The sequence below is a fragment of the Streptosporangium sp. NPDC049376 genome (assembly GCF_044466505.1).
Taxonomy (GTDB): domain Bacteria; phylum Actinomycetota; class Actinomycetes; order Streptosporangiales; family Streptosporangiaceae; genus Streptosporangium.
On sequence record NZ_JBITMT010000002.1, the window covers coordinates 679,537 to 736,804 of the forward strand.

General features: G+C 70.3%; 49 protein-coding genes (2 of these 49 running past the window's edge). 22 read left to right on the forward strand and 27 right to left on the reverse strand.

Annotation, left to right across the window (positions count from 1 at the left end; genetic code table 11):
- On the reverse strand, nt 1–1,410 hold the 5' portion of the coding sequence (locus ACIBVQ_RS08515) for an MDR family MFS transporter (protein WP_386193686.1). The gene continues 51 nt to the left of window position 1, outside the view; 1,410 of the gene's 1,461 nt are visible here — the first part of the coding sequence; the start codon lies at nt 1,408–1,410; its stop codon lies off the left edge, out of view.
- A 55-nt stretch (nt 1,411–1,465) separates the two neighbouring features.
- On the opposite strand from ACIBVQ_RS08515, the gene ACIBVQ_RS08520 reads away from it, so the two are divergent.
- Nucleotides 1,466–1,993, forward strand: coding sequence for a PadR family transcriptional regulator (locus ACIBVQ_RS08520; protein ID WP_386193689.1), 528 nt, complete (start codon nt 1,466–1,468; stop codon nt 1,991–1,993).
- 2 nt (nt 1,994–1,995) lie between these two features.
- Here the strand turns inward: ACIBVQ_RS08520 and ACIBVQ_RS08525 are convergent, their stop codons facing one another.
- Entirely contained in the window at nt 1,996–4,191 is a 2,196-nt protein-coding gene (locus ACIBVQ_RS08525; protein ID WP_386193692.1) for a protein kinase, read from the reverse strand.
- A gap of 198 nt (nt 4,192–4,389) precedes the next feature.
- On the opposite strand from ACIBVQ_RS08525, the gene ACIBVQ_RS08530 reads away from it, so the two are divergent.
- The gene (locus ACIBVQ_RS08530; RefSeq protein WP_399176457.1) at nt 4,390–5,919 is read left to right on the forward strand and encodes a hypothetical protein; all 1,530 of its coding nucleotides are present in this window, start codon (nt 4,390–4,392) and stop codon (nt 5,917–5,919) included.
- A 109-nt stretch (nt 5,920–6,028) separates the two neighbouring features.
- Here ACIBVQ_RS08530 and ACIBVQ_RS08535 read toward each other — a convergent pair whose 3' ends face one another.
- The 3 genes from ACIBVQ_RS08535 to ACIBVQ_RS08545 form a co-directional block, all read right to left on the reverse strand.
- Entirely contained in the window at nt 6,029–7,243 is a 1,215-nt protein-coding gene (locus ACIBVQ_RS08535; RefSeq protein ID WP_352010065.1) for an NADP-dependent isocitrate dehydrogenase, read from the reverse strand.
- Nucleotides 7,244–7,345: 102 nt separating this feature from the next.
- The gene (locus tag ACIBVQ_RS08540; RefSeq protein WP_352010066.1) at nt 7,346–7,633 is read right to left on the reverse strand and encodes a DUF3017 domain-containing protein; all 288 of its coding nucleotides are present in this window, start codon (nt 7,631–7,633) and stop codon (nt 7,346–7,348) included.
- A gap of 43 nt (nt 7,634–7,676) precedes the next feature.
- Nucleotides 7,677–8,798, reverse strand: coding sequence for a citrate/2-methylcitrate synthase (locus ACIBVQ_RS08545; protein ID WP_352010067.1), 1,122 nt, complete (start codon nt 8,796–8,798; stop codon nt 7,677–7,679).
- Between the two features lie 181 nt (nt 8,799–8,979).
- Between ACIBVQ_RS08545 and ACIBVQ_RS08550 the strand changes: the two genes are divergently transcribed.
- Entirely contained in the window at nt 8,980–9,633 is a 654-nt protein-coding gene (locus ACIBVQ_RS08550) for an FHA domain-containing protein (RefSeq protein ID WP_352010068.1), read from the forward strand.
- A gap of 478 nt (nt 9,634–10,111) precedes the next feature.
- A complete protein-coding gene (locus tag ACIBVQ_RS08555; protein ID WP_352010069.1) occupies nt 10,112–10,576 on the forward strand; it encodes a hypothetical protein in 465 nt (154 codons plus the stop codon).
- 137 nt (nt 10,577–10,713) lie between these two features.
- Here ACIBVQ_RS08555 and ACIBVQ_RS08560 read toward each other — a convergent pair whose 3' ends face one another.
- Genes ACIBVQ_RS08560 through ACIBVQ_RS08580 form a run of 5 tightly spaced genes read right to left on the reverse strand, consistent with a single transcriptional unit; the run spans nt 10,714 to nt 19,017 of the window.
- Nucleotides 10,714–11,712, reverse strand: coding sequence for an aldo/keto reductase (locus tag ACIBVQ_RS08560; protein ID WP_352010070.1), 999 nt, complete (start codon nt 11,710–11,712; stop codon nt 10,714–10,716).
- A complete protein-coding gene (locus ACIBVQ_RS08565) occupies nt 11,712–13,463 on the reverse strand; it encodes a CocE/NonD family hydrolase (protein WP_399176461.1) in 1,752 nt (583 codons plus the stop codon). Before ACIBVQ_RS08565 ends, ACIBVQ_RS08560 begins: the two co-directional genes overlap by 1 nt.
- The gene (locus tag ACIBVQ_RS08570) at nt 13,456–16,032 is read right to left on the reverse strand and encodes a N,N-dimethylformamidase beta subunit family domain-containing protein (RefSeq protein ID WP_352010072.1); all 2,577 of its coding nucleotides are present in this window, start codon (nt 16,030–16,032) and stop codon (nt 13,456–13,458) included. Before ACIBVQ_RS08570 ends, ACIBVQ_RS08565 begins: the two co-directional genes overlap by 8 nt.
- A gap of 40 nt (nt 16,033–16,072) precedes the next feature.
- Nucleotides 16,073–17,002, reverse strand: coding sequence for a helix-turn-helix transcriptional regulator (locus tag ACIBVQ_RS08575; RefSeq protein WP_352010073.1), 930 nt, complete (start codon nt 17,000–17,002; stop codon nt 16,073–16,075).
- 41 nt (nt 17,003–17,043) lie between these two features.
- Nucleotides 17,044–19,017, reverse strand: coding sequence for a dipeptide ABC transporter ATP-binding protein (locus ACIBVQ_RS08580; protein ID WP_399176464.1), 1,974 nt, complete (start codon nt 19,015–19,017; stop codon nt 17,044–17,046).
- A 244-nt stretch (nt 19,018–19,261) separates the two neighbouring features.
- On the opposite strand from ACIBVQ_RS08580, the gene ACIBVQ_RS08585 reads away from it, so the two are divergent.
- The 4 genes from ACIBVQ_RS08585 to ACIBVQ_RS08600 all read left to right on the forward strand — a co-directional run bounded on the left by ACIBVQ_RS08585 (nt 19,262) and on the right by ACIBVQ_RS08600 (nt 24,052).
- Entirely contained in the window at nt 19,262–20,875 is a 1,614-nt protein-coding gene (locus ACIBVQ_RS08585; RefSeq protein WP_352010075.1) for an ABC transporter substrate-binding protein, read from the forward strand.
- A 6-nt stretch (nt 20,876–20,881) separates the two neighbouring features.
- Nucleotides 20,882–21,826: an ABC transporter permease gene (locus tag ACIBVQ_RS08590; protein ID WP_352010076.1), complete on the forward strand. Its 945-nt coding sequence runs from the start codon at nt 20,882–20,884 to the stop codon at nt 21,824–21,826.
- The gene (locus ACIBVQ_RS08595; RefSeq protein WP_352010077.1) at nt 21,823–22,725 is read left to right on the forward strand and encodes an ABC transporter permease; all 903 of its coding nucleotides are present in this window, start codon (nt 21,823–21,825) and stop codon (nt 22,723–22,725) included. The genes ACIBVQ_RS08590 and ACIBVQ_RS08595 overlap by 4 nt, the downstream gene beginning before the upstream one ends.
- A 70-nt stretch (nt 22,726–22,795) precedes the next feature.
- Nucleotides 22,796–24,052 carry a multidrug effflux MFS transporter gene (locus ACIBVQ_RS08600; protein WP_399176467.1) on the forward strand — a complete coding sequence of 419 codons (1,257 nt, stop codon included), beginning with the start codon at nt 22,796–22,798 and terminating at the stop codon, nt 24,050–24,052.
- 134 nt (nt 24,053–24,186) lie between these two features.
- On the opposite strand, the gene ACIBVQ_RS08605 is transcribed toward ACIBVQ_RS08600, so the two are convergent.
- The 5 genes from ACIBVQ_RS08605 to purN form a co-directional block, all read right to left on the reverse strand.
- On the reverse strand, nt 24,187–24,468 hold the full coding sequence (locus tag ACIBVQ_RS08605) for a class I SAM-dependent methyltransferase (RefSeq protein ID WP_399176469.1): 282 nt from the start codon (nt 24,466–24,468) through the stop codon (nt 24,187–24,189).
- A 4-nt stretch (nt 24,469–24,472) separates the two neighbouring features.
- Nucleotides 24,473–25,342, reverse strand: coding sequence for a bifunctional methylenetetrahydrofolate dehydrogenase/methenyltetrahydrofolate cyclohydrolase (locus tag ACIBVQ_RS08610; RefSeq protein WP_362916133.1), 870 nt, complete (start codon nt 25,340–25,342; stop codon nt 24,473–24,475).
- A 22-nt stretch (nt 25,343–25,364) separates the two neighbouring features.
- Complete coding sequence (locus ACIBVQ_RS08615) at nt 25,365–25,550, reverse strand: hypothetical protein (RefSeq protein WP_362916135.1); 186 nt, start codon at nt 25,548–25,550, stop codon at nt 25,365–25,367.
- 146 nt (nt 25,551–25,696) lie between these two features.
- Nucleotides 25,697–27,241: a bifunctional phosphoribosylaminoimidazolecarboxamide formyltransferase/IMP cyclohydrolase gene (gene purH, locus ACIBVQ_RS08620; protein ID WP_352010082.1), complete on the reverse strand. Its 1,545-nt coding sequence runs from the start codon at nt 27,239–27,241 to the stop codon at nt 25,697–25,699.
- A gap of 43 nt (nt 27,242–27,284) precedes the next feature.
- On the reverse strand, nt 27,285–27,905 hold the full coding sequence (gene purN, locus ACIBVQ_RS08625; RefSeq protein ID WP_352010083.1) for a phosphoribosylglycinamide formyltransferase: 621 nt from the start codon (nt 27,903–27,905) through the stop codon (nt 27,285–27,287).
- Nucleotides 27,906–27,983: 78 nt separating this feature from the next.
- Between purN and ACIBVQ_RS08630 the strand changes: the two genes are divergently transcribed.
- Nucleotides 27,984–28,394, forward strand: a complete 411-nt coding sequence (locus tag ACIBVQ_RS08630) for a hypothetical protein (RefSeq protein ID WP_352010084.1) — start codon at nt 27,984–27,986, stop codon at nt 28,392–28,394.
- Between the two features lie 6 nt (nt 28,395–28,400).
- On the opposite strand, the gene ACIBVQ_RS08635 is transcribed toward ACIBVQ_RS08630, so the two are convergent.
- On the reverse strand, nt 28,401–28,874 hold the full coding sequence (locus ACIBVQ_RS08635) for a TIGR00725 family protein (RefSeq protein ID WP_390036582.1): 474 nt from the start codon (nt 28,872–28,874) through the stop codon (nt 28,401–28,403).
- 80 nt (nt 28,875–28,954) lie between these two features.
- On the reverse strand, nt 28,955–29,683 hold the full coding sequence (locus ACIBVQ_RS08640; protein WP_399176473.1) for an SDR family NAD(P)-dependent oxidoreductase: 729 nt from the start codon (nt 29,681–29,683) through the stop codon (nt 28,955–28,957).
- A gap of 144 nt (nt 29,684–29,827) precedes the next feature.
- On the opposite strand from ACIBVQ_RS08640, the gene ACIBVQ_RS08645 reads away from it, so the two are divergent.
- Nucleotides 29,828–30,484 carry a TetR/AcrR family transcriptional regulator gene (locus ACIBVQ_RS08645; protein WP_399176475.1) on the forward strand — a complete coding sequence of 219 codons (657 nt, stop codon included), beginning with the start codon at nt 29,828–29,830 and terminating at the stop codon, nt 30,482–30,484.
- A 168-nt stretch (nt 30,485–30,652) separates the two neighbouring features.
- On the opposite strand, the gene ACIBVQ_RS08650 is transcribed toward ACIBVQ_RS08645, so the two are convergent.
- The 4 genes from ACIBVQ_RS08650 to ACIBVQ_RS08665 form a co-directional block, all read right to left on the reverse strand.
- A complete protein-coding gene (locus ACIBVQ_RS08650) occupies nt 30,653–32,314 on the reverse strand; it encodes a DUF6350 family protein (protein WP_399176476.1) in 1,662 nt (553 codons plus the stop codon).
- A gap of 231 nt (nt 32,315–32,545) precedes the next feature.
- Nucleotides 32,546–33,421, reverse strand: a complete 876-nt coding sequence (gene sucD, locus ACIBVQ_RS08655; RefSeq protein ID WP_352010089.1) for a succinate--CoA ligase subunit alpha — start codon at nt 33,419–33,421, stop codon at nt 32,546–32,548.
- On the reverse strand, nt 33,421–34,602 hold the full coding sequence (gene sucC, locus ACIBVQ_RS08660) for an ADP-forming succinate--CoA ligase subunit beta (RefSeq protein WP_352010090.1): 1,182 nt from the start codon (nt 34,600–34,602) through the stop codon (nt 33,421–33,423). Before sucC ends, sucD begins: the two co-directional genes overlap by 1 nt.
- A gap of 170 nt (nt 34,603–34,772) precedes the next feature.
- The gene (locus ACIBVQ_RS08665) at nt 34,773–35,180 is read right to left on the reverse strand and encodes a cobalamin B12-binding domain-containing protein (RefSeq protein ID WP_184712787.1); all 408 of its coding nucleotides are present in this window, start codon (nt 35,178–35,180) and stop codon (nt 34,773–34,775) included.
- 174 nt (nt 35,181–35,354) lie between these two features.
- Between ACIBVQ_RS08665 and ACIBVQ_RS08670 the strand changes: the two genes are divergently transcribed.
- From ACIBVQ_RS08670 to ACIBVQ_RS08680, 3 genes are all read left to right on the forward strand, one after another.
- Complete coding sequence (locus tag ACIBVQ_RS08670) at nt 35,355–36,305, forward strand: hypothetical protein (protein ID WP_399176479.1); 951 nt, start codon at nt 35,355–35,357, stop codon at nt 36,303–36,305.
- A gap of 450 nt (nt 36,306–36,755) precedes the next feature.
- Nucleotides 36,756–37,688, forward strand: coding sequence for a hypothetical protein (locus tag ACIBVQ_RS08675; RefSeq protein ID WP_399176481.1), 933 nt, complete (start codon nt 36,756–36,758; stop codon nt 37,686–37,688).
- Between the two features lie 133 nt (nt 37,689–37,821).
- Nucleotides 37,822–38,709 carry a hypothetical protein gene (locus ACIBVQ_RS08680; RefSeq protein WP_399176483.1) on the forward strand — a complete coding sequence of 296 codons (888 nt, stop codon included), beginning with the start codon at nt 37,822–37,824 and terminating at the stop codon, nt 38,707–38,709.
- Between the two features lie 7 nt (nt 38,710–38,716).
- Here the strand turns inward: ACIBVQ_RS08680 and pcrA are convergent, their stop codons facing one another.
- Nucleotides 38,717–40,942, reverse strand: coding sequence for a DNA helicase PcrA (pcrA, locus tag ACIBVQ_RS08685; RefSeq protein ID WP_399176682.1), 2,226 nt, complete (start codon nt 40,940–40,942; stop codon nt 38,717–38,719).
- Nucleotides 40,943–41,082: 140 nt separating this feature from the next.
- Here pcrA and ACIBVQ_RS08690 point away from each other — a divergent pair, with 140 nt between their 5' ends.
- Both ACIBVQ_RS08690 and ACIBVQ_RS08695 read left to right on the forward strand, forming a co-directional pair.
- A complete protein-coding gene (locus ACIBVQ_RS08690) occupies nt 41,083–41,802 on the forward strand; it encodes a PIG-L deacetylase family protein (RefSeq protein WP_352010095.1) in 720 nt (239 codons plus the stop codon).
- Nucleotides 41,803–42,051: 249 nt separating this feature from the next.
- Complete coding sequence (locus ACIBVQ_RS08695; RefSeq protein WP_362916147.1) at nt 42,052–43,554, forward strand: M1 family metallopeptidase; 1,503 nt, start codon at nt 42,052–42,054, stop codon at nt 43,552–43,554.
- A 120-nt stretch (nt 43,555–43,674) separates the two neighbouring features.
- On the opposite strand, the gene ACIBVQ_RS08700 is transcribed toward ACIBVQ_RS08695, so the two are convergent.
- From ACIBVQ_RS08700 to ACIBVQ_RS08720, 5 genes are all read right to left on the reverse strand, one after another.
- Nucleotides 43,675–44,484 carry a CPBP family intramembrane glutamic endopeptidase gene (locus ACIBVQ_RS08700; protein ID WP_362916149.1) on the reverse strand — a complete coding sequence of 270 codons (810 nt, stop codon included), beginning with the start codon at nt 44,482–44,484 and terminating at the stop codon, nt 43,675–43,677.
- A 32-nt stretch (nt 44,485–44,516) separates the two neighbouring features.
- Nucleotides 44,517–44,780 (reverse strand): WhiB family transcriptional regulator, encoded by a 264-nt coding sequence (locus tag ACIBVQ_RS08705; RefSeq protein WP_352010098.1) that lies wholly within the window; start codon nt 44,778–44,780, stop codon nt 44,517–44,519.
- A 146-nt stretch (nt 44,781–44,926) separates the two neighbouring features.
- The gene (locus ACIBVQ_RS08710) at nt 44,927–46,405 is read right to left on the reverse strand and encodes a glutamate--cysteine ligase (protein ID WP_399176486.1); all 1,479 of its coding nucleotides are present in this window, start codon (nt 46,403–46,405) and stop codon (nt 44,927–44,929) included.
- Between the two features lie 38 nt (nt 46,406–46,443).
- Nucleotides 46,444–47,082: a response regulator transcription factor gene (locus tag ACIBVQ_RS08715; RefSeq protein WP_352010100.1), complete on the reverse strand. Its 639-nt coding sequence runs from the start codon at nt 47,080–47,082 to the stop codon at nt 46,444–46,446.
- Nucleotides 47,083–47,086: 4 nt separating this feature from the next.
- Nucleotides 47,087–48,301 carry a PspC domain-containing protein gene (locus ACIBVQ_RS08720; protein ID WP_352010101.1) on the reverse strand — a complete coding sequence of 405 codons (1,215 nt, stop codon included), beginning with the start codon at nt 48,299–48,301 and terminating at the stop codon, nt 47,087–47,089.
- Nucleotides 48,302–48,443: 142 nt separating this feature from the next.
- On the opposite strand from ACIBVQ_RS08720, the gene ACIBVQ_RS08725 reads away from it, so the two are divergent.
- From ACIBVQ_RS08725 to ACIBVQ_RS08755, 7 genes are all read left to right on the forward strand, one after another.
- Nucleotides 48,444–50,147 (forward strand): PspC domain-containing protein, encoded by a 1,704-nt coding sequence (locus ACIBVQ_RS08725; RefSeq protein WP_399176488.1) that lies wholly within the window; start codon nt 48,444–48,446, stop codon nt 50,145–50,147.
- Complete coding sequence (locus ACIBVQ_RS08730) at nt 50,137–50,343, forward strand: hypothetical protein (RefSeq protein WP_352010103.1); 207 nt, start codon at nt 50,137–50,139, stop codon at nt 50,341–50,343. Before ACIBVQ_RS08725 ends, ACIBVQ_RS08730 begins: the two co-directional genes overlap by 11 nt.
- Before the next feature lie 831 nt (nt 50,344–51,174).
- Nucleotides 51,175–51,660 carry a (2Fe-2S)-binding protein gene (locus ACIBVQ_RS08735; protein ID WP_352010104.1) on the forward strand — a complete coding sequence of 162 codons (486 nt, stop codon included), beginning with the start codon at nt 51,175–51,177 and terminating at the stop codon, nt 51,658–51,660.
- Nucleotides 51,657–54,287 (forward strand): xanthine dehydrogenase family protein molybdopterin-binding subunit, encoded by a 2,631-nt coding sequence (locus tag ACIBVQ_RS08740; RefSeq protein WP_399176490.1) that lies wholly within the window; start codon nt 51,657–51,659, stop codon nt 54,285–54,287. Before ACIBVQ_RS08735 ends, ACIBVQ_RS08740 begins: the two co-directional genes overlap by 4 nt.
- Nucleotides 54,284–55,198: an FAD binding domain-containing protein gene (locus tag ACIBVQ_RS08745; protein ID WP_399176492.1), complete on the forward strand. Its 915-nt coding sequence runs from the start codon at nt 54,284–54,286 to the stop codon at nt 55,196–55,198. The genes ACIBVQ_RS08740 and ACIBVQ_RS08745 overlap by 4 nt, the downstream gene beginning before the upstream one ends.
- Nucleotides 55,199–55,251: 53 nt before the next feature.
- Nucleotides 55,252–56,049 carry an SRPBCC family protein gene (locus ACIBVQ_RS08750; protein ID WP_399176494.1) on the forward strand — a complete coding sequence of 266 codons (798 nt, stop codon included), beginning with the start codon at nt 55,252–55,254 and terminating at the stop codon, nt 56,047–56,049.
- Nucleotides 56,050–56,253: 204 nt separating this feature from the next.
- On the forward strand, nt 56,254–57,268 hold the start of the coding sequence (locus ACIBVQ_RS08755; protein ID WP_399176496.1) for an AAA family ATPase. It continues 1,826 nt past the right edge of the window; only the first 1,015 of its 2,841 coding nucleotides appear in the window; its start codon is at nt 56,254–56,256; its stop codon lies off the right edge, out of view.

Genomic DNA, 57,268 nt, shown 5'->3' on the forward strand with positions numbered 1-57,268 from the left:
GGGCAGCGCGATCAGGGCGATCAGCGCCACGACGGCCCCGCTGACGGCGAGCCAGGGGACGACGTTCGCGGTCGCCGCCGCGTGCGCCGCGCTCAGTCCGCGCAGGGGCGCCTCCTGTCTGACGACGGAGGCGTAGAGCGTTCCGGCCAGGGCCAGGGCGACCGAGCCGCCGATCTGCCGGAAGAAGGTCAGGTTGGCGCTCGCGGTGCCGATGAACCTGGGCGGCACCGCGAACTGCACCGCGACGGTCAGGCCGGACAGCATCGGCCCCATGCCGAGGCCGAGCAGCGCCATCCATCCGGCGAGCAGGACACCCGAGGTCCCGGCGGTGATCCCGGAGCACAGCAGGGCCCCGGCCGCGATGAGGAACGCCCCGCAGATCAGCCACGGCCGGTAACGCATGCTCCTGGTGATGAGCAGGCCGGTGCCCGCGCTGCCCACGACCATCCCGAGCATGAGCGGGTAGATGCGCAGGCCTGACTCGGTCGCGCTCAGGCCGACGGACTCCTGGAAGTAGCGCGGCAGGAAGACCACCCCGGCGTACAGGCAGAACGCGGTGAAGAAGGAGGCGATGTTGGCCAGGGCGTAGGTGCGGACGCGGAACAGTTCGAGCGGGATGATCGGCGCCTGGGCCCGGCTCTCGACGAGGACGAACAGCGCCAGCAGCGCGACGGAGCCCAGGACGGGCCACAGCACGGGAGCGCTGGTCCAGGTGTGCCCGTCGATCCCCTTCTCGGTCAGGCCGATGAGCAGCACGCTGATCGCCACGCTGAAGACGGCGATGCCGAGGTAGTCGGGACGGGTGCCCCGTCCCTGCCCGGCGGTGTGCGGCAGCCTGGCGACGATGATCGCGATGAGGGCGACGCCGATGGGCAGGTTGACCAGGAAGGCCCAGCGCCAGCTCGCCTGGTCGGTGAACAGTCCGCCGAGGAAGGGCCCGGCGATGTAGCTCAACGCCATCACCCCGCCCAGGGCGCCCTGCACCCGGCCGCTCCTGCCGGGCGGGAACAGGTCGGCGACCAGTGCGAGGGACAGCGGCAGCAGCGCCCCGGCCCCCAGTCCCTGCAGAGCGCGGAAGGCGATGAGCTGGCCCATGTCCTGCGCCGCGCCGCACAGCGCGGAACCGACCAGGAAGAGCGTGACCCCGGTCAGCAGCAGGGGCTTGCGGCCGTAGGTGTCCGACAGCCTGCCGTACAGGGGGACGGTGATCGTCGAGGTCAGCAGGTAGGCGGTCACGACCCAGGTGTACAGGCCTGCGCCGCCGAGTTCCTGGACGATCCGGGGTAGCGCCGTTCCCACGATCGTCTGGTCGAGCATGGCCAGGAACATGCCGCCGAGTACGGCGAGCAGCAACAGCCCGTTCTTCGCGGGCCGGGTCTCCACGGGAGGATTCAATACGTCGGTAGACACATGTTGATGGTGACGTGTCAATCCTGACATGTCAATGCGTAGCTATGATGAGGACATGTCTCTCCGGATCGCGCTCCTGGGCCTGTTGACCGCCGCGGGACCCTCAAGCGGCTACGACCTGACCAAGCTCTTCGAGAGTTCGATCAGCAACGCCTGGCAGGCCCGGCACAGCCAGATCTATCCCGAGCTGAACAAGATGGCCGCCGAGGGACTGGTCACGGTCGAGGAGGCCGGACCGCGCGGCAGGAAGAGCTACGCGATCACCAAGGAGGGCTCGGCGGAGCTGCGCGCGTGGATGCTGGACGAACAGCCCTCACGCATGCACCGCAGTGAGACGGCGCTGCGCGCCTTCCTGCTGCCCACGATCGAACCGCACGAGGCCGTCGCGCTGCTGCGCGGGCAGGCCGAGGTGCTGGCCGCCAAAATGGCCGAGCTTGAGGCCATCCGCGCCAAGGCCTCCGTCTGGCGTAAGCCCGGTTTCGGACGGTACGCCCTTGATCTGGGCATCCGGCAGACCCGTCTGCTGCACGACTGGGCCGAGGAGACCGCGGCCGAGATCGAGAAGTCGGCCGGGCAGGACTGACCTCAGCCGCACCCGGCCATCGTGGGAAGGGTGTCCTCCCTGGTGGAGAAGTCCACCTTGGAGAAGTGACGGTCGAGCAGCCTGCTGATCGTGCCGTCGCGGTAGAGGCTCACGATCGCGCCCTGGACCGCCTTGCAGGTGCGCTGGTCGCCCTTGCGCAGGGCCACCGCGTAGCGCTCGTCGGTGAGCTTGAGCCCGACCACCTTGTAGCGGATGCTCTCGCGGTCGGCGAAGCCCGCCAGCACCAGGTCGTCGCCGGGGATCGCGTCCACGTCCCCGGCCAGCAGCATGTTCATGCACTCGGTGTAGGTGCTCGCGGCGACCAGGTCCAGGCGCTTGACCACGTCCTGCAGGGCGCCGACCGAGGCGCTCGCCCCCGGCTGGCAGAGCTTGCGGCCTTCGAGGTCCGCCACGGAGGAGATCGCCGAACCTCCCTTGACGAGCACGTCCACGTGCGCCACGTAGTACGGCCCGGCGAAGGTGACGGCGTCCGTCTTGTTGATCGAGTAGGTCGAGATGACCAGGTCGAGGTCCCCTGAGGCCAGCAGCTTCGGCCGTTCCTCGCGGGAGGTGCCCCTGAAGGTGATCCCGCTCGCCGGCACGTCGAGCTTCTTGGCGATCGCGGTCGCCAGATCAACCTCGAACCCCTGCCAGGTGCCTTCGTTGTTCAGCGCGACGCCGGGCAGGAAGTCACGCATGCCGATGGTCAGCCGGTGGGTGCTCGCCGCCTTGTCCACGACCGAGGAGAAGGTCTTCGGGCTCGGCGTGACCGGCGTCAGGGTCGACTGCTGGACGCGTCCGGCCAGTCTCGGCAGCCAGCCCGAGAAGTAGGCGACCGCGCCCGCTCCCGCGACCAGCAGGACGGCCACCGCCGCCGCGATCCAGCGTCCCCGCGAACGCCGCCGGGGCTCCGGGGCGGAGGCCTGGTTCGCGACCGTCGCCTGCCAGTTCGGCGGCTGCTCGGCGTACCCCCCGGACGGGCCGTAGGCGGGCTGCGCCGGCCCTGTCTGATGCTGGGCCGGCCGCTCGCCGTACACCGGGAACCGCTCGGCCTGGGACCACTCAGGCTGGGACCGCTCGGCCTGGGGACGTTCGGGCTGGGACCACTCGGGCTGGGACCGTTCGATCTGGGGGCGTTCGACCTGGGACCACTCGGTCTGAGGGCGCTCAGTCTGGGACCGCTCGGGCTGGGGGCGGTCAGCCTGGGGGTGCTCGGCCGACGGGATCCGCGGGCGGGAGATCTGGGAGAGCGAGGACTGCGGGGGGCGCGGGATCTGCACGGTCGGCGGCGACTCGGAGACGGGCATCCTGATGGGGTTGGTGGCGTCCTCGGGGCCCGCGACCTGCGCCCCCTCGTTGAGCACCGCGGGCGAGGCGTTGACGGTCTCCGGGTGGCCGAGCAGGCGCAGCAGGATCTGGTCGGCGGAGGGGCGCTCGCCGGGCGCCTTGGACAGCGCCGCCGCGGCCACGCCGCGCAGCGGCTCGGGCAGGTCGCCAAGGTCGACCTCGTGGTTGAGGATGCGGTTGAGCACCACCGCGATCGAACCGCCCGCGAACGCCGTCTCGCCCGTCGCGGCGAAGGCGATGGTCGCCCCCCATGCGAAGACGTCCGTGTGCGGCCCGACGTCGCCCCCGGAGACCTGCTCCGGGGCCATGTAGGCGGGGGTGCCGATGGCCCTGCTGGTGATCGTGCCGGTCGAGTCGATGACGCGGGCGATGCCGAAGTCGACGACCCTGGGCCCGTCGGCGGCGATGAGCACGTTGTCCGGCTTGAAGTCGCGGTGCACGATCGCGGCCTGGTGGATGGCGGTCAGGGCGGTCGCGGTGCCGACGGCCAGGCGCTGCAGCGCGGTGCCGCGCAGCGGCCCCTCGGCCTCGACGACCTCCCGCAGCGACCTGCCCTCGATGTACTCGCTGGCGATGTAGGGGGTGTCGCCGTCCAGGTCGACGTCGATCACGCCCGCCGTGCAGAAGGAGGCGACCCGGCGGGCGGCTCGCGCCTCCCTGGCGAAGCGGGACCTGGCGATCGTGTCGCCGGAGAACTTCACGTGCAGCAGCTTGATCGCCGCCCGTTCCCCCTCGGGGGTCTCGCCCAGGTAGACGATCCCCTGGCCGCCCTCCCCGATCCGGCCGACAATGCGGAACTGCCCGAGCTGGTGCGGTTCCCCCGCCCCCAGCGGCGCGATCTGCGGCATCATCGTCCTCACGATCCGGTGACTCCCCGACCAGCCAAACTTTACGACCCCGCGCCCCCATCTCCGTCTTGTACGGTCTGTGGCGGGTCATCTGGACACGCCGACCTGCCCGATTACCGACAAACCACCCCAAGATGGCGCGGCACGCGCTTAGATCGCTACCGTTGACCGTTCCTTCAGTCAAAGCGGAGCCAATCCTTGATGCGCCGATACACGGGTTATCGCGACTTCATCCAGCGCGATCAGCGTCTCCTGGTCGGTACGGCCCTGCTCCTGACCGGTAGCCACGACCAGGCCTTGCGGCTCGTCCTGTGGTCCCTGCGCTCCGTCGGGCTGAGCTGGCCCCCGACCCTCTGGGAGAACCCCACCGTTCACGCCCAGATCACGATGTACCGCCGCTATCTGCGGCGGCCCGTCACGACGAGGGCCACGGCCCTGCTGCGGCTCCCGCCGGTCCGGCGGGTGATCGCCGTGGCGTGCCTGCACGACGGCAGGACCCCCGAGGAGGTGGCCACCGCCCTGGGCCTGTCCCGGGAGGCCGTGGAGACGGAGGTCTCCGAGGCGGTGACCACCCTGGCCAAGGGCGACACCAAGCGGCTGACCACCAGGCTGGCCGCCACGGCGGCCGAGGCGTCGGTCCCCGACCTCGCCGTCAGGTCCGTGCGCGCGCTGCGCCGCCGCCGCGTCCGGGGGGTGCTCCTGACCACGGCCGCGGGCCTGATCCCGGTGGGTCTCATCGCCTTCACCCTGCAGCAGGGGCAGGTGTGGAACTCCGCGCTCGGTGAGAGCAACCAGATCGCCTCGGCCGGGGTGGGGTCGGCCGTGGGTCCCGGCCCGCAGGCCTGGCAGACCCCCCGTACGTCGTTCACGATCCGCTACGCCGTACCGGACAAGTGTCCCGACGACGGCGCCTCGACCGACGGCAGGCCCGCCCCCTCCCGGGCGGGGAAGGTCACCTGCGCGGGCTGGACGCTGAAGCTGGCCGGGGGCGACGAGGGCCGTCCCGCGCTTGAGTCGGTCGAGTGCGAGCGTCCCGGCCACTGCGAGTCCACCGTGAAGGTGCCCGACGCGGCCCAGCATCTGGCGCACGGCGACGACTGGAGCTACTGGAGCCTGTCACCCGCGGTCAGCGGGGACGGGCGGCGTATCGCCTATCTCAGCGCCGCGGAGGGCCGTTACGTCGCCCACGACCTGAGCAGCGGCGAGAAGAAGTACCTGTCGCCGGTCCTGGCCCCCTCCGACACCGAGACGGGGACCGGGGTGAGCGTCTCGCGCGACGGCGGCTTCTTCGTCGTCGAACTGAACGGACGGCGGCTGCGGACCGACTTCGCCACCGGCGCCACGACGTCGCTGCCCGCGGGCCAGACGACGGCCGCGGAGAAGGCGGCCGACTGGATGCGGCAGACCTACCGGGTCTGGCGTGACTCGCCGAGCGGGAGGTTCACCGCCGCCGTCAAGCCGGGCGGGGACGACAGCGACCGCCTGCACGTCATCGACGCCAGGACCAGGAAGGTCTTCAAGGACCTGCCGATGCCCTCGCTGGGCGACCCCACCTCCGCCGAGGTCGTCGGCTGGGCGAACGTCCGCGAGGTCGTCGTCAAGCTGACCGACAGGCGGACCGGGGACCTGCTCGGCTTCTTCAGGGTCGACGCGATCACCGGACGGCTGCACCGGATCGCCGGGCTGCCGGACGGGGACTCGATCGTGCTCGGCGACCTGACCGAGCCGTGAGCGCGGCCTCTGGTTTCCCGGCACGGGGGAACGCTTCCTGCGCGTTCGTGGCACGGAGGAAGGAGAGGGGCCGCCGTGACGGCGACCCCTCCGCGTGGGGAACGACCTCTCAGGCCATCTTCCTCTTGAGGTTCTCGTCCAGGGCCCCCAGGAAGTCCTGGGTGGTCAGCCACTTGGCGTCGCCGCCGACCAGGAGGGCGAGGTCCTTGGTCATCTGACCGCCCTCGACGGTCTCGACGCAGACCTGCTCCAGCTTCTCGGCGAAGTCGATCACCGCGGGGGTGTTGTCGAGCTTGCCGCGGTGGGCCAGGCCCCGGGTCCACGCGAAGATCGAGGCGATCGGGTTGGTGGAGGTGGGGTTGCCCTTCTGGTGCTGACGGTAGTGACGGGTCACGGTGCCGTGAGCCGCCTCGGCCTCGACGGTGCGGCCGTCGGGGGTCAGCAGGACGGAGGTCATCAGGCCCAGCGAGCCGAAGCCCTGGGCGACGGTGTCGGACTGGACGTCACCGTCGTAGTTCTTGCAGGCCCAGACGTAGCCGCCCTCCCACTTGAGCGCCGCGGCGACCATGTCGTCGATCAGACGGTGCTCGTAGGTGATGCCCGCGGCCTCGAACTCGGCCTTGAACTCGGTCTCGTAGACCTCGGCGAAGATGTCCTTGAAGCGGCCGTCGTAGGCCTTGAGGATCGTGTTCTTCGTGGAGAGGTAGACCGGGTAGTTGCGGGCCAGGCCGTACCGCATGGACGCCCGCGCGAAGTCGCGGATCGACTCGTCCAGGTTGTACATGGCCAGCGCGACACCGCCGCCGGGGAAGTCGTAGACGTCGAGCTCGATCGGCTCGGAGCCGTCCTTCGGGGTGAAGGTGAGGGTCAGCGTGCCCTCGCCGGGGACCTTCAGGTCGGTGGCGCGGTACTGGTCACCGAAGGCGTGACGGCCGACGACGATCGGCTTGGTCCAGCCGGGCACGAGCCTCGGCACGTTGGACATGATGATCGGCTCGCGGAAGATGACACCGCCGAGGATGTTACGGATCGTCCCGTTCGGGGACTTCCACATCTTCTTGAGACCGAACTCCTCGACCCGGGCCTCGTCCGGAGTGATCGTGGCGCACTTGACGCCGACGCCGTACTGCTTGATCGCGTTGGCGGCGTCGATCGTCACCTGGTCGTCGGTCGCGTCACGGTGCTCGATCCCGAGGTCGTAGTACTTCAGGTCGACGTCCAGGTAGGGAAGGATCAGCTGGTCCTTGATGAACTGCCAGATGATCCGGGTCATCTCGTCGCCGTCAAGCTCGACGACGGGACCCTCTACCTTGATCTTGGGCATGCGTGTGGTTCCCCTTCTGAACTAACACTGGCCAGACAGTCCTTGAGGCTCACTGGCCGTTGAGGCTATCGGACGGGTTTGACCGCCCTGCGACGCCCCCTGTCATCTGCCATATCGCGGCATGAGCCACGGATACTGCAACAACAGCGATCCCACCATCAGCGCGATGCCGAAGATCGCCAAGGTGACGGCGTCGGTCGCCTTGCGGCGTACGGCGAGCCGCCCTCCCCCGCCCAGGCGCAGCAGCGCGCCCAGCGCCATGACGGCGCCGAGGGCGAAGCCTCCCCACTCGGGGTCGGCCAGCACGGCGAAGACCACCGCGAGAACCGCGCCGGCCAGGACCACGGGGTACGGTCCCCACCGTTCCCTGGGGACACCGCCCGCGTTCACCGTTCGCCTCCGCGCCCGTTCTCCTGCGTTTCCCGTGTCCGGCTCATCGCTCGTCGATCGGCTTCCACTTCTGGTCACGCTCGCCGACGTACTCACTGTCCGGGCGAATCAGACGGTTGTCCGCGTGTTGTTCGATGACATGTGCGGTCCATCCTGACATGCGACTGACCGAGAAGACGGGAGTGAACAGGTCGGTCGGGATACCGAGATAGTGGTAAACGGTCGCCGCGTAGAAGTCCACGTTCGGGTAGAGGCCCTTCGTCTCGAAGACGACCTCCTCCATCTCCTTGGACATCCGGTAGTAGGTGTCGTCGCCGGAGGCCTCGGCGAGCTCCCGCGACATCCTGCGCAGGTGCGTCGCGCGCGGGTCCTCCGTCTTGTAGACCCGGTGCCCGAAGCCCATGATCTTCTCGTGGGCGGCGAGCCTGTCACGCACGGACTGGGCGACCGAGGCCGGGTCCAGCGCCTCAAGGGTGCGCATGACCTGCTCGTTCGCGCCTCCGTGCAGGGGGCCCTTCAGGGTGCCGATGGCCGCCACGATGGCCGAGTGCATGTCCGAGAGCGTCGCGGCGCAGACGCGGGCGGCGAAGGTCGAGGCGTTCATGGTGTGGTCGGCGTGCAGGACCAGGCAGGTGTCGAAGATCTCGACGGCGTGCGGGTCGGGGACCCGGCCGGTGATCTGGAGCAGGAAGTTGGCGGCGACGCTCAACTCGGGGTCGGGCTCGGGGATCTCGGCGCCGGTCCTGGCCGCGTGGTAGCGGGCCACCAGGATCGGCTGCTGGGCGGTGAGCCTGGCCGCCTTGCGAAGGTTGGCCTCCGGGCTGTTGGAATCCTTGTCCGGATCGTCGCCCGAGGCCAGCGAGACCAGCGTGCGCAGCGCCTCCATGGGAGCCTGCTTGTCCGCGATCTCCGGGATGTTCGCCTCGGCGAGCGCGCCGAGCGTGCGCCCCCTGACGAGTTCGGCGCCGTAGTCGGCGAGTTGCTCCCTGGTCGGGAGGCTGCCGTGCTGGAGCAGGTGCGCGGTCTCCTCGAAGGTCGTACGGCCCGCGAGATCGTGGATGTCGTAACCGCGGTAGAAGAGACGACCGGCCTGTCCGTCGATGTCGCTGAGCGCCGTGGACGCGGCTACGACATCTGCGAGACCTTTTGTGGGCTTGTCCGCCATGACTGTTTCCTCCGCTTTTCTTCCAGCGAAGTCTACCTGTGAGCAGGACAAACCTTCCCAAGAGGTCAAGGCCAATTTCACGTGGGATTCTCCTCACGGCAAAGGCGATTCCCCTTCCCCTCGTTTGGGTAAGCCGCAGCTGTAGGAATAGTTACGGCGGGCTACCTGGGGAGGAACTGCCGTGGAGGGGCCGTTCATACGCATCGAGGACACAGGCGAGGTTGTCCCGTTGCGCCCCGAGATCACGACGATCGGGCGTGGCCGGGGAGTAGACATCCGGCTCAACGATCCAAGTGTTTCCCGGCTGCACGCGGAATTCGTCCGGCGCGGCCCCTACCTGTATGTCGTTGATCTGGGCCTGTCCCGCAACGGCACACGGGTTAACGGCAGGCCGATCGCGAGAAGGGTGCTCGACGACGGCGACGTCGTCTCCTTCGGCGCCGCGAGGGGCAGGATAGGCGGGGTCCCGCGCGAGGACTTCGCCCCAGAGGTCGAACTGCGCCGCGCAGCGGCGCCCGAGCTGACTCGCCGGGAGGTGGACGTGCTGACATCACTGTGCCGTCCAGCCCTCTCCGACGAGGCGTTCGTCGCTCCCGCGACCGCGCGGGAGATCGCCGACGACCTGGTGGTGACCGAGGCCGCGGTCAAACAGCATCTGCTGCGGCTGTACCAGAAGTTCCGGATACCCGAGGGCACCAACCGCCGAACGCGGCTGGCCAACGAAGTGGTCGCCCTCGGTCTGGTCAGGCCGACTCCGGTGGTGCCGCCGCAACGCGCGGCGGGTCCTCCGGAGCCGCAACCCGCGACCACGACGGCCAACCGCCGGGCCTCCTAGCCCGCGACCGGTGTCCCGCCCCCGGGTCTGGGGCAGGGTGTTCCGTCGGCACGAGCGTACGGTGTGCCTCCCTCCGGCACACCGTGCTCCGTCATGTCCGCAGCCTTCTTCGGGGCGGCGTGACCGCGTCCCGCGTGACCTTCGGACCGGGCCCGCGCGGCCCTTCACGGCCGGGACGGCACGGCCCGCCAGAAACCGGCAAAAAGTGACAGACCACGGCGAGTGTCGGCCGCTCAGTGACGATCTCCTGACCGGCCCCGCGTTCGCCCGCGAACCGGCCCAACGCGCTGACCAGCGGATTCGCGCTCATCTCATGGCCCTTTCCGGCCGCGGAGCCCGGTACTGACGACCGGATCGTCCCCTTGATGACAGGTTCAGTGACATGAGCGCTGTCATAAGTGTCTTTTTCCGCCTATGCCCCAAGAAGCACCATTCAAGTGCGGAAACGACCGCTTGACGTGAAGGAGCGAGGAGAGGCATGGGCAAGTACGATCACCTGTTCGTCCATCACATGCGGGACTGCGCCGACGACCTGGTGAACGAGGGCGCCGCCGCGGGTGGCGAGCGTCCGGCCAACATCGGCGACCCCTTCGGACTGATGCGCTCCATCGATGTGGACCTCAGCACGGTCCACATGGCCTACAGCTGGATCAACCCGACGACGGAGCAGGTGCACTGGGTCAACGACCACGAGCACACCTACGACGAGGTCCTCATCTGGATGGGCAACGACCCCGACAACATCCACGACCTCGGCGCGGAGCTGTACCTCGACATCGAGGGCGAGCGGCACACGGTCAACACGACCGGCTCGGTGTTCATCCCCGCGGGCACCCGGCACTGCCCGCTCGGGTTCAACTACGTGAACCGCCCGTTCACGTTCATCGCGCTGTCGCTGAACCCGTCCTACGCCTCGGACGAGAACGTGCCGCGCCACACCTGATCGGTTGGGGGGCGGCGTGGGCCGGGTGGAGACTCTCCACCCGGCCCACGCCCGTTCATGGGACGTCACCCGGAGCGGGCCCGGGGACGAGAACGGGCCGGGCGGAGAGACTCCGCCCGGCCCGCTTCCGTTCACATCTAGGCCTCCGGGACGGGACCCCTCCCCGCACCGGTCTCCCGCAGCGCCGCCACCAGCTCGGCCAGGTCCTCCCGGGTGAGGCTGAGCGATCCGGCGGGCAGCCAGCCGTCCACCTGCCCCGGGTTACGGGCGCCGACGATCGCCGCCGTCACCCCCGGCACCGTCGTCGTCCAGGCCGCCGCCACCGCGCCGACCGGCACCCCGTGGCGCTCCGCGATCGGCCGCAGAGCCTCCTGGAGCGCCAGGTTGCGCGACAGGGCCGGCTCCCTGTACTCGTCGTTGCGCGAACGCCAGTCGTCGGACGGCAGCGCGGCGGCCCGCTCGGCGGTGAACGTGCCGGTCAGCAGACCGGCCGCCATCGGGCTGTAGACGATCACTCCGGTGTCGTGCTCGGCGCACCACGGGATCACGTCGGCCGCCGAGTCACGGTGGATCAGCGAGAGCGGCGGCTGAAGGGTCTCGACGGGGCCGACCGCCTCGCACCGTTCCAACAGCTCGACGTCGAAGTTGGACACCCCGGCGTGCCGGACCTTGCCCTCCTTCACCAGTTCGAGCACGGTGCCCCAGGACTCCTCGATGGGCGGGCCCTGCGGGTCGGGGGCGTGGATCTGGTACAGGTCGACGTGGTCGACGCCCAGGCGGCGCAGCGAGTCCTCGCACTCACGCCGGATCGACTCCGGGGTGAGGTTCTGGCTCTCCACGCCGTTCTCGTCCCAGACCAGGCCGCACTTGGTGAACAGCAGCGGCCGGTCGGCGGCGGGCAGCGCGGCCACGGCGCGGCCGACGACCGTCTCCGAGTGGCCGAAGCCGTACACCGCCGCCGTGTCCACCCAGTTCACCCCGCCCGCCACGGCGCGGTGGATGGCGGCGATCGAGTCCTCGTCGGACTGGGAGCCCCAGCCCATCAGCCCCGGGCCGCCGGTGACCCAGCTGCCGAAGCCGACCGAGCTGATCTCCAGCCCGGTACGGCCGAGCCGGCGGAATTCGTTGATGGACATCAGTGCTCCGTGTGGTAGGGACGCGTCGCCTCCGGGCTGACGACCGGCAGCACGACACGGGAGAGGTTGAGGCCCGCGTGATGGATGTTCTGCAACGCGCTGATCATCTCGGTGGACCTGCCGGGCAGCTCACCGGTGTTGGGGTTGCGGTCGAAGTGCGGGAAGTTGCTGCTGGAGATCTCCACCCGGATGCGGTGCCCCGGCTGGAACACGTTGCTGGTCGCGCCGAGGTCGAGGTGGTACTCCACGATCTCTCCCGGGACGACCGGGTTCAGCCCGGCCTTCGGGTCGCGGTGGCTGGCGCGCAGGATGCCGTCGGTGATGTTGCGGGCGTAGCCGCAGGGGCCGACGTCGACCAGCTTGGCGGTCCAGTCGGTGTCCAGCGCGGAGGTGCTGGCGTGCAGTACCACCGAGACCGGGCCGGTGACGTCCAGCGGCTCGCCGAGCGGCTCGCTGGTGTAGACGAGCACGTCCTCGCGCTCCTCGATCGGACGCTGGTCGTAGACGCCGCCCTTGGTGTGCACCGGGCTGCAACACAGCGAGCCGCCCAGCGTGGGGACCGGGTTGCGCGGGTTGTAGACGTAGCTGTCCGGCGGCTGCTCCGCACCGGGCCTGTCCCTGGACAGGCGTCCGTCGCCGTGCAGCGTGTTGGCCCGGCCGCCGCTGTGCAGGTACCAGTCCTGGTAGTCGGTGCCCGGCAGCGGCCAGGAGTCGGCGACCCGCCACTGGCCGGCCCCCATGGCGTACAGCAGCACCGGCGGGTCCTCCCCCGCCGAGTCGCCGCCGTCGCGCAGCCACCGGTCGAACCAGCGAAGCTGCAGGCCGTCCACGTCGAGGGCGCCTCCGGTCGAGCGTCCGCCGAAGTTCCACGAACCGACCGGGTTGCCGCTGAACAGGCCCTCGTGCGGCCACGGCCCGACGAGCAGCCGCTGCCGGTCGCGTACCGCCTCGCCGCCCTCGGCACGCATGCCCGCGAAGTTCGCCAGGGTGCCGCCGAGGAAGGTGTCGTACCAGCCGCCCATGTTGAACGCGGCCACGTTGATCTGGGGGTAGGCGCGGGAGACGTCGAGCCGCTCCCAGAACTCGTCGTAGGTGGGGTGCTTGAGCCACTCCCGGTAGTACGGCGCGACACCGTCGAGGTAGGGGTGCTTGTCCAGGGGCAGCGTCAGCACCGTGTCCTGCAGGTCGTCCAGGGCGTCGGTCAGCGCCCCGCGCACCTCGCCGGAGACCGAGGGGTCACGGGCGGCGTTGTGCGCGGCGAGCGAGAGCGTCCAGCCCAGGCTGAAGCTGAGCTGGAACGCGCCACCCCGGTAGACCCAGCCGTGGTGGTAGCTGGAGGCCGTGACGTTCGGGGCGATCGCCTTCAGCGCCGGGTGCCCGGACATGGCGGCCTGCCACTGGGTCACCCCGTCGTAGGAGCCGCCGAACATGCCCACGTTGCCGTCGCACCAGGACTGGGAGGCGACCCAGTCGATCGAGTCGTAGCCGTCCTCGCGTTCGTGGACGAACGGTGTGAACCGGCCCCCCGAGGCGCCCCGGCCCCGGGTGTCCTGCATCACGACGGCGAAGCCGCTCGATGCCGCCCGCAGCGCGAGCGTGCCGTACATGCCCAGGCCCGTGCGGTCATACGGCGTGCGGAAGATCAGGGCGGGGCAGCGCTGCCCGACCGGACGGTAGATGTCGGCGCGCAGGACGGTGCCGTCCCGCATCGGGATGGCGACCATCCGGTCGACCGAGAGCGACTCAATCATTCTTCTTACCCAGCCAGTGGTCGAGAACGTTGCGGGTGATCCTGGAGATCCCGTTGTCGTAGCCGTGGGCCGAAAGCCCACCGCTGTAGGAGATCGAGCCCGTGGCGAACACGGAGCCGCCGCCACGGGTGTGGAAGTAGACGATGTCGGAGCGGACCTCGGGATCCTCCGATCCGCCGTGGCCCGGGTGCGTGCCGCTCAGCTCCTCCACGGCGAACTGGTAGCCGTCGAGCAGTCCCTCTGAGGTGGCCAGCACGACCGCCTCGGGCGGGCTGCCCAGCGAGAGGTCGTAGCGGTCGATCTCGCCGCCGGCCGAGCCTCCGCCGTCCAGCCCGGAGTCGCCGAACACCTCGGGCACGCCGTCCAGCAGGTGCTTCAGGTCCTCGGGCACGGCGTCGGGGCCGATCCGGTAGCGGCCGGAGGGGCCGCTGCCCTGGGCGCTGAAGCCGACGCCGAACACCTTCTGCGGCGGGCGGCTGCGGTTCATCCACAGGCCGCCGCGCTCACCGGTGGTGGCGTGGTGGTGCTCGCCGGTCTGGGCCTGCCAGCTCCTGGTGCCGTTCTCACCGCGGCGCAGCTCCATCACGTGCGGCAGCTCGGGGTGGAAGGAGACCACCCAGTAGTAGCCGTTGCCGCCCAGGTAGGCGAAGTTGCCGCCGCCGTCGACGTACGTCTCGATGGCGTCGATCATCTGCTCGGTGGCGTACTCCGGGTGGCTGCCGCTGATCACCCCGGCGTAGGGGCGCAGCAGGTCCACGCCCTCGGCGTGCAGGTCGTGGTCGGTGATGACGTCGAAGGAGTAGCCGAGCTCGGTGAGCCAGTCCAGGAAGTACAGGTCGGAGGCCAGCATGAACGGCGACAGGTGGACGCGGAAGCCCGGCGCCAGGGTGAGGATCGGGCGGCTCCACGAGATGTAGCTCACGCCGCTGCCGTCGGTGTACCTCGCGTAGGCCGAGTGCCCCAGGTCGTAGCGGTGTTCGAGGAACACCGTGCCGTCGGGGACGACCGGCACGTGGCCGAGACCGCGCTCGTTGGAGTAGGCCAGGTAGGTCGCGGTCGGCAGGAGCAGGGCGAGCCTGCCGGTGGCGGTTCCCGGGCGGGGACGCACCACGAACGGGATGCCCCGCTCGCAGGAGCCGTCGGCCGCCGTGACCTGCAGGGCGTAGACGCCGCTCGGCAGGTCGTCGGGGACGGTGAACTCGTGGCTCGGCTCCCATCCGGCGTCGGCCAGGGAGTCCTCGTGGAAGTGGATCGCGGCGTATCCGCGCGGGTCGGCGGCGTAGTGCTCGATCCGGCCGGTGAAGTGACGCCCGGTCACCCCGCGCACCGGCAGGTTCACCAGCCTGCCGTCCAGGCCGGGACGGCCGACGCACGGCACGACCAGCGACGCCGCGGTCTCCCCCGGCTCGAAGGACCAGCGCAGCGGGGCGTCGTGGTCGTCGGAGACCGCGACCACCAGCGCGGCCCTGGCCAGCGGGTACGGCCACACGCCGGGCCGTTCGATCTTGCCGTTGTAGTGGTCGTCCTCGGGGGTGCGGGCCGCGAACAGCAGGTCACCGTGCTCGGCCGGGGCGAAGCCGCCCTCGACGTCCTGCTCGGTCACCTGGGGCCGGTCGTCGACCACGATCGGGCTCACCCGGCTGTTCACCCCGGTCACCAGCGGCCGGGCGACCAGTGTGGCGCGCCCGGTCTCCGGGTCGTAGGAGGCGGCGACGCCGTACCAGCGGTGCAGGGGGAGGGGGGTCTCGGCGTGGACCGCGCTCTCGCCGGAGCCGTCGCCGAGCCAGAGGGTCAGCCGCCCGGTCTCGTCCAGGCCGAGCGCGTAACCGCGCGGGCCCTCCTCCCAGCGGGACACCACGACCTGCGGCCTGCCTGTCACGCAGGTCGGGTAGATGTAGGCGGCGACGGTGAAGCCGTCCGCGCCCGTGGTAGCGCCGTGCGGGTCGCGGACGGCGATGTGCGAGCCGAGCCGTACCCGCTGTTCCCGGCCGGTGTGGCGGCCCTGCCAGACGTCGGGCACCTGCTCGATCCGGACACCGGGGCTTTCCGGGTTGTCGTCGGTGTGCCGCACCCGGACCAGTTCGGTGGTGTACTCGGCGACCTGTTCGGCGCTGACCATGAACGTGATCCGGTCGCCGGGGGCCGCGCTCACCCGGTCGGCGTAACCGAGCAGGACCGGTCCCTCGTGCCGCAGCTCCGGCCCGTCGATCGCGTCCTGTGAGGGCTCTCCCCAGCCGAAGACGTCGAACAGCTCGCGCCGCAGGCCCGCCTCACGTGCCTCGTTGAGGCTGGTGAACTCCCGCCGGTCGGCGAGCCGGTAGGTCTCGCCGCGCCGCGCCGGAGGGCGGACCAGCCGCCAGACCTCGCGCCTGGTCTGTTCGTAGACGGACAGGCGCTCGGTCGCGGCCCGCTGGCCGAGGAAGTTCGCCAGCAGACTCAGCGGCTCCCGGTGAACCGCCTCAGGATCGTGGATCCACGCGGTCACCAGGTCCTCGGTGATCAACGAACGTAGCTGCTCGACGCGGCGTTCGGCGAACCGCGCCCTAATGCCCACAACTGAGGATTCCATGACTTAACGCTAGGCAGCAGGTCGCGGCACATATAGCTCGTCAGGTCGGCGGCCCTGTCACTGAACGGAGGTAATCCGCGGCGCCGGCGCGCCTGCGGAACTCTCCCGGGCTCGTTCCGGTCTCGCGCTTGAAGAAGCGGCCGAAGTACGACGGGTTGTCGAACAGCAACCGCTGGGAGACCTGGGCGACGGTCAGGTCGGTGTGCCTGAGCAGCCGCTTGGCCTCGACGGTCAGCGCGGCCCGGATGATCTCCGCGGGCCGCTTGCCCGTGGTGCGTTTGACCACGTCCGCCAGGTGCTTGGGGGTCACCCCGATCCGGCTGGCGTAGCCGCTGACACTCTGCTCGTACGGCAGTTCCTCGCTCACCAGCCGCAGGTAGCGGCGGGCCAGCGCGGTGCCGCTGTCCTCCTCGACGGTACGGACGTCCGCGCCCCGGCTGAACCTGCGCATCTCGACCAGCAGGATGTGCAGGTACGCCTGGAGCACCGAGACGTCGGTGCCGCCGGGACGCTGGTACTCCCTGACCAGCGCGGCCAGCAGCGTGGTGACCGGCTCGACCTCCTCGGGGGCCAGGTGCAGGGCGTGCCCGGTGCCCAGCGGGTCGAGCGCCAGGGACCGACGCGGGGAGACCCGGTCCCCGTACTGGGGAACCAGGAACTCCTCGACGAAGGTGACGATGTATCCCTCAAGAGGGGTGTGGCCCTCCCAGAACTGCACCTGACCTGGGGCGACGAAGTACATCGTCATCGGGGTGACCTTGTACGGCACGAAGTCGATCACGTGGGTGCCCGTGCCGCCGGTCACGCACACCAGTTCGTAGAACTCGTGCCGGTGCGGGTAGGGCGCGGACGACCAGGGCGCCAGGTCGGCGAACGACCCGATGGCGAAACCGGGGGCCCCGTCGCCGATGAGGGGGTCGTCGAAGCTGTGGGTCGGGAACGAGACGGGAGAGACCGAGGTGGATGACACAGACGAGATGGACGACACAGACGGCATGGCGGCTCCCAGTGTCACTGACGCGAACTTGCGGTGCCCTCGGCTTCCGGTGAAACCGAGGAGGCTTCCGGTGAAGCCGGGGAAGAGGGGGTGATGCCCGGGTTGGCCGCCAGCAGGGTACGGGTGTAGTCGTGCTGCGGCTCCGTGGCGAGCTTCTCGGGGGTGGCGACCTCGATCAGCCTGCCGTTCTTCATCACCCCGACCCGGTCGGCGACCGAGAGGATCAGGCTCAGGTTGTGGGTGATGAACAGGTAGCTCAGGTTGTGCTCGCGGCGCAGGTCCAGCAGGAGGTTCATCACCTGTCCCTGCACCGAGACGTCGAGCGCGGAGGTGGGCTCGTCGGCCACGATCAGCCGGGGCTCCGGGGCGAGGGCTCGCGCGATGGCGACCCGCTGGCGCTGCCCGCCGGAGATCTGCCCGGGGAGCTTGTCGATGATCGCCTTGGGCAGGCCGACCTCGTCGATCAGTCGCTCCACCCGGCGGCGCAGGTCGGCGCCGCGCAGGTCGGTCAGCTCGCGCAGCGGCTCGGCGATGATCCGGCCCACGGTGTGGCGCGGGTCCAGCGAGCTCTGCGGGTCCTGGAAGACCAGCTGCACGGTACGGCGGAAGGCCCTGACGTCGCCTTCCAGGCCACGTGAGGTGTGCCGCTGGCCGTCCACGGTGATCGTGCCCTCGGTGGGGTGGTCGAGCGCCGAGACGATCTGCCCGAGGGTCGTCTTGCCGCTGCCCGACTCGCCGACCAGACCGAAGAACTCGCCCGGCCGGATGTCCAGGCTGACCCCGTCGACGGCGGGCATGCGCTCGCGGCGGCGCAGCCTCAGCAGGCCGCCGGCGCGGCCGCTGCGGGTGACGAACTCCCGGCGGACGTCGTCGATCACCAGGAGCGGTTCGGTCCGCGCCTCGGCCCCGGCCTCGGTGGCCGTGACGACGGGCGAGGGCAGGGCGACCGGGCCGGCGCCGGGGTTCCAGCAGGCGACCTCGGCCTGCCGCTCCACCACGGCCGTTTCGGAACGCTCCACACGCTTGATCTCCTCCACCGGAACGGTGACGAGGGCCAGCGGCGGTTCCTCGGAACGGCAGCGGTCCCCCGCGTGCGAGCAGCGTGGGGCGAACCGGCAGCCGGGGAGCTTGGCGCCCGCCTCGGGGACGGAGCCGACGATGGACGGCATGCCCCGGGTGTGGCGCACACCCACCTGCGGCACGCACTCGACCAGGGCCCGCGTGTAGCGGTGCCTGGGCGAGCTGAGCACCTCCGCCGCGGGCCCGACCTCGACCAGGCGGCCCGCGTACATCACCGCGATCCGGTCGGCGATCTCCGCCGCCACACCCATGTCGTGGGTGATGAACACGCACGCCATCTGGTGTTCCTGCTGCACCGTACGGAACAGGCGCAGGATCTCGGCCTGGGTGGTCACGTCCAACGCGGTCGTGGGCTCGTCGGCCAGCAGAAGATCAGGGCTGGACATCAGCGCCATGGCGATCATCACCCGCTGCTGCATCCCGCCGGAGAGCTGGTGCGGGTACAGGTTCGCCACCCGCTCGGGGTCGGGGAAACCCACCTCCCCCAGCAGCTCAAGCGCCCTGGCCTGCCCCTGCGCACGAAGGTCACCACGACGTGAGGCGGCGTCGGCCGACCAGTAGGCCTCGCCGAGCTGCACACCGATCCGCTGCGCCGGGTTCAGCGAGTCGAGCGCCTCCTGGAACACCATTCCGATCCGCCGGCCGCGGAACGACCGCATCTGCGTCGCGTTCAGTGAGGTCAGGTCGACGTCGTCGAGCCGGACCGCGCCGGTGGTCCGCACCGGGGCGACGAACTCCAGCAGGCGGATGATGGACAGCACGGTGACGGTCTTGCCGCTGCCGGACTCGCCGACGACGCACAGGGTCTGTCCGGAATCAAGGCTGAGGGTGAGTTCGTGGACCAGGTCGGTGGTCACCTCGTCGGAAAGTACTCCAACGGAGAGGCGGTCTATCTCGAGTAGTGACATGGGTGTCATCCTTTCCGTCGGCCAACCTGACCTCGGGTCGGGGATTCTGCACCTCAAAGCTGCCGCTTAACAAGGCTGTGGGCACAGTGTGCCGATCGGGAACGGCGTCTGTCCACACTCATGGGCACAGGTTGGCTGATTTCGCATGAGTGACATAAAAGCCGACATCGACGCCTATCTTGGACGGGCGGGCCGGGTTACGTTCTCCGCCACCGACCCGCGGAAACAGGCGCGAGGAGCCGCAATGGATCGCACCGGACAACGTCGCAAACCCAAGATCATCGCCCTCGTCACGGCAGGGCTCTTGCTCTCGGCTTGCGGCACTGCCACAAAGTCCCCATCCACCCCGGCCACCCCGGCTGCACAGAGCGACGCGGGACAGCCCGCGCGAGGCGGCAACCTGACCGTCCGCCTCGCCCAGGACCCTGGATCGCTGGACACGGTGCAGAACAGCAACGCAGGAACCAGCTATCTCGGGCACGAGATCTTCGAGTCTCTGGTCGCCATCGACGCCAACTACCAGCCCCAGCCCGTGCTGGCCGAATCTTACAAGAAGAGTGATGACGGCCTGACCTACACCTTCACCCTGCGCAAGGGCGTCCAGTTCTCCGACGGCTCGCCGCTGACCTCGGCGGACGTGGTGGCCTCCATGCGCTACTGGGTGGAGAAGGGCAGCTACGCGGGCTCGCTCAAGCCGGTGCTCAAGGAGATCACCGCGCCCGACGAGGGCACCGTGGTGTTCTCCATGAAGGCGCCGTTCAACCTCGTCGCCCTCATGGCCTCCAGCCACGGCAGCGGCATCCGCAGGGCCGCCGACGTGGCCGCCGCCGGAGCCACCGGAATCCCCCAGGACCACTCGATCGGCACCGGGCCGTACAAGCTGAAGACCTGGACGGCGGGCCAGGAGATCGTGCTGGAGCGCAACGACAAGTACAAGCCGCCGGCCGGTGAGTCCAGCGGGTACGCCGGAGCCAAGGGCGCCTACCTGGACACCATCACCTACAAGGTGATCGCCGACCGCGACGCCGCGTTCAACAGCCTGCAGACCGGGCTGCTCGACGTCTCCGAGCCGTCCTACGACCAGTACGACCAGATCAAGCAGAACCCCAACCTCAAGATCGGCGTCGAGGGCGCCGCGAACGTCCAGTACATCGCGCTCAACCACAACTCCGGCTCGATCTTCTCCAAGCCCGAGGCCAGGGACGCGATGAACATGCTCGTCGACAAGAAGGCGATCATGGACTCGCAGGGCGTGCCCGACCTGGTGCTGCCCAGCAACGGCGCGTTCGCCACCCAGACCAACAAGGCCATGTACTCCGAGGCCGGCAAGGCCAAGTGGGACCAGCACGACCCGGAGAAGGCCAAGCAGATGTTCGCCGCCGCGGGCCTGCGCCCCGGCCAGACCATCCGCATGATCACCACGGACGAGTTCCCGCAGTTCAAGGACGCCCTGGTCATCATCCAGGACTCGCTGAAGAAGATCGGGATCAACGCGACCGTCGAGAGCTACGACTTCGCCACCCTGATCGGCCGCAAGAACAACCAGCCGAACAGCTGGGACGTGCTCGCGCTGATGGACGACGCCAACCCGCCCGTCCCGTCCTACAGCGACAACGTCCAGGGCATGGACAACATGGGTTACCCGAGGGACAAGCTCGCGCCCCTGCTGACCGCGTACAACGCGGCCAAGACGCCGGAGGAGCAGAAGCAGGCGATCGACAAGATCCAGGAGTTCACCTCGCAGAACCTGCCCACGCTGACGCTCTACCACGCCAGGTCCTACGTGGCCTACAACCCGAAGGTGCAGGGCTATGACGGCTGGGGCCTGGAGTTCGCCAACACCTGGCTGGCGAGGTAGCACCTGATGCTGGGGGTCATTCTGCGCCGGTTGCGCGATCTGGTGATCGTGCTGTTCGTGGTCGGCACCGCACTGTTCTTCCTGCTGCGCTCGATCCCGGGTGACCCGGCCGCGGTGCTCCTGGGCACCAAGGCCAGCCCGGAGCAACTCGAACGGCTTCGCCAGGACCTCGGCCTGACCGGACCGCTGTACGAGCAGTATCTGCACTGGCTGGGCAACGTGCTGAGCGGTGACTTCGGTACGTCGATCAAGTACAACCTCCCGGTCCTGCAGATGATCTTCGACAACATCGCACCCACGCTGACCCTGGCCATCCTGAGTACGGTGATCAGCTTCATCCTCACCGTGCTGATCGTCACCTGGGTCACCGTGGCGCCGCACAACCGGGTGGCCCGGCTCGTCAACCGGGCCACCCAGTTCGGGCTGGCCCTGCCGGAGTTCTGGCTCGCGCTGCTGGCGGTCTACCTGTTCGCGCTCACCTTCGGCTGGTTCCCGACCGGCGGCTACACCCCGCTGTTCGAGGACCCGGCGACCGCGATCACCCAGCTGGCGTTGCCGGTCGCGGTGCTCGTCGTCGGGCAGACCGCCTTCCTCACCATCACCATGGAGGAGAGCGTGCTCGGTGAGCTGACCCAGCTCTACCTGCGTACCGCGCGGGCCAAGGGCGTCGGCGAACGGCGGATCATGCTGAAGCACGTGCTGCCCAACTCCATGCTGCCGGTCCTCACCACGGTGGGCCTGAACTTCGCCTCGCTGATCGGCGGCGTGGTGGTGATCGAGAGCATCTTCATCATCCCGGGCCTCGGCACCACACTGCTCGGCGCCGTCTACGCCCGGGACTTCCCGCTCATCCAGGGGGGTGTCATGTTCATCGCGTTCCTGTTCGTGCTGATGAACCTGCTGGTCGATCTCGCCTACGCGCTGATCGACCCGAAGGTGCGGGTGTCGTGACCGCCGACCTCGCCACCGCGCCGACCGTGACGGCCCCCACCCGGGTCCGCTCGTTCGTCCGGCGAAACCCCACGCTGATCGTGACGGGCGGGCTGCTGATCCTGATCACCCTGGTGGTCATGGTGCTCCCGCCGTTCCTGCCCGACCCGAACGCCGCCGACCCGGTGAACCGGTTGCTGCCGCCGTCGGGTGAGCACCTGATGGGCACCGACAAGTACGGCCGCGACCTGTTCGCCAGGTGGGCCTCCGCCGGTCGGGTCTCCATCGGGATGACCATGCTGATCACGCTGTGCTCGGTCGGGCTCGGCACGTTCATCGGCCTGGTCGCGGGCTACTTCGCGCGGGCGGGCACGGTGATCATGCGGGTCGTGGACGCCTGGATGGCGTTCCCGTCGATCATCCTGGCGATCGTGTTCGCGGTCGTGGTCGGTCCCGGCATGATGAGCGAACTGCTCGCCGTGACGATCATCTTCACCCCGTACACGGCCCGGATCATCCGCAGCCGTGTGCTCGGCCTGACCACCCGCACCTACGTGAAGGCGGCCAGGGTGTCCGGCATGGGGCCGTGGAAGACCCTGGGCGTGCACATCCTGCCGAACACCCTGCCGCTGGCCGTCGTGCAGTGCGTACTGCTGTCGGCGGGCGCCATGCTCATCGACGGCTCGCTCAGCTTCCTCGGTCTCGGCATCTCACCACCCACCGCCACCTGGGGAAACATGGTCGCCGACGGGCGTACCTACCTGCAGACCCACCCGACCATGGTGATCTTCCCCGGCCTGACCATCGCCCTGTTCGTGTTCCTGCTGAACCTCACCGGTTCGGCGCTGCGCGCCTTCGTCGATCCTCGGGCGAGGATGCTGCTCGACCAGCAGCGACGACAGCGGCGGTCGCGCCGGTGAGCGCAGGCACACATTCGGGGGAAAGCCACCCGGTGACCGCGTCCAGGCGAGGCCACCCGGTGGGTCACACGTGAGCGCGGACGGCCCACCGGCCGTCCCGCCTCCGATCGCCCGGACCCGCAGGCTGCTCTTCACCCTCGGAGCGCTGTCGACGTTCGGCCCGCTGTCGATCGACCTCTACCTGCCCGCGTTGCCCGCGCTGGCCCGCCAGCTCGGGGCCTCCGACGGCGCCGCCCAGTGGAGCATCTCGGCCTGCATGATCGGCCTGGCCGTCGGCCAGCTGTTCATCGGCCCGCTCAGCGACCGGATCGGCCGCAGGCGCCCGCTGTTCGCCGGGGTGGTGACGTACACGGCGGCGTCGTTGCTGTGCGCGGCGGCGCCGTCGATCGAGACGCTCATCGTGCTGCGCCTGGTGCAGGGACTGGCCGGATCGGCCGGGATGGTCGTGGTCGAGGCCATGGTCCGCGACCTGTACGAGGGCCGGCAGATGGCCCGCATCATGTCGCTGCTGATGCTGATCGGCGGATTCGCACCGATCGTCGCCCCGGTCATCGGCGGGCAGCTGCTGTACGTCGTCGACTGGCGCGGCCTGTTCGTCTTCCTGGCCGCGATCTCCGCGGTGCTGCTGCTCGTGGCGTTCACCCTGCCCGAGACGCTCCGCTCCGAGCACCGGCACTCGGGGGGCATGGCCCGGGTACGGGAGGGCTTCTCCGCGGTGGCGGGCGACCGGCTGTTCGTCGGCTGCACCCTGGGGTCGAGCATCGGCAGCATCGCGCTGTTCATCTACATCTCGTTCAGCGCGTTCGTGATCGAGGACGGCTACGGCGTGAGTCCGCAGGTGTTCTCCCTGATCTTCGGGATCAACTCGGTCGGCCTGATCCTGGGCGGCTGGTTCAACGCCCTGCTCCTGCGCCGCTTCACACCGGAGCGGCTGCTCGTGCCCGAGGCGCTGGTCGCCGTCGTGACCGGTGTCGGTACGGCCGTCGCCGCGGCGCTGCACGCGCCGCTCTGGGTGTTCCTGACCTCGCTGTTCTTCACGATCATGTCGGGCGGACTGGCCTCGCCGAACGCGACGGCGCTCGCGCTGGTCCGTCATCCGGCCAACGCGGGCACGGCCGCCGCGCTGCTCGGCAGCACGGGCTTCCTGTTCGGCGCCCTGTTCGCCCCGCTGGCATCGCTCGGCGGCGCCGGCGCCATCGCGATGACCGGCGGGATCGCCCTGGCCCGCATCGGCTCCTGGCTGGCGTACGCGCTGGTGGCCAGGCCGCGTGCGAACCACACCCCCGAGGCCGCGCCACAGCCGTGCGGTTCCGAACCGAACCCGTGACCGCTGTTCGCCGGATCCCGGCACCTCGACGACGAAGAAGTGGAGGCCTCCGGGGAACAGCTCACGGGCGGCCGGGCCGGGCTGCGGCTCACCGATGACGGAGAGCCGGAACCCGGCGTTCGTGAAGGCGTCGGTCACCGCGTGCAACGGTTTGCGCCGGCACCCCATCGGGACGGTCCGCCCGCCGAACGTCCGGTCGAAGGAGTAGCCGGTGGTCGCGAGGTGGTCGGGCCGGGGGCCCTGGATCGTGTAGGCCACGAAGGGGTGGTCGACGCGATCAGCCGGCCGCCGGACCTGAGCACCCGCCGCAGCTCGGCCGGCGCCGGCCCCCGGTCCCCCAGGTGGTGCGGCACCGGCGACGCGATCACGTCGTCGAACGGCAGGCGCTCGCGCGGGTCGGCGACGTGCGGGGCCACGTCGTCACAGTGGGCCCTGGGCGCCCTGGACCTGACGTTCCGCGGCCTCGACGACGTTGCTGAGCAGCAGCGCCCTGGTCATCGGGCCGACACCGCCGGGGTTGGGGGTCAGGAAGCCCGCGACCTCGCCGACCTCGGGGGCGACGTCACCGGCGATCTTCCCGTCGACCCGGGAGACCCCGACGTCGAGTACGGCGGCGCCGGGCTTGACCATGTCGGCGGTGATCAGGTGGGGCACACCCGCGGCGGCGACGACGATGTCGGCGCGCCTGACGTGGGCGGCCAGGTCCTGGGTGCCGGTGTGGCACAGGGTGACGGTCGCGTTCTCCGACCTGCGGGTCAGCAGCAGACCCAGGGAACGGCCCACGGTGATGCCGCGCCCGACCACGGCGACCTCGGCGCCCTTGAGCGGCACGCCGTACTCCCGCAGCAGCAGGACGATGCCGTGCGGGGTGCAGGGCAGCGGCGCGTCGACCATGTGCACGAGACGGCCCAGGTTGATCGGGTGCAGGCCGTCGGCGTCCTTCGCCGGGTCCATCCGCTCGATCAGGGCCAGGGCGTCCAGGTGCCGGGGAAGCGGGAGCTGGACGATGTAGCCGGTGCACTCGGGCGAGGCGTTGAGCTCGTCGATGACGGCCTCGACCTCGGCCTGCGTCGCGGTGGCGGGCAGGTCCCTGCGGATGGAGGAGATGCCGACCTCGGCGCAGTCACGGTGCTTTCCCGCCACGTAGATCTGGCTGCCGGGGTCGTCGCCGACCAGGACGGTGCCCAGGCCCGGGGTGACGCCACGCTCCCTCAGCACGGCCACCCTGGCCGCGAGGTCTGCCTTGATCTTGGCCGCGGTGGCCTTGCCGTCCAGAATCTGCGCGCTCATGGCGCCAATCCTTCCATGAAGTTCAGCCGCGGCTCGCTTGCCTGCGCTCGATGATGCGGCGGGTGAAGGGGATGTACTCCACAGCCTTGGCTCCCAGGTAGGCGGCCCCGAGGGCCACGATGACGAGGAGCACGGGGCTCTGCCAGAACCCATTCATGATCACGAAGGCGTTCAGGAAGGAGCCGAGCAGGGGCATGGGAGTCTCCACGGGCGCGATGGACGAGATGCTTCACCTTAACCGGGCTTTAAACCCTTTTTAGCCGAAAAATCCTGTCCGTCCCGCCACGTTCCTGTCTCTGGTGCACGGCTGCCCCACGGATGGCGGCAGCCGTACGACCTGGGAAGATCTTGAGACTAGTGGAAGAAGTGCCGGGTGCCGGTGAAGTAGAGCGTGATCCCGGCGGCCTCGGCCGCGGCGATCACCTCGGGGTCGCGGATGGAGCCGCCCGGCTCGACGACCGCGGTGATCCCGGCGGCGACGAGCAGTTCGAGGCCGTCGGCGAACGGGAAGTACGCGTCGGAGGCCGCGACCGACCCCTTGGCGCGCTCACCGGCGCGGGCGACGGCCAGCCGTGCCGAGTCGACCCGGTTGACCTGCCCCATGCCGACGCCGACGCTCGCGCCGCCGGAGGCCAGCAGGATCGCGTTCGACTTCACCGAACGGCTGGCCCGCCAGGCGAAGGCCAGGTCGGCCAGGACCTCCGGCGAGGCCGCCGCCCCCGCCTTGAGCTCCCAGGTGGCGGGGTCGTCACCGGGGGCGTCCACCCTGTCGGTCGTCTGCACCAGCAGGCCACCGTCGATCCGGCGGAACTCGGCCTTGTTGTCCGGCCCCTTCGGGCAGGCCAGCAGACGGATGCTCTTCTTCGCGGTGAGCAGCGTCAGCGCCTCGGGAGTGAACGACGGGGCCACCACGACCTCGGTGAACACCTCGGCGATCTGCCCGGCGAGCTCCTCGGTGACCTCACCGTTGACCGCGATCACCCCGCCGTAGGCCGAGACCGGGTCGCAGGCGTGCGCCTTGCGGTGCGCCTCGGCGACGTCGGCGCCGACCGCGATGCCGCAGGGGTTCTGGTGCTTGATGATCGCGACCGCGGGCTCGGCGAAGTCCCACGCGGCCCGCCACGCGGCGTCGGCGTCGAGGTAGTTGTTGTACGACATCTCCTTGCCGTGCAGCTGCTCGGCGTTGGCCAGGCCGTCCCGCTGGCCGGAGTAGAGGGCCGCGCCCTGGTGCGGGTTCTCGCCGTAGCGCAGCGGCGTCCTGAGCGTCCAGGCCGCGCCCATGTAGGTGGGCCAGGCGCCCTCCTCTGCGGCGTAGACGTTGGCGAACCAGGAGGCGACCGCCGTGTCGTAGGCGGCGGTGTGGGCGTAGGCGGAGGCGGCGAGACGACGGCGCTCGGTGACGGTGAAACCACCGGCCGCGACCGCGGCGAGCACGTCGCCGTAGACGGCCGGGTCCACCACGACCGCGGCGGTGCCGTGGTTCTTGGCCGCGGCGCGGATCATCGCCGGGCCGCCGATGTCGATCTGCTCGACGCACTCGGCGTCGGAGGCACCGGAGGCGACGGTCTCCTGGAACGGGTACAGGTTGACCACGACGAGCTCGAACGGCTCGATCTCCAGCTCTTCGAGCTGCTTGACGTGGGCCGGGTTGCCGCTGTCGGCCAGCAGGCCCGCGTGCACCCTCGGGTGCAGGGTCTTGACGCGGCCGTCCAGGCACTCGGGGAACCCGGTGAGCGACTCGACCGGGGTGACGGGAACACCGAACGAGGCGATCGTCGCGGCGGTGCCGCCGGTGGAGACGATCTCCACGCCTGCGGCGTCGAGTCCGCGGGCCAGCTCCTCCAGCCCGCTCTTGTCATACACCGCGATCAACGCGCGCCTGATGGCGATGCGGGTCACTTCGTGGTCCTCCTGTTTTGTTCAGATTTTCCGGCCGTCCGGCTCATCCGCCGGATCGTCCGAGACGTACGGTCCGTCCGGTCACCGTCCAGCCCTCCCGGGCCAGCCTGCCGACGGTCTCGACGAGCAGCCTCCGCTCGACGACCTTGATGCGCTCGTGCAGCGTCTCCTCGTCGTCGCCGTCGAGCACGGCCACCGCCTCCTGGGCGACGATCGGCCCGCTGTCCACCCCGGCGTCGGCCAGGATCACCGTGCAGCCGGTGACGCGGACGCCGTAGGCGAGGGCGTCGCGGACACCGTGGGCGCCGGGGAAGGACGGCAGCAGCGCGGGATGGGTGTTGACCATGGTGAAGGAGGTCGTGGACGGCTCACCGAGGATCTTCATGAACCCGGCGAGGATCACCAGGTCGGGCCGGTGCTCGGCGATCCTCTCGGCGATCGCCCTGTCCCACGCGGCCCGGTCCTCGTGGTCGGGCAGCCGCTCCACGAAGGTCGGCACTCCCGCGCGCTCGGCGCGGGCCAGTCCTTCGATGCCGTGCCGGTCGGCTCCGACCGCGACGATGCGGGCCCCGTACGCCTCATCGGCCGAAGCGTCCAGCAGGGCCTGTAGGTTGGTTCCAGAACCGGATACGAGGACCACAAGCCGAGCGGCCTGGGATGACACCGACGCACTCCTTTCGGACGGGACTCACGCCGCTGCAAGGGTATCGGCCTGTGCGCTCGTACGACGCAAGGAGGTCCGTTGACGTCACCCGTCCAGGCACGGCCTGCGGAAAGCGCGGGGCGCAGGGCGCTGTGGCTCGCGTTCGCCTCCGTGGTGATGACGTTCCTGCTCCCTCTCGCCGGCCTTGTCATGTCGATATTCGCGCTGGTCGTCTCGATCCGCGCGATCCCCGCCCTGCGTTCGGTCTCCAAGCCGACCGGTACGGCCGTCGCCGGGATCGTCCTGTCGGCCCTGGCGCTGCCGATCTCCCTGTCGATGGCGGCGATGCAGCTCTATCTCAGTGACGAGCTCTCGGCCTACGCCAACTGCCGCGCGGGGGCGGGCACCGTCGCCGCGCAGCAGGACTGCGTCCAGCAGCTCGAACAGGCGCTGCAGAAGAAGATGCCCTTCCTGCAACCCGGCGACATCCGGTTCCCCTTCACTCCGTAGGAACCCTCACGGCCACAACCCGGTCAGCTCAAGGGCCTGCCCGGGTGAGGTGGCGTGCCGTACGCCGGGCAGCGGGGCGCCGTCGCGGTCGAGGACGCGCCAGCCGCCGAGCTGGACCACCGGGGCGCGTCCCCCGCGCATGGTCAGGGCCAGCTCGGACAGCGTGCCCCACGAGCCGCCGACGACGATCACGGCGTCCCCCGAGTTGACGACGACGGCGTTGCGCGCCTCGCCGAGGCCGGTGGGGATCACGACGCTCAGGTCGGGGTTGGCCTGCCACCGGTCGGCCCTGGACAGGACGCCGACGACCGTCCCACCGGCCGACCGCGCCCCCGCCGCGACGGCGGCCATCACGCCTCCGTAGCCGCCGCAGACCACCACCGCGCCCCGCTCGGCCAGCAGCCTGCCGACCTCGCGCGCGTCGGCCTCCTCCTGGGGCGTGCAGTCGCCGGGACCGCAGACCGCCACCTGAACCGCCATCGCGCTCCCCCGTCGTCGCCGCGCCCGCCCCGGTACGGCCCCGTGGCGTAGGCAAAGTGTCCCCCGCCGGGCGGTTCCCGTCAGCCGAAGACGCTGAAGGTCTCCTCGGCGCGGCCCCGGGTCGCGTACATCTCCCAGGCGGCGTCGGCGAGCGCGTCGGGGTCGAGGGTCATGCCCGCCACGGGGCCGTACCGCTCCGGCTGGGAGGAGACCATCCCGTGGATGTCGCCGCGTTCGACGACACCGCCGATGACCAGGCAGCCCGCGTAGACCCCCGTCTCGGTCAGGGCCGTGTTGAGGGTCACCGCGTAGGTGCGCAGGGCCGCCGACAGGATCGCCAGGTTGCCGAGGGCGGGCATCGGCATGACGGCGCTGAGCCCGGTGGCGAACAGCAGGCCGCCCTCACCGCGTTCGATCATGCCGGGCAGGACTCGCCGGGTCACCTCGACGGCGGGGTAGGCCCACTCCATCGCCCGCCGGACGTCCTCCGGCCCGGCCTGGAGGATCGGGACGGGGTGGGACTCGGGGTCGGTCGAACCCGGCCCGTAGTAGACCATCCCGACGGGGCCGTGCCGTTCGACGACCGTGTCCAGGACGGACAGCAGGCGGTCGTGGTCGCGCACGTCGGCGGTGAACGCCTCGGCCCTGATCCCGGCGTCGGCGAGCGAGGAGACATATCCGGCGTGTCTGGCGTCGCTTCTGGACACCAGGACGACGGGGTGGCCCTCGCGGCCGAGCCGGTGCGCGATGGACATGCCGAGGCCGGGCCCCACTCCGATGACGACCGCGACTCCACGTGAAGCGGACATGGCTGCGCCTTCCTTCCCCAGATAGGTTGAGGGAACCCTCAGTTTAAAAGTTGAGGGAAGCCTCAATTTCTTGCGAAGGTACCATGAAATCGAGGCTTCCCTCGACTTTTCGTGGGATCCGCACTTCGAGGGGACTGACGACACATGGCGCTCCAAGCCCGGCCTGCGAGGCCGCTGCGTGCCGACGCCGTACGCAACCGCGACAGGTTGCTGGCAGCCGCCAAGCAGGTGTTCGGCGAGCGCGGGCTCGACGCGCCGCTTGAGGAGATCGCCCGCAGGGCCGAGGTCAGCATCGGCACGCTCTACAACCACTTCCCCACCCGGGAGGCGTTCTTCGACGCGATCCTCCCCGAGCGGCTGGCCGCCCTGGAACGCATCGCCGCGGCGGCGATGGCCGACCCCGACCCCTGGCGCGGCTTCACCGGCTTCCTTGAGGGGCTGTTCGCGCTCCAGGCCGAGGACCAGGGACTGAACGACGCGATGGCCCGGCGGCTGCCGCTGAGCGAGGGGGTGCTCGCCTCCTGCCACCAAGGCTTCGAACTCGCCGGTCAGGTCGTCGAACGCGCCAAGGAGAGCGGCACGCTGCGCGCGGACTTCGAGATGCGGGACCTGCCCCTGCTGGTCTGGGCCATGTCCCAGGTGATCCGCGAGTCGATGGGGGTCGCACCCCAGGCCTGGCGGCGTTGCCTGTCGTTCTTCCTTGACGGCCTGCGCGCCGAGACCGCCCACCCGCTCCCCGTCCCCGCCATGGCCGATGAGCAACTCGACGCGATCAGACTGCGGACGACGCCGGGGAGCTAGGACGACGGGGGCGCGGCGGCAAGCACTTCCCCAGCAAATGCCGCCGCGCCTTTTGCGCACGATCCAACCGCGAGGGCCGAATCACACTCCCCAGGGGAGTACCCACAACCCACTGGTTTTCCACAGATTTCCTAGTAAACGTCCTATACCGGCCATCCGGCCTTGGTGTCAGTCGCGGTCCCAGGCGTAGGGGTCCAGGTAGATGACGTGGCCGCCCTTGTCGTCCGACTCGTCGACGATGTCACGCCGGGGTGGGCGCGGAGGCTCCCGGTCGACCGGTTTCGACGGGCTCTCCGCGGCGGCCGAGGCGTGCTCGTCCTGCCAGTCGTCCCTGATGACCGGGATCGGCTGGGTCTCGCACTCGGTGGCGTCCAGCCAGTGGCCGGGCAGCCTGCCCAGCTCCTCGGGATCGGCGAGGCCGACCTTGCTCGCCACGGTGCCCGCGGCCTTGGCGATCTTGACACCCGCCTTGCGGACCGGGGCGGTCGCCGTACCGACCCTCTCGGCGGCCCTGGCGACGGCGGTGTTCTGACCCCGGAAGATCAGCCACCAGTTGGCCAGTCCCGCGGAGATCCCCGCGGCGACACCGACCTCCAGGGTGACCGAGAGCATCACCTCCCAGGCCGCGGGGCCGACCATGGTGAGCCGTGTGCCACCGAGCGGACCCCCGGACAGCGCCGCCAGCGCCCCGGCCACCGCGCCCGTGAACAGCCCGCAGGCGAACCCCCACAGCGGGGCGCCCTCGTAGGTCGGCGAGGGCGCGATCCTGACGCTCAGGACGCCCGCGACCGCCCCCGCCGCGAACGGCAGCGCGACCACCACCATCACCCACGCCGGAGTGGGACCGGCCTCGGGAAGCGCCCCCAGGATCGGCAGGCTGGGCACGACGCCGAGCTGGACCCCCGTCGGGGCGACCAGCGTCCCCGCGCCCACGGCGAAACCGGGGCCCGCGGTGTAGGCCATGCCCCAGACGATCGCGTTCGGTAGGTAGAGCACCTGGATCAGCAGGAGCAGCAACCCCCCGACGAAGCCGGGAGCCAGGATCTCCGACAACGCCCTGACCTGCGAGAAGTTCGCCACGAGCGCGCCGGTCACCAGGACCGTGCCCGCCACGAGCATGATCCCCAGCGCGGCGGCCGAGCTGATCAGGGCCGCGCGCAGGCGCTCGGGCAGCAACCTCAGCATCGCCCGCCACGGCCCGATCGCCCTGGCCGTGGCCAGCGAGCCCGCGGCGAAGGCCAGCAGCAGGTGGCTGAGCAGCGTCTCACCGATGAACGGCTGGGTGACCTCGTTGTCGGTGATCAGCGCGATCACCCCCGCCAGCAGCGCGTACGGCGCCGCCAGTGAGACACCCGCCTGGGCGACCAGCACGAGCTGCGCCCTGCGCCGGGCGTTGGCCTCGTCCTTCGGGCTGTTCTTCGGCAGTCTGGCGGGCATCCTGAGCCGCAGGTCGGCGTCCCTGGTCATCCAGACGCCCGCGCGGTAGAGCAGGAAGGCGGGCAGGACCGTCAGCCCCAGGGGAAGCAGCCCGATGACCCCGCCGGAGATGGAGAACCCCGCGTGGTGGGCCACCAGCCACAACTGCGCCGCCGTACGGAAGACCCCGGGCAGGCCGCTGCTGAACGCGCCCCTCGGGGAGGCGATCCAGCCGACCAGGGTGAAGGTGGTGAGCACCGCGAGACCCACGCCGAGCGTCCACACCGCGGCGAGCATCCCCGAGACGGGAAGCGGCCTGCGGACGTCGTCGTCGTCACCAGTGACGCCGGGCAGGGGGATACGGCTGAGGACGTTCCGGGGAGCCGTCCGTAGCTGGTCGAGAAGGGCCGTCACAATAGTCGATGGTCTCAGGATCTTCCACGGGGAAGGCACTCATCGCCCCGCGTGTCGCGGCGCCGTACGGGCTGATGTGCGTCCGGGGTGTGCGAACGGCCCCGCCCGGCCGACAACCCCACGCGGCCGGGAACCTCGCGCGTCCGATGATCCACGCGGCCGGGGACGCCGGAAACAGGGAAAGGCGCCCGTCGAGGACGGGCGCCTTCACCTGTGGCCTGCCGGGATGTCCTAGCGGGCCTGCATGACCTCGCGCATCAGGCGGGCGGTCTCGCTCGGGGTCTTGCCGACGCGCACGCCGACCTTCTCCAGAGCCTCCTTCTTCGCCTGGGCGGTTCCGGCCGAGCCGGACACGATCGCGCCCGCGTGACCCATGGTCTTGCCCTCGGGGGCGGTGAAGCCCGCGACGTAGGCGACGACCGGCTTGGTCACGTGCTGCTCGATGTAGGCGGCGGCGCGCTCCTCGGCGTCTCCGCCGATCTCACCGATCATCACGATCGCGTCGGTCGCCGGGTCGTCCTGGAAGGCCTGGAGGGCGTCGATGTGCGTGGTGCCGATGACCGGGTCGCCACCGATGCCGACGGCGGTCGAGAAGCCGAAGTCACGCAGCTCGTACATGAGCTGGTAGGTCAGCGTGCCGGACTTGGACACCAGGCCGATACGGCCCGCGGTGGTGATGTCGGCCGGGATGATGCCCGCGTTGGAGGCGCCGGGGGAGGCGATACCGGGGCAGTTGGGGCCGATGATGCGGGTCTTGTTGCCCTTGGCGACGGCGTAGGCCCAGAACTCGGTGGTGTCGTGGACCGGGACGCCCTCGGTGATGACCACGCAGAGCGGGATCTCGGCGTCGACGGCCTCCTTGACCGCGTCCTTGGTGAACGCCGGGGGCACGAACACGACCGAGACGTCGGCGCCGGTCTGCTCGATGGCCTCCTTGACGGTGCCGAAGACGGGCAGGCCCTCGTGGACGGTCCCGGCCTTACGGGCGTTGACGCCGCCGACGACGCGGGCGCCGGAGGCGAGCATGCGGCGGGTGTGCTTGGTGCCCTCGCCGCCGGTCATGCCCTGAACAATGATCTTGCTGTTCTCGGTCAGCCAGATAGCCATTACGCACCTACCGCGGCGAGCTCGGCGGCGCGCTTGGCCGCATCGTCCATCGTGTCGACAAGCTCGACGCCCTTGAGGTTGGCGTCGGCGAGGATCTTCCGTCCGAGGTCGGCGTTGTTGCCGTCGAGACGGACGACCAGGGGGCGGCTGACGGCCTCGCCGCGGCTCTCCAGGAGCTGGAAGGCGGACACGACGCCGTTGGCGACCGCGTCACAGGCGGTGATGCCGCCGAAGACGTTGACGAAGATCGACTTGACCGAGGGGTCGGAGAGGATGATCTCCAGACCCGCCGCCATGACCTCGGCCGAGGCGCCGCCGCCGATGTCGAGGAAGTTGGCGGGCTTGGGCTGGCCGGGGAAGGCCTCGCCCGCGTAGGCGACGACGTCGAGGGTGGACATGACCAGGCCCGCGCCGTTGCCGATGATGCCGACGCTGCCGTCGAGCTTGACGTAGTTGAGGTCCTTGGCCTTGGCCGCGGCCTCAAGCGGGTCCTCGGCGGCCTTGTCCTCGAAAACCGAGTGCTCGGCCTGGCGGAAGGAGGCGTTGTCGTCGAGGGTGACCTTGCCGTCGAGGGCCTTCACCTGGCCGTCGGCGGACAGGATCATCGGGTTGACCTCGACCAGGGAGGCGTCCTCGTCGACGAAGGCGGCCCACAGCTTCTCGATGAGCTCGGCGGCGCCGTCGAGCGCGACCTCGGGCAGGCCGCCCGCGACCGCGATCTCACGGGCCTTGGCGCGGTCGACGCCGTCCAGCGGGGAGACCGGGACCTTGGCGACCTTCTCCGGGGCGGTGTGCGCGACCTCCTCGATGTCCATGCCGCCGGCGGCGGAGCAGATGGCGAGGAAGGTACGGTTCGCACGGTCGAGCAGGAAGGAGAAGTAGTACTCCTCCGCGATCGCGCTGGCCTCCTCGATCAGGACCTTGTGGACCGTGTGGCCCTTGATGTCCATGCCGAGGATCTGGGTGGCCTTCTGCTCGGCGTCGGCGGCGTCGTCGGCGACCTTGACGCCGCCCGCCTTACCCCGGCCACCGGTCTTGACCTGTGCCTTGACGACGACACGGCCGGTCAGCTGCTCGGCTGCCGCTCGTGCCTCCTCCACGGTGTGCGCGACGATACCGCGCGGCACCGGGATGCCGTACTCCGCGAAGAGCTCCTTCGCCTGATGTTCGAACAGGTCCACGAGGGTCCGTCCTTGCTTGTGCGGCTGGTGTACAGAATGTGGGCGGGCCGGCTCCTCGCTCTCATGGGGGAGCCCGGCGTCTTTGCGCCAAAGAAGCCTAGCCTCCCGAGGGGCGTGGCCAGGTCACCGGGTCCTCGCGGACGAAAGGGCCCTCTTCGCGCGGGACGGAATCATACGCGGGACGGGATCGCGCTTCGCACCCAATCGACGATCTCCTGGGTGGTCGCTCCCGGGGTGAAGACCCGGGCGACCCCCATGCGCTCCAGCTCGGGCATGTCCTCATCGGGGATGATGCCGCCGCCGAACACCACGATGTCGCTCGCGTCGTTCTCCGCCAGCAGCTCGATGACCTTGGCGAAGAGTGTCATGTGCGCCCCGGACAGGACGGAGAGACCGACCGCCGCGGCGTCCTCCTGGATGGCGGTGCGCACGATCTGCTCGGGCGTCTGGTGCAGGCCGGTGTAGACGACCTCCATCCCGGCGTCCCGCAGTGCCCGCGCCACGATCTTCACGCCCCGGTCGTGCCCGTCAAGGCCGGGTTTGGCGATGACCACGCGAATCCTCGACTCGGCTTCCATGCAGACCTCCTTGTCCGCGCTCCACGCGCTACGGAAGAGCTGTTCGCAGCGTAACCGGCGATGCCCCGCCGGATTTCACGGGACCACCGGAAATCTCGACACATTCATGATCATTGTCTGGAATGATGCCTTTCCCTCCCCTTGTGAAAACTGATGTACAGGACGGTGAACCCCATGAGGCGATGGATCGCCCCGCTGGCCGCGGCGCTGCTCGCGCCGGCGCTGACCATCACGGCTCCGGCCGCCGCGCAGGCCGCCGCCGTCGACCCGGTGAAGGCGCTCAGGCAACGGCTGGCGTCCTGGGACGGCGTCCGCATCGCCGAGTCGGGCCAGGCCCCCTCGGCGGGCGGCACCCTGAGCTCGCGCCGCACGGGTGTCCTGCGCCTGTCCCCCTCGGGTCTCGCGGGCCTGGACGTCGTACGGCGGGACGTCTCAAGAACCGTCTCCGGCGGCAGAACCGAACTGCGCGCGGAGCGTGTGATCACCGTCGGCGGGGTGAACTACACCTCCTCCCCCCGTTTCGCGGACCGGCTCCCCCACGGCAAGGCCTGGGTCAGCGACACCCGCAGGAACACCCGCTGGGAGGTCCTCCTCGGCGACCAGGCGGTCAACGCGCTCGAACCCTCAACCCTGGGCCTCCTGCTTCGCACCGCGAAGGACCGCCTGCCGTACAAGGGCGGTGTCCAGTACCGGGGCACGGTCACCCTGAAGCGGTTGTACGACGCCTCCCCCTCCTTCAGGGAGCGCCGGGGCTACACGCTGCCCGTCGAGACGGGCCGCCTTTCGGTCGGCTGGCGGCTGTGGCTCGACACCCGCGGGCTGCCCACCCGCCTGGTGACCAAGGACCCGCACGGCAGTGACGACATCCGCTACACCGGCTGGGGCACCGGGATCGTCGTGACCGCCCCGCCCGCGGACCAGGTCGTCGACGCCCGTCACCTCGGCTCAGGCGCCGCGATCGAGCGCACGCCGAACTCCCCCGCCGAGGGGGCCAGGTCGGGTGCCGGACGCGAGGACGCGCCGTCCCCCCGAGGCGACGCCGGGACCTCCGATGTCGAGGCCCCCGTCGTCGATGCCCCCGTCGAGAACCGGGAGTCGGCCGTCGGCGCCTCCGGCCGCGGTTGACGACCGCCGGGCTCACCGGATCTCGCGTGCAACCGCGGAATCCATAAAGGCGGAAAGCGAATCACGGCCGCCGAATGCCCGGCCGTTCTCTCCGAGCAGGCCTTTCGCATATCGCCTCCGGTGGCATTCCCGTCCGTCTCGGTTGGACGCCGCGTCCCGCCCGGTTCGGCGCCGCACTCGCCTGTCGGACGCCACGCCCCGTCACCGCCCCGCCGCCCCGCTCCGGCCGCCCGCCGTACGGCTCACGCGTCTGCCTGGTCCTGGGCGGTGCTGAGTGGGCGAGGGCGGCGGCGGGGCTCACGGAAGGTGACCGGAAAGACACTGCACCAAATATTCACAACTAACTACGAATAAGCCATCAGATATCGCATTTTATGATGATCATATCTGATATGAATACCCTGAACCCTCCCGAACGGGGCGGAGGGTATATCCAGGAGGAATCCCCCTTTGAAGCGATACATTGCCGGTCTGGCGTGCGCGGCCATGGCCGTGGTGAGCGTCCCCGCGCTCGCGTCGACCGCGCACGCCAAGGCCGCCGACCCGGTCGCCGCGCTGAAGAGCAAGCTCGTCAGCGGCCAGGGTGTGACCTTCGTCGACAAGACGAAGATCTACGCCAAGGGCCAGAAGAGCACGATCGCCGCCGACCGTAAGGGCGTCCTGCAGTTCGGCCCTTCAGGTGTCGTCGCGTCCGACCAGACCGGGAAGTACCGGATCGACGAGGAGACCCTCAAGATGATTGAGGAGTTCTCCAGCCCCGGCGAGGACGGTGAGGAGGACCCCTTCATCAGACTGGTCAAGGCCATGACCAAGCCCGAGCAGGTGGTCCGCCTCGGAAAGACGACCTACGTCTCGGGTGGCGCCTTCGGCGAGTTCATCCCCGAGGGCAAGACCTGGATCCGCTTCCCCCAGGACACACTCGGCATAGTCGGCGCGGTGACCCAGTCGGTCAACGCCGCCGAGCCCACGACGCTCAAGGCGCTGCTCGCGCACGCCACCACCAAGCGCGCCGGGTTCTACGCCGGGAAGATCACCTGGGGTGAACTGGCCAAGGTCTCGCCGTGGTTCCGCGCCTCGCAGAGCACCGCACTGACCGAGACCGCGGGCAAGACCGTGATGAACTGGAAGCTCTACGTCGGCGCCGACCAGCTCCCCAGGCGCCTGACGACCAGCTACACCCAGGGCAAGAGGACGACGACGGTCTACGACACCGTCTACAGCGGCTGGGGCAGCATCGTGTCGATCGAGGCGCCCGAGCCCGAGACCGTCGCCGAGCTCAAGGACCTGCAGCTGACCAAGCCCGAGGCCCAGGTCTCGATCCTGCGCGGTCAGGTGAACTCCTTCGTCGACCGCCCGGGGACGGGCTCTGCCCGGAACCACTGATCCGGAAAGACGGCGAACATGTACGTGCCCGGCGGACCGTGTCCGCCGGGCACGTCTCGTTGATCCCCTGGGTGGGCGACAATCTCCTCACCCCCCTGCGACGACGCGGGGACACCCCGGGAGGATCTTCTCGATGAGGCGAACGACCGCCGTCCTGACCGGTGCCGCCCTCACGGCCCTGGCATTCCCCCTGCTGGTGGCGGCCCCGCCCGCCAACGCCCTCGCCGCCGATCCCGTGGCGGCGTTGAAGGGGCGGTTCAAGGCCGGGCACGGGGTGAGGATCGTCGAAAGGGCCAAGCTCGTCGGCGACGGCGGAAACCCGCGCACGGTGTACGGCCGGGTCAAGGGCGTGCTGGAGTTCGGCCCCTCGGGGGTCGTGGCGTCCGACCTGACCGGTTCCTTCGAGCTGCCCGCCGAGGAGGGCACGCCCTCCGAGCCGTTCGCCCCCTCCCGGACGGTCACCGTGAAGGGTGTCTCCTACACCCAGGGCGGCGTCTACGCCGGTTCCCTTCCCGAGGGGAAGAAGTGGCTGCGCAGCCGTGACGACGTCCTCTCCACGACCAACCCCGCGCAGCGGCTGTTCAACCCCCTGGAGCCCGCGACGCTGCGGGCCGCGCTCGCCCACGCGGGCCCGGGCCGTCCCGGCGGCACCCTGGACGGCACCAGGACCGTCGTCCGCTCCGGCTCCTTCACCCTGGGCGAGCTGTACCGGATCTCCCCGTCGGCCCGCGCGGTGCTCGGGGCCAAGCCCTCGGCCAAGTCGGCCCCGCTCAAGGTGAGCTGGCGGCTCTATCTCGGCGCCGACCAGCTCCCCCGGCGTGCCGTCTCGTCGTACGTCCAGTCCGTACGGGGCCTGACCAGCGTCGACGTCACCTATCTCAACGACACCCAGTACGGCGGCTGGGGCCTGCGCTCGACGCTCAAGGCCCCGCCCGCCGCCGAGGTCGCCGACTTCGACGAGCTGAGGATCGGCGACGCCGACCCCGGGAACGTCTCCCTCAACAACCTGTTCACCGGGTGAACCGGGGTCAGAGCTTCTCGATCGGCGCGTAGGTCAGCAGCAGGGTCTTCTCCCCGCCGCTACCGAAGTCGATCTTCGCCTTGGTCTTCTCCGCCACCCCGTCGACCGAGACGACCGTGCCCAGGCCGAACTGGTCGTGGGTGACCCGGTCGCCGGGGGCCAGGTTGGGGACCTGCCGCCCGCCTGACTTCCTTGGCTGGGCGGGACGTGCCTCACGGCGGGTCGTCGCGGCGCTCCAGGCGCTCTTGCCGGGATCGCCGCGCCACTCGACCAGGTCGGCCGGGATCTCGGTGACGAACCGGGAGGCCGGGTTGAAGGCGGGGGCGCCCCAGGAGCTGCGGACGGCGGCGCGGGAGAGGTACAGCCGCCGTTCGGCCCGGGTGATGCCGACGTAGGCCAGTCTGCGCTCCTCCTCAAGCTCCTTGGGCTCGCCCAGCGAACGCATGTGCGGGAAGACGCCGTCCTCCATGCCGGTCAGGAAGACCACGGGGAACTCCAGCCCCTTGGCCGTGTGCAGCGTCATCAGCGTGACCACACCCTGGCCTCCGTCACCGGCCGGGATCTGGTCGGCGTCGGCCACCAGCGAGACCTGTTCGAGGAACTCGACCAGCGTGCCCTCGGGGTTGGCCTCCTCGAACTCGGAGGCGACCGAGACCATCTCGTCGAGGTTCTCCAGGCGGCTCTCGTCCTGCGGGTCCTCCGAGGCGGCCAGCTCGGCGCGGTAGCCGGTGGCCTCAAGCACCTCCTGGGCCAGCTCCGAGGGCGGCGTCGTCTCCGCCTTGGCGAGCAGGCCGTCGAGCAGCGCGACGAAGTCCTTGATCGCGTTGAGCGAGCGGGTGGCCATGCCCGGTGCCTCGTCGGCCCGGCGCAGCCCCTCCCAGAACGAGACGCGCTCACGGGAGGCGAACGCCTCGACCATGGCCTCGGCCCGCTCGCCGATGCCGCGCTTGGGCACGTTGAGGATGCGGCGCAGTGAGACCACGTCGTTCGGGTTGGCCAGGGCCCTGAGGTAGGCCAGCAGGTCGCGGACCTCCTTGCGCTCGTAGAAGCGCACCCCTCCGACCACCTTGTACGGCAGGCCGGTCCTGATGAAGATCTCCTCGAAGACCCGGGAGGCCGCGTTGGTGCGGTAGAACACGGCCACCTGGCCGGGGACGACCTCCTCGTCGTCGGCGAGCCTGTCCACCTCCTGGGCGACGAACATGGCCTCGTCGTGCTCGTTGTCCGCGACGTAACCGATGATCTTCGGCCCCGCGCCCTGGTCGGACCAGAGGTTCTTCGGCTTGCGGCTCTCGTTGCGCGAGATCACCGCGTTCGCCGCGCTGAGGATCGTCTGGGTCGAGCGGTAGTTCTGTTCGAGCAGGATCGTCCTGGCGTCGGGGTAGTCGCGCTCGAACTCCAGGATGTTGCGGATCGTCGCGCCGCGGAAGGCGTAGATCGACTGGTCGGCGTCGCCGACGACGCACAGCTCGGCGGGGTCGACGGTGCCCTCCCTGACCACCTCGCCGTCCGCGGTGACCAGCTCGGGAGAGCCGACCAGCTCTCTGACCAGGGTGTACTGGGCGTGGTTGGTGTCCTGGTACTCGTCGACCATGACGTGCCGCCAGCGGCGCCGGTAGTGCTCGGCGACGTCGGGGAAGATCTGCAACAGCGTGACCGTCAGCATGATGAGGTCGTCGAAGTCCATCGCGCCGGCCTCGGTGAGCCTGCGCTGGTAGTTGCGGTAGGCCTCGGCGAGGGTGCGCTCCAGGTGGGTGCCCGCCTGGGCCGCGGCCGTCTCGTAGTCGATCAGCTCGTTCTTGAAGTTGCTGACCTGCGCCGAGAAGGAGCGCGGCGGGTAACGCTTGGGGTCGAGGTCCATCTCCCTGCAGACCATGGCCATCAGCCGCTGGGAGTCGGCCTGGTCGTAGATGGAGAAGCTCGTGGGGAAGCCGAGCCGCTTGGCCTCCCTGCGCAGGATGCGCACGCACGCGCTGTGGAAGGTCATCACCCACATCGAGGCCGAACGCGGGCCGATGAGGGCGTCGATCCGGTCCTTCATCTCCCTGGCGGCCTTGTTGGTGAAGGTGATGGCCAGGATCTCCTGCGGCCTGACGTCACGCTCGGCCAGGAGGTAGGCGATGCGGTGCGTCAGCACCCGTGTCTTGCCGGAGCCCGCGCCCGCGACGATGAGCAGGGGGGCGCCGTGGTGCACGACGGCCTCACGCTGCTGGGGATTGAGCCCGTCGAGCAACGGGTGGGTCAGGGGAGCGGCTGGGATCGACACGTCCCCTAGGGTAAGGCGGCCCGCCGACAGCCGGGTCCAGGAATGTGGGCGGGCCGGTGGACGGTTATGAGAATTCATCAGTACGTGAACGACACGAGGGGGCGCACATGTTGTCGGAGAGCGAGATCGAGCGGGTGCTCGTGGTCACCGCCCACCCTGACGACGTCGACTTCGGCGCGGCGGGCTCGATCGCGCGTTTCACCGACCGTGGTGTCGAGGTGACGTACTGCGTCGTCACGGACGGCGACGCGGGGGGCTTCGACCGGGAGGTGGACAACGGCGGGATGGCCGAGTTGCGCCGTGGCGAGCAGACCGCGGCCGCCAAGGCCGTCGGCGTGACCGACGTGCGTTTCCTGGGCTACCCGGACGGCTCCGTGGTGCAGAGTCTCGACCTGCGGCGTGACATCGCCCGGGTCATCCGCCAGGTCAGGCCCGACCTGGTGATCACCCACTCGCCGGAGCGCAACTACCGTTTCGTCGCCCCCAGCCACCCCGACCACCGGGCCGTCGGCGGGGCCGCGCTCGACGCCGTCTACCCCGACGCCCGCAACCCCTACGCCTTCCCCGAGCTCCTCCTCCAGGAGGGTCTTGAGGCGTGGACGGTCAGGGAGGTCTGGCTCAACGGCTCGCCGACCCCGGACCACCACGTGGACATCACCGAGACCGTGGACCGCAAGATCAACGCGCTGCGCGCCCACGCCAGCCAGGTGAGTCACATGGACGACCTCGACGGCTTCGTGCGCGACCGGTTCGGCCAGACTGCGGTCACGGCGGGCTTCGGCGAGGGCCGTTACGCGGAGGCCTTCCAGCGCGTCCTGACCGTCTGACCTCCGGCCTGCGAGCCGTACCCCTTCGGCGGAGTCCGAGGCCGCTCGCGTGGGCGGGCGGCCTCCTCCCGTCCGCGTCGAGTGCCCGGAGACCGTCTTACGACCGCGGTGACCGCGAAGGAGTCCGAGAAGGCCGCAGCGTGTCCTGACCGTCTGAGACCACGATCGCGTTCGTCTCTTGTAAGCTTTGCCCACATTACCTAGTATTCAGGTAGGTAATGCATGCTTAACGACCGGATGGAGACAAACGTGCGCAAGAAAGTCCTCGCCACCGCAGTCGTCGCCCTCGCCGGCATGTTCACGAGCCTGCCAGCCGGTGCCGTCACCGCGGGCCAGGGCGCGCCGGGGGTCGGCGACCCCTACTACCCCGACTACGGCAACGGCGGATACGACGTCGCCCACTACGACCTGAGACTGAAATACCAGCCCGCCGACGACCACTTGGAGGGCACGGCGACCATCACGGCCACCGCGACCCAGGACCTGACCCGCTTCAACCTCGACTTCGCGCTGACGGTCAGCGAGGTCCTGGTCAACAACCGCAAGGCGACCTTCGCCCGGTCCGGCGCCCACGAGCTTGAGATCACCCCGGCGCTGCCCCTGCGCAGGAACCAGCCCGTCACCGTCGTGGTGAGATACGCGGGCACGCCGTCCCAGGTGACGGTCAACGGCATCAACCCCTGGCTGCGCACCCCCGACGGCGGTGTGGCGGCGGGCGAGCCCGAGGGCTCCTGGTGGTGGTTCCCGAGCAACGACCACCCCTCGGACAAGGCGACCTACGACGTCTCCGTCCTCGTCCCCGACGGCACCCAGGCCATCAGCAACGGCACGCTGCAGTCGGCCGTCTCCCGCCTCGGCTGGACCCGCTACAACTGGCGTTCCTCCAAGCCCCAGGCGACCTACCTGACCACCCTCGCGGTCGGCAGGTTCGAGATCGTCACGGACACCACGGAGAGCGGCCTTCCGGTCTTCAGCGCCTACAGCAGGGACCTCGGCGCCGACGAGGGCGCGGCCAAGGCGAGCGTCGGGCGCGCCGCGGAGATCCTCGACTGGGAGACCGGGGTCTTCGGCCCCTACCCGTTCGACGCGATCGGCGGCTACGTCCCCAACGTGCCCACCGGCTACGCCCTGGAGACCCAGACCAGGCCCTTCTACAGCCCGCGTCACTTCCGCAGCGGGGCCAACCCCTACGTGGTGGTGCACGAGCAGGCGCACCAGTGGTTCGGCGACGACGTCTCGGTGAGGACCTGGCGCGACATCTGGCTCAACGAGGGCTTCGCACGTTACGCCGAGTGGCTCTGGTCGGAGAAGGAGGGCGAGGGGACGGCCGCGGAACTGGCCGCCTACACCTACGGCTTCTACCCGGCGGACAACCCGTTCTGGCAGGTCAGGCCGGGCGACCCGGGTGCTGAGAACCAGTTCCACGCCGCGGTGTACAACCGGGGCGCCATCGCCCTGCAGGCCCTGCGCGGCGAGGTCGGCGACCAGACCTTCTTCAAGATCCTCAAGGGCTGGCCCGTGGCCAACAAGTACGGCAACGCCCGCGTCGAGGACTTCGTCGCCTACGCCGGACGCCTGGCCGGCAGGCCGCTGGACGACCTGTTCAGGACCTGGCTGTTCACCGCGGGCAAGCCCGCCTCGCCCCCGGTGGCGGCCAACGCCCGCAGCGCCGCCCCCACCGGCCCGCTCCAGGAGCCCCGGTCCTGGAAGAAGATCCAGCGCGAGGGCCTGTCCGACCACGCCGAACACTGACCCGCGCGTCCCGGCGCGGAACACGGAAAGGAGGGATGCCGTTCACGCACCCAAAGGAATCCGCTGAGCACGCACGTCCCACGGTCCCCGTGTCCCTCTCAGGGCGCGGGGACCGTCACGTCAGCGAGAGGTGTCGGCGGGGGCCAGCCGCGCGAACAGGTAGCCGAGCGAGTTGGTCGCCACGTGCAGCAGCGACGGCGCGGCCAGGCCTCCCCTGCGCCGTAGCTCGCAGAACACGACCCCGGCGAGCGCCGTCGCGACCACGGAACCGGCGACCGCCCGGGAGACCTCCCGCGTGGACGGCTTGCCCGGCGTGGGGTCCTCCCCCGCGGCCAGGCGACCGAGGGCCGGGTTCGCGGTCAGCATGTCGATCGCGGGCAGCACGTGCCAGAGGCCGAACAGGGCCGAGGAGACCGCGGTCGCCGTGACGGGCCCGTGCGAACGGGCGACGAGGGCGTGCACCACCCCGCGGAAGCCGACCTCCTCAAGCAGGACCGTGCCGAACGGCACCTGGATCAGGGCCTCCTCGGCCACCCTGGCCGGTGAGAGCGCCAGCGCCCGCTCGTCGCGGAAGAACCCGCGGGTGGCGGGCAGCGCGATCCCCACCCCGTAGGCCCCGGCGACCGCGGAGGCCAGGACGCCCCCGATCAACAGGCCGCGGGAACCCTCCTGGAAGCCGACCTCCGACCAGGAGACCCCACGGCGGCGGGCGACCGCGAGCAGGACGCCGACCGTGGCGGCCGAGGTCAGCGGGGCCAGCCTCGGCGCGACCCGGTTGTTGAGCACGTTGGCCGCCGCCAGCACGGCGACCGCCCCCGCCAGCGCGGCCCGCTGCCGCTGCCTGACGGGCGCGACCCGCTCGCGCGCCGCCCGCCGTACCGCCTTGAAGGTCCTGAAGCCCATGCTCTCCGGATGCACGCGTCGCGTCATCCCGCCTCCGTCCCTGCCAGTTCCGGGATGGGTCATCCGGCCTCGGGCCGCCGCCACCCTGCCGGGAAGCGCAGCCCGCGCCGTTCCTGAACGGTGAGACCACCCCAGATGCCCTCGGGTTCGGCCGCCCTCAGCGCGTAGGCACGGCACTCGCCCAGGACCGGGCAGCCGGAGCAGACCGCCTTCGCCCGCGCCTCCTGTTCGACCGCCTGCGCCAGCGGGAAGAACAGCTCGGGATCGCTCGCACGACACGCCCCCCGTACGGCCCAGCCGATCTCCCCGACCATCTTCCGCATGACATCACCCCCTGGTGGACCACCGATCAACAGACTAGGCGGACCGGGGTGACGCCGACATCAACCTCGTGGCGGATTTCCGGGTAGGCGCCGCGGCGTACCCGGCGCCCAGAACGGTGCTCCGGACAGGGGCTCGGTTCAGGGGCTCAGTTCAGGGGCCAGGCGTGGACCGGCTCGTTGGTGTGCATGTGCTCGATGTAGCGCAGGGTCATCCGGCGCAGCGCCTCGTGCCGGTCGAGGCAGTCGGTCGCCTCAAGGGCCTCGACCGTGCCGGTCTGCCACCTGGCCCCGGTCCTGCCCGTCACGCACCGCCGTTCGACGATGGTGAGCAGCCTGTCGCGTATCTCCGCGTCCACGCCCCGCAGCCGGAGGCCCTCGTCGGCGATCGGCAGCAGGCGGCGCAGGATCAGGTCCGAGGCGGTCACCTCGCCCTCCCCCGGCCAGTAGAGGCGGGCGCCGAGACCGTGCCTGGCGGCGGAGTGCAGGTTGTCCCGCGCGGCGGAGAAGGGCATGCGCGTCCAGATCGGCCGCTCGGCCTCGGTGAGCACGCGCATGAGGCCGTAGTAGAAGGCCGCGTTCGCCGCGATGTCGGCCACCGAGGGCCCGGCGGGCAGCACCCGGTTCTCCACCCTCAGGTGCGGGACGCCGTCCACGACCGCGTAGATCGGCCGGTTCCAGCGGTAGACGGTCCCGTTGTGCAGAGTCAGCTCGGCCAGTTCGGGCGGGACGCCCCGGTCGAGTTCCTCCTGCGGGTCCGCCTCCTCGCACAGGGGCAGCAGCGGCGGGAAGTAGCGGACGTTCTCCTCGAACAGGTCGAAGACCGAGGTGATCCACCGTTCGCCGAACCACACCCTCGGCCGCACCCCCTGGGCCCGCAGCTCGACGGGACGGGTGTCGGTCGCCTGCTCGAACAGCGGGATCCTGGTCTCCTGCCACAGGAGCCTGCCGAACAGGAAGGGCGAGTTGGCCGCGACCGCCACCTGCGGCCCGGCGACGGCCTGGGCGGCGTTCCAGGTGGCCGCGAACGCCGAGGGCGCCACCTGGAGGTGGAGCTGGAGGCTCGTGCAGGCGGCCTCGGGCGTGATGCTGTCGGCGTAGGTGTCGAGGCTCTCCCCGCCCTCGATCGACAGGTGCATGTCCTCACCCCTGGCCGCGAAGATCTGCTCGTTGAGCAGCCGGTAGCGGGGGTTGGCCGACAGCGTCCCCTCGTGCACGTCGCTCTCGCGCAGCGTGGGCAGGATCCCGACCATCACCAGGTGGCCGCCGACCGTGTCGGCCCGCTCCTCGGCGTGGTTGAGCCGGTCGCGCACCGCCTTCTCCAGGCGTACGGCGCCGTCCCCCTCAAGCGGCTCGGGCAGGACGTTGATCTCGACGTTGAACTGGCCCAGCTCCGTCGCCCAGTCCGGTTGGGCGATCGCCGCCAGCACCTCGGCGTTCTTCATCGTGGGCTCACCCCGGTCGTCGACCAGGTTGAGCTCTATCTCCAGACCCGCCCGTGGCCTGTCGGCCTCGAACCTGAACTCACGCAGCATCCGCGCCAGCGCGTCGAGGGACCGCCGGATCTTGTCCCGGTAGCGTCGGCGGTCCTCCCGGCTGAACACCATGGCAGGTACGTCACGACCCATACATCGCAGAGTCGCACATAAGTTACATATAGTACAGATCACACCAGACGGCGCGCGGTCGCCCATCGTGACAGTTCGTGCCTGTTGGAGAGCTGAAGCTTACGCAGGACGGACGAAACGTGCGTCTCAACCGTCTTCACCGAGATGAACAGCTCCTTCGCGATCTCCTTGTAGGCGTAGCCCCTGGCGATCAGGCGCAGCACCTCACGCTCCCGCTGGGTCAGCGAGTCGAGTTCGGGGTCGATCGGCGGGGCCTCGCTGGAGGCGAAGGCGTCCAGCACGAAACCCGCCAGACGCGGGGAGAAGACCGCGTCGCCCTCGGCGACCCTGCGGATCGCGTCGGTCAGCTCACGCCCGCTGATGGTCTTGGTGACGTAGCCCCTCGCGCCACCCCGGATCACGCCGATGACGTCCTCGGCCGCGTCGGAGACGGAAAGGGCCAGGAACCGTACCGGCGAACCCGACCCGAGCACCCGGCGCAGCACCTCCTGGCCGCCGCCGCCCGGCATGTGCACATCCAGCAGCACCACGTCGGGCTGCAGCTCGGCGATGGCCTTGACCGCCGACTCCACGTCCTCGGCCTCACCGATCACCTCGACCGAGTCGCCCAGCTCGGCGCGGACGCCCGAGCGGAAGAGCCGGTGGTCGTCGACGATCAGAACCCTGACGGTGCTCACGCGCTCACACCTTCTCCAGTTTCATGGTCAGCATCACTTCCGTACCCTCGCCCGGCTCGGTCCTGACCCGGGCACTGCCCCCGTTGCGCTCCATCCTGCCGATGATCGACTGGCGGATGCCCATCCGGTCCTCCGGGACGTCCTTCATGTCGAAGCCGACACCCCGGTCCCGGACGAAGATGACGACCTCCTCCGGCTCCGCCTCGGCGTAGACGGAGATGACCGGCGAGCCGGAATACTTCGCGGCGTTGACCATAGCCTGTCTCGCCGCCTGCATCATCGCCGACAGCTCCGGGGTCAGCGGGCAGTCGCCGACGCAGACGATCTCGATGGGCACGCCGTGCGCGTCCTCCTCCTCGGCCGCCACCCGCCGCACGGCCGCCGCGACCGAGGCGTCGGCGTCCTGCTTGGGCTGGTAGAGCCAGTTGCGCAGCTCACGCTCCTGGGAACGGGCCAGCCGCATCACCTCACGGGAGTCGTGCGCGTTGCGCTGGATCAGCGTCAGCGTGTGCAGGACGGAGTCGTGCACGTGCGCGGCGAACTCGGCCCGCTCCTCCTGCCGGATGCGCTCGCGCCGCTCCCGCTGGAGCTCCTTCCACAGGGCCGCCAGCCACGGCGCCGCGATGAGCGCGACCCCACCGACGACCACCAGCGTGAACATGATGCCGGGGCGGGCGCTGCCCAGCTCGTTGGTCGCCGCCAGGAAGCCGATCGCCCCGACGACCACCAGCCCGAGGCCGACGAACGTGCGGACCCGGTTCTGGCGCACCTGCCCGACCGTGGTGGACATCCAGCGCCGCCGCCGGTCGGGGTCGGCCTGCTGCCACAGGATCAGCGAGCCGATGCCGCCGACCGCGATCGGCCACGCGCCGATCCCCCCCGCTGAGGCGCCGGTGAGCCACCCCAGGGCCAGCAGCGCCATGCCGATCGCGCCGTAGGCGGCCAGCTGGCTCCAGTCCCTCGCCGGCTCCCTGCCCTCGTACGGCTCGCGCGGCGTGAACATCCACAGCGCCGCGTAGGCCACGGCGCCGATCCCATCCAGGACCGTGAGCAGCACGAAGGCCAGCCGCAGCACCACCGGGTCAAGCCCGAGCTGGGCGGCCGCGCCCTGGGCGACACCCGCGAACAGCCGCCCCTCGACCGGCCGCATCAGCCGGGGGGAGGCGGGTTCCTCCGAGGTCGCGGGCGCCGCGTCGCGAATCATCGTTCTGTCAGCCATATCCCCAGCATCGTCACATGTAGGACGGTATCTCCGCATCCGGCGTTCCCCTGACGGGACCCTGAGGAAGGCTCGTTCGGTAGGGGACGACTCAGGGGTCTCCCGGATGCGACCACCACCCCGGCCAGGCCACGATGGACACATGAACGACACCGGGAACGCGCAGGACCCGGCGAGCAGCCCGCCCGACTCGCCATCTGCCTCGTCCCAGCGGAACAGGACGCTCGGGCGCGCCGAAGAGGGCCGGATGCTCACCGGTGTCTGCGCGGGACTCGGCCGCCACACGGGGGTCGACCCGGTGCTGTTCCGGGTGGGCTTCGCCGTACTGGTGCTGGGGTCGGGCATCGGCGTCATGCTCTACATCGCGGCGTTCCTGCTCATGCGGGAGACCAACGGCGGCCCCGGCTACATGGAGCAGTGGACCAGGCGTGACTTCGACAGCGAGACCGTCCTGGCCCTGCTGGCCGGCGTCTTCGCCGTCGGCCTGATCATCAACCTGTCCTCGGACGGCATCGGCACCGGCACCGTCGTGGTCGGCACGCTGTTCGCCATCGCGCTGCTCACCGCCCACTCGCGCGGCGTCGACCTGCTGGCCGTCACCCGCTCCCTGCCCGAACGGCTCCGCCCGCACCGGGCCTTCCACCCCCCGGCTCCCCCGTCCTTCGCCAACCCTCCCGGCTTCTCCTTCAGGCCCTCCTCCGCGCCGCCTCCCTCCGGGGAGCCGTACGGCGCGCCCCAGGGTCCCGTGGCGCAGCCGTACCCACGGCCCCACCAGGACACGACCGAAGCACCCGTGCCTCCGGTCTCCGAGAGTTCCGAGGTCCCCCCGGCGCCCGAGACACCCACGGCTCCTGCCGCCACGGCATCCGAGGCTCCTCCGGTGCCCGAGGCCCCTGAGACATCCATGTCGCCGGCCCCTGCGGCTCCCCCTGCGCCCGCGGCCCCTGTCGCTCCCGAGGCGCCCGAAGCCCCCGAGCCCCCCGTGGCGGCCCGGCCGTACGCGGACGAGACGACCGTCAACGCGGCGCACACCCCGCCCGGGGCCGACAGAACCGTGCGGGCGGCCTCCAGCGGGCCGTACACCGCGACGCGGATGCCCTTCGACTCCTCGGGAGAACCGTTCTCCCCCTACGGCCCCTACCGCCCGCTCGACCCCAGCAGGCGGCAGCAGCCGTACTCTCCCTACGGCCCGCCCATGTACGGCCCGCCGCCGCAGAAGACGGCCAGGCCCAGGCGCCCAAGAACGTTCGTCGGGGTCATCACCATGTTCCTGGCCCTGATCGTCGGAGGAATCATCGTGGCGGCCCAGTCCCCGTCCGGATCTGTGAACATGACGGCCGTCGGTGGCGCGATGCTCATCACCATCGGCGCGGGCCTGCTGGTCGCCGCCTGGTTCGGCAGGGGCACCGCCCTGGTCGCCGTGGGCACCGTCCTCGCGCTCGCCCTCGTCGCCGGATCGACGCTCACCGGCATGCCGAGGAAGTTCGGCAGCTACCACTGGGAGCCGACCAGCATGGCCGACATGGCCCCCTCCTACGCGGTGGGCGTCGGCGAAGGCACCCTCGACCTGAGCGAACTGCCCCTGACCCCCGGGTCGCGAACCGTCCTCGCCGCCTCCATCTCCGTGGGCGAGCTCCGCGTGATCCTTCCCCCGACCGCCAGGGTCGAGGTCAGGGCTTACACCAAGATCGGCGAAGTCAAGATCGACCACCTGGTCGAGGGCGGCGCCGACATCCGCTACGACAAGATCCTGGAGCCCGAGGTCCAGCCCAAGGGCGACGCACCGACCATCGTGCTCGACGTCAAGGCGGGCATCGGAGACGTGGAGGTACGGCGTGCGGCCTGACAACGAGCCCGAGGTGCGCCGACGGGTGCACCGCACGGACTGGATGGCCCTGCTCAGCGGCCTGCTGTTCATCGTCACCGGCATCCTCTTCATCACCCTGCCCGACATCGAACCCCTGGTCATGCTCCCGGTGGTCCTCGGCGGGCTGGGGCTGGCGGGGTTCGCGGCGATCTTGGCTCGGGCGGTACGGCGTTAGCATTTGCGACGCCTGGCGGCGTCGCGGGGCTTGGGCGCTTCGGGTCGGCGTCTTCCCTCGTCACTGTGTCTCCTTGCTCCGCCTGGCGGCGTCGCGGGGCTTGGGCGCTCCGAGTCGGCGTCTTCCCTCGTCACTGCGTCGCTGCGCTCCTGCGTTCCTCAGTCCAGACGCCGACGCGCCCAAGCCGACACTCCTCACACTTGGCGCCGGTAAGGCCAAGATCAAACCTCTCGCTTGGCACCGGGAAAGTCCTGGCAGAAACCTCTCGCGCCGGGGCGGAAAAGTGTGGGCCGAGACTTTCTATGGCTGGGGTGTCCGAATTCCGGGTGGCATGGGGCGTTGTCCGGTGCTCTCGGGGCTCGGTTTCGTTCGGATCGTGAAGCGGCCTGAAGTCCGGCCGGCGGCTTCGGGCGTTCGATTCGGCGACGGGCGGGCCGATCCCTGATCGGTCGTTCACGCCCCTACGGCGTCCGGTACGGGTCTCCAGGCCGCCCCGGCGGTGTGGGCCTTTCTCGACGCCCGAGAACGCGGCCGTCGAGGACCGGAGCGCCTGACAGGCCCGCCCCGATCCCGGGTCTCAACCGCGTCCCGACGGAGATCGGGGAGGCCGACGTCACGCGGGACACCGGCCGGTGGATCGACCGGGCGCCGATCACGCCTCCGTGCGAGGAGGCGTCGAGGACACGCGGCCGGTCGACATCGTGGGTTCCACGGCCCTGAGCTGTGGATTCGCCTGCTTGAAGGGGAAGACTGGCGGGCAGAAACAGGGAGGTACGTATACGTTTGTCCGGCTCTGCCTTCCGGGCCGCCACAGGTGCATCGGGAGGGTCGATGCCTCGGATCACCGTCACCGTTGACGAGGTCACCTATGAGGAGGAGGTCGAGCCGCGTCTGCTGCTCGTCCATCTGCTCAGGGACCGGCTCGGCAGAACCGGGACCCCGATCGGCTGTGACACCGGCAACTGCGGCGCCTGCACCGTCATGCTCGACGGCGTCAGCGTCAAGAGCTGCTCCGTGCTGGCCGTACAGGCCGACGGGGGTGAGGTCGTCACGATCGAGGGTCTCGCCAGGGGGCCGGAGTGGCACCCCATGCAGAAGGCCTTCCACGCCGAGCACGCGCTGCAGTGCGGCTACTGCACCCCCGGCATGATCATGGCCGCGATCGACCTGGTCAGGAACGACCCGGACCCGTCGGAGGAGGCGGTGCGCCGGGGCCTTGAGGGCAACCTGTGCCGCTGCACCGGATACACCACCATCGTCAGGGCCGTACGGCGCGGCGCCCGCGAGATGGCGGGACGGGAGGCCGGAACGCCATGACCGAGCGGACCACCGAGAACGACCGGCCCGGCACCCCCCGCGGGAGTCGCGAGACCGGCAGGGGCCACGAGCCTCAGGGACACGGACCGGAGAATCCGGCAGCCCTCCCCCGAAACCACGAACCCGATGAGGACCACGAGGCCGACGAGGGCCGTGAGGTCGACGAGGGCCGTGAGGTCGGCAGGGCGCGGAGACGTAAGGAGGACGCCCGGCTGGTCACCGGGAGGACCACCTGGACCGACAACATCCAGCTTCCCGGCATGCTGTACGTGGCGTTCCTGCGCGCTCCGATGGCGCACGCCAGGATCACCCGGGTCGACACCTCCGCCGCGCGTTCCCGGCCCGGTGTGGTGGCCGCGTTCCACGGTCAGGACTTCGCCGGCGAGCAGGGCAGCCTGCCGTGCGCGTGGCCGGTCACCGAGGACGTCGTCATCCCCGACCACCCGCCGATGGCGGTCGACGAGGTCCGCTACGTCGGCGAGGCGGTCGCCTGCGTGGTGGCGACCGACCGTTACGCCGCCGCCGACGCCCTGGAGGACATCGAGATCGACTACGAGCCGCTCGCAGCGGTCGTGGACATGGCCGAGGCGCTCACCGAGGGTTCCCCGAAGGTCCACGAGACCGGGAACAGGGCCTTCACCTGGCGTTTCTCCCAGGGGGACGTCGAGGCGGCCTTCCGTGACGCGCCGGTTGTCGTCGATCGCTCCTACGTCCAGCAGCGGCTCATCCCGACCGCGATGGAGCCGAGGGCCGTGGTCGCGACGACCGACGGCGACTCCTTCACCCTGTACTCGGCGACCCAGATCCCGCACGTGCTGCGGGTGATGCTGGCCATGACCACCGGCATCCCCGAGCACCGGCTGCGGGTGATCGCCCCCGATGTGGGCGGCGGTTTCGGGTCCAAGCTCCAGGTGACCGCGGAGGAGGTCCTCGCGCTGCTGCTGACCCGCAGGCTCGGCAGGCCGGTGAAGTGGACGGAGTCCCGGTCCGAGGGGAACCTGACCGTGCACCACGGCCGTGACCAGCTCCAGCGGATCCGGCTCGCCGCCGAACGGGACGGGCGGCTGCGGGCCGTACAGGTCGAGCTGCTGGCCGACATGGGCGCCTATCTGATGCTGGTCACGCCGGGGGTGCCGCTGCTCGGGGCGTTCATGTACGGCGGCGTCTACAAGATGAACGCCTACGACTTCACCTGCACGGGCGTCTTCACCACCAAGATGCCGACCGACGCCTACCGGGGCGCGGGGCGCCCCGAGGCCACCTTCGCCATCGAGCGGGCCATGGACGAGCTGGCCCACGAACTCGGTCTCGACCCCGTCGAGGTACGGCGCCGCAACTGGATCACCCATGAGGAGTTCCCCTACACCACGGTCTGCGGCCTGACCTACGACTCGGGGAACTACGAGGCCGCGACGGACCGGGCGCTTGAGCTGTTCGGCTACGACGCGCTCAGGGCGGAACAGGCGCGGCGGCGGGCGGAGCGCGACCCGGTGCAGCTCGGCATCGGCGTCTCGACCTTCACCGAGATGTGCGGCATCGCGCCCTCGCGGGTGCTGGGCTCGCTCAACTACGGCGCGGGCGGCTGGGAGCACGCCTCGGTCAGGGTGCTGCCGACCGGCAAGGTGGAGGTGGTGACCGGGACGAGCCCGCACGGCCAGGGGCACGAGACGGCCTGGAGCCAGATCGCGGCCGACGCGCTCGGCGTGCCGTTCGAGGACGTCTCGGTGCTGCACGGCGACACGGCGGTCTCGCACAAGGGCATGGACACCTACGGCTCCCGATCGCTGGTCGTCGGGGGCGTCGCCGTACTGTCGGCCTGCGAGAAGGTGAAGGACAGGGCGCGGGAGCTGGCCGCCCACATGCTTGAGGCCTCGGCGCAGGACGTCGAGTTCGCCGACGGGTCGTTCCGGGTGCGCGGGACCACACAGGGACGGACCATCCAGGAGGTCGCGCTGGCCGCCTTCGCCGCGCACGACCTGCCGGACGGCGTCGAACCCGGCCTGGACGCCGAGACGACCTTCGACCCGGAGAACTTCTCCTTCCCGCACGGCACCCATCTGTGCGCGGTCGAGGTGGACACCGAGACCGGCGGGACCGTGATCAGGTCGTACGTCGCCGTCGACGACGTGGGGTTCGTGGTGAACCCGCTGATCGTCGAGGGCCAGGTGCACGGCGGCATCGCACAGGGCGTCGGGCAGGCGCTGTTCGAGGAGGCGATCCACGACGTGGAGGGCAACCTGCTCACCACGACGATGGCCGACTACCTGATCCCGTCGGCGGCCGACCTGCCGGAGTTCGTCACCGCCAGGACGGAGACCCCCGCGACCAGCAACCCGCTGGGAGTCAAGGGCGTCGGGGAGGCGGGCACGATCGCCTCGACCCCCGCCGTGGTCAACGCGGTCGTCGACGCCCTGCGCCCGTACGGCGTGCACGACGTGCGGATGCCGTGCACCCCGGAGCGCGTCTGGCGGGCCATGACCTCCGGGGCTCCGGAGGGTTCCGGCGCTTCGGGGACCTTGGGCGCCTTCGGGGCCTTTGCGACTTCGGTGGGCTCCGACGCCGCCGGGGTTTCGGAGGGGGGCCGGACCTCCGGCGGTCCGGAGGGCTTCGAGGGGGGTGCCCGATGATTCCGGCGCCGTTCGACTACGTCAGGCCCGGCTCTCTCGACGAGGCGTGCCGGGTGCTCGCCGAGGCCGACGAGGCGGGTGAGGACGTCAAGGTGCTGGCGGGCGGCCAGTCGCTGCTGCCTCTGCTGCGCCTGCGGCTGGCCTACCCGTCGGCGCTGGTCGACGTGGGGCGGCTGGCCGAGCTGCGCGGTGTCGAGGACCGGGGCGACCACGTGTTCGTCGGCGCGCTCACCACCCATGACGAGGTGCTGCGCTCGGAGGTCGTCAGGGAGCTGGTCCCGCTGCTCGCGCTGGCCACGGCCACCGTCGCCGACCCCGCGGTACGGCACCGCGGTACGTTCGGCGGTTCCCTGGCCCACGCCGACCCGGCGGGGGACCTGCCCGCCGTCGCCCTGGCGCTCGACTGCGTGCTGGTCGTCAGGTCGGGCGAGGGGGAACGGGAGATCCCCGCCGCCGGCTTCTTCGTGGACTATCTGGAGTCCGCGCTCGAACCCGGCGAGGTGCTCGTCGGGGCGCGGGTGCCCAAACTCGGCCCAGGCTGGGGTTTCCACTACGAGAAGTTCCACCGGACCGCGCAGTCCTGGGCCACCGTGGGGGTGGCGGCGGCCGTACGGCTCGGCGAGGACGGTGGGGTGGTCGAGGAGGCGCGGATCGCGCTGACCAACATGGGCCCGGCCCCGGTGCGGGCACGGGCGGCAGAGGCCGCGCTCGTGGGTGCCCCCGTCACGCCCCCGGGCCCCGGGTCCTCGGGTTCCGGGGGGCCCGCCTCGGGCGGGGAGCGGCTCAGGCATGCCTGTGACCTGGCGGACGAGGGCACCTCCCCGCCCACCGACCTGCACGGGGACCCCGCCTACCGGCGTCATCTGGCCCGGGTGCTGACCCGCAGGGCGGTCGTCGCGGCGGGCCGCTGAGTCCCGGGCCCCGGCCTCCGGCGTGTGAGTGGTGATGGACAAGGAGCGGTTCGATGGCGATGCGGTTCGAGCACGAGTTCACGGTTCCGGTGCCGGTCGAGCGGGCGTGGACGGCGCTGCTCGACGTCGAGCGGGTCGCCTCCTGCCTGCCGGGGGCGACGCTGGAGACGGCGAAGGGCGATGAGATGACCGGGCGGTTGAAGGTGAAGGTCGGGCCGATCACCCTCACCTACCGGGGCAGGGCCAGGTTCGAGGAGGTGGACGAACCAGGTCGTACGCTGATGATCGGGGCGACCGGCAAGGAGACACGCGGCCCGGGCACGGCGTCGGCGACGGTGGTCGCGCGCCTGCGTCCCGAAGAGGGGCGGACGCGGGTGACCGTGGACACCTCCTTCACGGTGACGGGACGGCCCGCCCAGTTCGGCAGGGGCGTGATGTCGGAGGTCGGCGCCCGGCTGGTCGAGCGGTTCGCGGCGAACCTGTCGGAATCGCTTCAGGGCTCGGAGGCCGCGCCCCGGGAGTCCCGTCGTCTCACCGCCGTCCCCGGAAAGCCCGGGGATCCGGAAAAGGCCGCGAAATCCGAAAAGCAGGGAACCTCCGGGGAGACAGGAAAGTCCAAGGAGGGAGAAAACGCCGGGGACCGGGACGTCCACCCGGCGGGCACCTCACGCACCTCCCGGACACCCGACGAGGAGGCCCTGGACCTTCTGGAGGTCGCGGGGATTCCCCTCCTGAGACGTCTCGCCCCGCTCGCGGGCGCCCTCGCCGTCCTCCTTCTGGCGGGGTGGCTGGCCCGCCGCGCCCTGCGCGGCAGGGGTCACCGGAGGGCCCCGATCCTTATAGGAAGATGAAGAAAACCATAAACAAGAGTTATGAGTTGCGCTTCCGGTGAAATCCACCCGTTGACGGCGCTTCAACTCTCCACGCCCTGGAACTGCGATGATTTCCTTGAAGTCACAACAAGTCAGTTAATTTCTCAAACTGATGGTGAACGCGGATGCTATGACGGATAGCGTCTTCATATCGGGGAGGGCGATGCAGCGTCAGGAGCAGCCATGAGGAGCCCGGCGTCACCCGATCTGATCGGGCGTGGCAGCGAGCTGCGGGCGTTGGTCAGGGCGATGAGCAGACCACCCGCGGTCGTCCTGGTCGAGGGGGAGGCCGGGATCGGCAAGACCCGGCTGGTGCGCACCGCGCTCACCCACCTCATCCCCGGTGAACGTCTCGTCCTGCTGGGCGGCTGTCACCGCATCCGTGAGCCGTTCCCCTACGGGCCGGTGTTCGAGGCGCTGCGGGACCTGGCCGGTGGGCTGCCGCCCGCCGGGGACCTCAACCCGGTGATCGGGGCGCTGCGCGACTACCTGCCCGAACTGCCCCTCCCCCCGGCGCCGCCGCCGCTCGGTGACTCCCGGGCCGAACGGCACCGGGTCTTCCGCGCCGTCCGCGCCCTGCTGGCGGCCGTGGGGCCCGCCGTACTGGTGGTGGAGGACATGCACTGGGCCGACGACGGGACCAGGGACCTGCTGCACTTCCTCATCGGGCAGCCGCCGGAGGAGCTGACGCTGGTGGTGACCTACCGGCGGGACGGGCAGCACGGGCAGGCCACGTTGCCGCTCGGCCACGCCTACCGGCGCCCGGCAGGCGCCGACAGCGTGGTGGTCACCCTGGCGCCGCTGGACGCCTCCGGGGTGCGCGGCATGGCAGCCGCGCTGCTCGGCCGTCCCGACCCGCCTGAGCCGTTCGTCACCAGGCTGCGGGAGCGGACGGCGGGCATCCCGTTCGTGATCGAGGAGGTCCTCAGGTCGCTGCCCCCGGCGTACGAGCCGGGTTCCGAGTGTCCGGACGCGCTCGACCACGTCGGTGTCCCGCTGCTGTTGCGCGAGGCGACCGCCGACCAGCTCTTCGGGCTGACCGAGGCCGCGGTGCGGACGGTCAGGGCCGCCGCCGTCTTCGGCGTCCCGGTCGGCGAACGGCTCGTCACCGCGGTCGGCGGTGACCTGACCGGGCTCGGCGAGGCCCTCGCCGCCGGGGTCCTGTACGAGGACCCTCCCGGCCGGTACGGCTTCCGCC

Excerpts from the sequence above, each read along its gene's own strand:
- ACIBVQ_RS08520 (WP_386193689.1), top strand. The coding sequence starts at position 1,466 with ATGTCTCTCCGGATCGCGCTCCTGGGCCTGTTGACCGCCGCGGGACCC.
- ACIBVQ_RS08525 (WP_386193692.1), bottom strand. The coding sequence starts at position 4,191 with ATGATGCCGCAGATCGCGCCGCTGGGGGCGGGGGAACCGCACCAGCTC.
- ACIBVQ_RS08530 (WP_399176457.1), top strand. The coding sequence starts at position 4,390 with ATGCGCCGATACACGGGTTATCGCGACTTCATCCAGCGCGATCAGCGT.
- ACIBVQ_RS08535 (WP_352010065.1), bottom strand. The coding sequence starts at position 7,243 with ATGCCCAAGATCAAGGTAGAGGGTCCCGTCGTCGAGCTTGACGGCGAC.
- ACIBVQ_RS08545 (WP_352010067.1), bottom strand. The coding sequence starts at position 8,798 with ATGGCGGACAAGCCCACAAAAGGTCTCGCAGATGTCGTAGCCGCGTCC.
- ACIBVQ_RS08555 (WP_352010069.1), top strand. The coding sequence starts at position 10,112 with ATGGGCAAGTACGATCACCTGTTCGTCCATCACATGCGGGACTGCGCC.
- ACIBVQ_RS08560 (WP_352010070.1), bottom strand. The coding sequence starts at position 11,712 with ATGTCCATCAACGAATTCCGCCGGCTCGGCCGTACCGGGCTGGAGATC.
- ACIBVQ_RS08565 (WP_399176461.1), bottom strand. The coding sequence starts at position 13,463 with ATGATTGAGTCGCTCTCGGTCGACCGGATGGTCGCCATCCCGATGCGG.
- ACIBVQ_RS08570 (WP_352010072.1), bottom strand. The coding sequence starts at position 16,032 with ATGGAATCCTCAGTTGTGGGCATTAGGGCGCGGTTCGCCGAACGCCGC.
- ACIBVQ_RS08580 (WP_399176464.1), bottom strand. The coding sequence starts at position 19,017 with ATGTCACTACTCGAGATAGACCGCCTCTCCGTTGGAGTACTTTCCGAC.
- ACIBVQ_RS08585 (WP_352010075.1), top strand. The coding sequence starts at position 19,262 with ATGGATCGCACCGGACAACGTCGCAAACCCAAGATCATCGCCCTCGTC.
- ACIBVQ_RS08590 (WP_352010076.1), top strand. The coding sequence starts at position 20,882 with ATGCTGGGGGTCATTCTGCGCCGGTTGCGCGATCTGGTGATCGTGCTG.
- ACIBVQ_RS08610 (WP_362916133.1), bottom strand. The coding sequence starts at position 25,342 with ATGAGCGCGCAGATTCTGGACGGCAAGGCCACCGCGGCCAAGATCAAG.
- ACIBVQ_RS08635 (WP_390036582.1), bottom strand. The coding sequence starts at position 28,874 with ATGGCGGTTCAGGTGGCGGTCTGCGGTCCCGGCGACTGCACGCCCCAG.
- ACIBVQ_RS08640 (WP_399176473.1), bottom strand. The coding sequence starts at position 29,683 with ATGTCCGCTTCACGTGGAGTCGCGGTCGTCATCGGAGTGGGGCCCGGC.
- ACIBVQ_RS08645 (WP_399176475.1), top strand. The coding sequence starts at position 29,828 with ATGGCGCTCCAAGCCCGGCCTGCGAGGCCGCTGCGTGCCGACGCCGTA.
- sucD (WP_352010089.1), bottom strand. The coding sequence starts at position 33,421 with ATGGCTATCTGGCTGACCGAGAACAGCAAGATCATTGTTCAGGGCATG.
- ACIBVQ_RS08665 (WP_184712787.1), bottom strand. The coding sequence starts at position 35,180 with ATGGAAGCCGAGTCGAGGATTCGCGTGGTCATCGCCAAACCCGGCCTT.
- ACIBVQ_RS08670 (WP_399176479.1), top strand. The coding sequence starts at position 35,355 with ATGAGGCGATGGATCGCCCCGCTGGCCGCGGCGCTGCTCGCGCCGGCG.
- ACIBVQ_RS08680 (WP_399176483.1), top strand. The coding sequence starts at position 37,822 with ATGAGGCGAACGACCGCCGTCCTGACCGGTGCCGCCCTCACGGCCCTG.
- ACIBVQ_RS08690 (WP_352010095.1), top strand. The coding sequence starts at position 41,083 with ATGTTGTCGGAGAGCGAGATCGAGCGGGTGCTCGTGGTCACCGCCCAC.
- ACIBVQ_RS08700 (WP_362916149.1), bottom strand. The coding sequence starts at position 44,484 with ATGACGCGACGCGTGCATCCGGAGAGCATGGGCTTCAGGACCTTCAAG.
- ACIBVQ_RS08705 (WP_352010098.1), bottom strand. The coding sequence starts at position 44,780 with ATGCGGAAGATGGTCGGGGAGATCGGCTGGGCCGTACGGGGGGCGTGT.
- ACIBVQ_RS08710 (WP_399176486.1), bottom strand. The coding sequence starts at position 46,405 with ATGGGTCGTGACGTACCTGCCATGGTGTTCAGCCGGGAGGACCGCCGA.
- ACIBVQ_RS08720 (WP_352010101.1), bottom strand. The coding sequence starts at position 48,301 with ATGGCTGACAGAACGATGATTCGCGACGCGGCGCCCGCGACCTCGGAG.
- ACIBVQ_RS08725 (WP_399176488.1), top strand. The coding sequence starts at position 48,444 with ATGAACGACACCGGGAACGCGCAGGACCCGGCGAGCAGCCCGCCCGAC.
- ACIBVQ_RS08735 (WP_352010104.1), top strand. The coding sequence starts at position 51,175 with ATGCCTCGGATCACCGTCACCGTTGACGAGGTCACCTATGAGGAGGAG.
- ACIBVQ_RS08740 (WP_399176490.1), top strand. The coding sequence starts at position 51,657 with ATGACCGAGCGGACCACCGAGAACGACCGGCCCGGCACCCCCCGCGGG.
- ACIBVQ_RS08745 (WP_399176492.1), top strand. The coding sequence starts at position 54,284 with ATGATTCCGGCGCCGTTCGACTACGTCAGGCCCGGCTCTCTCGACGAG.
- ACIBVQ_RS08750 (WP_399176494.1), top strand. The coding sequence starts at position 55,252 with ATGGCGATGCGGTTCGAGCACGAGTTCACGGTTCCGGTGCCGGTCGAG.